Origin of the sequence: Anabaena subtropica FACHB-260 (genome assembly GCF_014697105.1) — a bacterium.
In the GTDB taxonomy this organism is placed as follows: Bacteria; Cyanobacteriota; Cyanobacteriia; order Cyanobacteriales; family Nostocaceae; genus Trichormus; species Trichormus subtropicus.
The window spans coordinates 57672-115342 of sequence record NZ_JACJRF010000016.1 but is presented as its reverse complement, the minus strand read 5'-3'; the positions used below and the strand labels follow the sequence as shown (position 1 = coordinate 115342).

The following is a 57671-nucleotide window of genomic DNA, read 5'->3' as shown; positions in this document are numbered from 1 at the left end:
TGGAGTAGTTCTGCTGGTGGTGGTAGTTGTTGTGGCGACTGGGGGGGAGGTAAAGGAGTAGGTGCAGGTGGTTGGATATCTTGAGGCTGTGGTAGTTCTGGCGGCAAGACGGGGTTAGTATTTGGTAGTTGCGTCTGATCAACAGCTTGAGCGTAGACATTTTGAAAATCCACGCTGTTGAGTAATAAAAATATACTCAACGGCAACCAAGAAACTGCAAGTTTTGGGTGGCGATACATCATGCTAGTAGGTTGTTATTTGCCAACAATAAAAGGTCTGCACTGCTATGGCTTTAGAAGTGAATATTACTTCATCTTCTGCGGTCAAAAATGCTAACCATCAAAATTTCATCTATCGGCAGTAAGATTAACAATACGACACGACTACAAATTTATGCCTTGGCAAAACATAGAGGACAGTAACGAGGGTGTAGGAGAGAAACAGCAATGACCAATGACTATTAACTCACTTTTATAATTTATCTATTCCCATAATTAAGCGTTATTAAGTGGCTGAAGAAATAGTTTAGCTTCTGCTACTCGTCTGCGCTTTAACCCCGCTTCAACTGAACTACCAGGATTTCTGTACATAATTAATGTCGGTTCAATGTTGTCCCATTCTTGATTCTTCAAGACCCTGGTGATTGTTTCGAAACCTTTAAAACCGTAGAAATTCGCACCCAAGTTATAAGCAAAACTCAATAATGCTCCCTGTTGATAAGGATTTAAATCTTGCCATCGGGGTATTTTTTCTAGAAGTGGTAGATAATTACGCTCTAACTGAAGAATTAACAGATCGTCCGCCTCTGCTTGGGTAATTTTTTCACCCAACACCCATTCACTACCATCTTCTTTGCGCGTGGAACCCCAGCCAATGGTGTAAGGTTTACCTTTAGATAGAGGATCAGGATAAGCTGTCAGCTTACATCCTTCAAATTCCTTGATCAAATCCACCCCTGGCATTGGTAATTTGCCAGAAGTGCCGCCATAAAGTTTTGCTAGCTCAATTATTTTATTTAGAGCATTGCGAGTATCTATCTCTACTACCCCATCAGGTGTAATACCTTGTTTTTGCTGGAATTGTTTGACAGCAGCTTCTGTCTTGTCACCAAAATCACCATCTATCCGACCTGGCTCGAACTTCAGTTTAATTAAAATTTCTTGCAGTTCGTTTACTTCTGAGCCTTTTGACCCTTTTTTGAGAGTCTGTGTAATACCCATGTCGCGCTGATTTGTTTGATCAATAGTTTATACAACTACTAATCAAACGCTGTCTGTTTTTACACGCAAAGTATCTGTAACAAAAAGTTATATAGTAGTCCTGCGGGGAATAGGTAATTAAAAACTACAGTAGTCACAAGCTGGTAACTTGGGTTAATAGCAATGAGGACTGTTGAAGCATTAATTTTTGCTTTAGTTGTAATATCAGCTAGAAAAACGCCAAAACTGATAACTGATGAGCATAAGAGATGTTTTCGACTAGCCCGTTGTTAACATTGCTTGTGAAAACACCAAGCTAATATATATGTGAAAAATGTCCAGCATAGAACCGAGGTTTGGTATGAAAGTAGCAGTTTTCAGTACAAAAGCCTACGATCGCCAGTTTTTAGAAGCTGCAAATTCTCCCAAGCAACACGATTTGGTGTTTTTTGAACCCCGCCTCAATCAAGATACAGCTATTTTAGCCGCCGGATTTCCGGCGGTTTGCGTATTTGTCCATGATCAAGTTGATGCACCGACTTTAGAAATGCTCGCTTCACGGGGAACTCGCTTGATTGTTCTCCGTTGTGCCGGTTTCAATAATGTAGACTTAAATACTGCCAGTAAGTTGGGTATTACTGTAGTGCGTGTTCCCGCCTATTCACCTTATGGTGTAGCTGAACACGCAGTAGGTTTGATTTTGAGCCTCAATCGCAAAATTCACCGTGCTTATAACCGTGTCCGCGAAGGTAATTTTGCCTTAGATGGTCTTTTGGGCTTTAATCTCAACGGACGCACAGTAGGGATTATCGGTACTGGCAAAATCGGTCTGATTTTAGGACAGATCATGAAAGGATTTGGTTGTCATCTACTCGCCTATGATGTGTATCACAACCCAGAAATGGAAGCATTAGGTGGCAAGTATGTAGAATTACCTGAGTTATTTGCCAATTCTGATATTATCTCCCTCCATTGCCCCCTCACACCGGAAACGCATCACTTAATTAACGCTGAAGCTATAGAACAGATGAAGCCAAGGATGATGTTAATCAACACTAGCCGAGGAGCGCTAATTAATACCCAAGATGTGATTGAAGGGCTGAAAACTGGTAGAGTTGGCTCTCTCGGTGTGGATGTCTATGAGCAGGAATCAGAATTGTTTTTTGAGGATTTATCTGGGGAAATCATTCAAGATGATGTTTTCCAAAGACTGACGACATTTCCTAATGTACTTATTACGGGACACCAAGCATTTTTCACAGAGGACGCTTTGCGGAACATTGCAGAAACAACCCTCAATAACATTAGCGATATCGAACAAGGCCGTTCTTGTCCAAATGAAATCCGTCCTCAACCGGAAGTAGAACCTAAAATCTTGGTTAAGTAAAGGGCTACTTATGACTACTCACATCATTAGCGATGATACCAACTAAATTTAAGCTGTTTAAAATTTCTACAGCTTGAGTTAGTTCAGTTTGTGTCACCCAACCAATACGCCCTACCATCATAATTCCGTTGCAGTAGGAGGCCACAATTCTGGCATCAACTGTACCTAAAATGGGTGGAGCATCTATTAATACTAAGTCGTAGGTTTCCTCAAATAACTCAATTAGTTCCTTAAATCGTTGAGAACTGAGCAATTTTACCGTGTCTTCTGGTGTTTCTCCACTAGTCAAAACATCGATGGAAGGGTGAATTGGCTGGATGTAATCTTGAATCTCACTATTTGTCTCATCAAGCAGTAGCAGGGATAGTCCCCAGTCATTTGATAGTTGGAGAATTTTGTGTAGTTTAGGCGATCGCAGGTTAGCATCAATTAGTAGCACTCGTCTGTTCATGTGAGCCGCACTAGCCGCTAATCCCAGTGCTAAGGTTGTCCGTCCTTCTCCTGATAGTGCTGAAGTTATCATCACAGACTTACAGGGAAAAGGATATTTTAATATTTGCGTGTTTTGGTAAACCATATCCAAGGTTTCATGACAAGGTAGCCAAGAGTTACCTTCTTCCTCTGGAGGTAAGTTGCGTCCTCCCAGCCAAGATAAACTGGGAAGGCGTTTTTCCATCATGCGAGGGGCTAATTTTGGCACTGCTCCTAGTAATCTTAAGTTGCTTGCTTTCTGTAACTCTGGTGCAGAATGAATAATCCGATGACGCATTCCCCAAATCAGCGCCAAGATAATACCCAAAATCGGCCCTGTCACCATACCTGCAACTACCAGCCAGAACCTATCATTATTGATATTTCCTAGAGTCGGTTCCTCTAATATCTGCCAATCAAAACCCCCCTGAGCAATTTTCAGTCCCATAGACTGTTGTACTTGCAGCATTTGTTCAAGTGTTTTGCGTTGAGTTTCCACCTCTGGTAATAGGCGCTGATATTCTGCAATCAAACTAGGATATTTGCTGAGTTCAGAGCGAATTCGCTGTTCTGTTTCTCTTAGGCTCTTTTCATTAGCAATTAATCCTAAAGTCGTGGTCTGTACCTGAACAAATTCTTCCACTAAACTGGGATCAACCCCAACCAATTGATCTTGTGTTTGTGTTGTTTGTATTTTAATTTGAGCAGTTAACCGTTTTAACTCTTGCTGTACTAAGGTTAATTGACGCTGGCGTTGCTGCTTGAGGTTTTGAACGATAGGGGAGTCGTCTGTATAGCGTAGCTGCTCCTTGGCTAAAGTTTGTTCAGTCTTTTGCAACTCACTTGTAAGTGTTTTGTAGTGATTTGATTGAGCCAAACGCATCGATATAATTACTTCCTGGCTAGCATCTGCTATTTTTCCTGCTAAATTTTGGTAGCGGGCTTGTATATCTTGCAGTTGGGCGCGAGTTGTTTGTAGTTGTGTTTGAGTTTCAGCCAGAGATTTTACTAAAACTTGACTTTGTAATTCTGGATCTAGTAGATTGTGCTTTTTGCGAAACTGTTCTAATTTTTTCTCCGATTGCCTAAGCTGTTGTTTAATCACTGGTAAACGAGTATTAATAAATGCTAGTCCTTGATTTAAACGCTCTTGTCGTCGCTCTATGTTGTAATCTTGATAGATTTTTTGTAAAGCTAAAAGTACTTTTTGGGTTTTAATTGGGTCTTGATCTTGAAAGGAGATTTCAAATACGGGGTTAATGATTTTGTTAGCTTTTTGATTACTCTGTATCTGAGTTACTTGCAAGGGCTCTTTTTTATCGGTTTCTGTTTTCCCTTTAATATCTTCTATAGTAATATTTGGATAATCAAACCTTAGTAGGTTTACAGCCTTATTTACTAATTTAGAACTCTGCATCAAGTTCTTTTGTAAAGAATATTGATTAATACTTAATTTACTATCTGCATCATCTGTTATACCTAATTCTTCAGATACATTAGCACTTACTAATATCTGCATATAACTTCTATAAGTAGGCTTGTGCGCCATAGATATCAAGCTAGTCACTGACATTACTACACAAGAAACACCCAATACTATAAAACGTCGGCGCAGCAAAATTTTAGAAAGATGTCTAAATCTTACTGTATTAGGTAAAGAGTTAGTAACAAATTTTCCTTGTTTTAAACTTATGTTAGACACTATACAATTCCTCTAATATCAGTCAGAGCTTAAGAAGCTAAAGATTCTATTTTTAAGATTATTCAAACATAATCTTTCTATGAAAAATCATCCTCGCTATATATATTTGATCATTTTAAATTACGACTATCAAGGGTAAATATTTATAGTTACTGCAATATTAATTGATGATAAGCATATTGAGCTTAAGAGGAGAATATAATTAGTGTCAACTCCTGCAAGATTTTTTTTACCATATCCTCATTGATATATCCAAGTTTATTTTTTAATAGAGTTTATAGTAATAAATAATGCTATTAATCTATAAATAATAGATGTTATTTTTATTTATCAGGTTTTTTAAAATACACAAACAATCTAATTATTTAATTATTATCGAGTGGTTTTTATTACATATAAATCATGAGTATATAAGACGATATAGCTAAATATTGCAGGGTTTTTTGATATAAAATGACTGTAGCGATCGCCAAAATAATCACAACTGATAATTTTATTATTTGTTTAAATAAACATGATGCTAAAGCCAAAAATTATGAGAAAAAATATACATGAACAAATAATTGAAATTTCCCTAAAGTATCAGTTAGTTCACGGCTCCAAGTAATTTCTTGCATGAAAGTAACAAATATTAGCTGATTTACGATTAATTATGAATATGAAAATTAAAGCTTGCTTGAAATTATTTGATTATTTCCTGGTGACAGGATAAATTCATGGGAAACAAAAAATGCCATGATGATATTTCAAAAGACGCGATAAATCGCGTCTCTCAAAAATCAACTTAATATACTTAGGGATCTTGTGGTAAGTATCCACTTATGAGCGATTTCTACAGCCGATTCTTGCTAGGTATGACAATCATCGCAAAATAAGGTACTTCAGCCGGATTAACTTCATCTAAGGGTACAATCCTTTGCTGTGCCATTGTTGCTCGCTCGATGTATAATGCCCGTGATGCTAGTCCTAGTTGATGCAGGATATCCCGCACCTTGGAGAAATGACGACCTAGTTTCATAATTGCAGCTGCATCGGTTGTTAGCAATTTTGTGGTGAGTTCTTCGGCCGGGAGGGGTGCGGGTAGGACTGTGAGAATATCGTTGTAGTAGGTGAAGGGTACACCCAAGGATACAGGACAAGCCATTAATGAAGATACTCCGGGGACGACTTCCGTTTGGTACTGTTCAGATAAGCGTGTGAATACATACATAAATGAACCGTAAAAAAACGGGTCGCCTTCGCACAGAACTACCACATCCCTGCCGGCTGCTAAATGTTCGGCAATAGGTGCAACTTCTTGGTCGTAGATTTCCTGGGCTTTTTCTGGTTCTAAGGCGCGGGGTAAGTGAAAAGAAACTTCGATTTGTGCGCCTGTCAAATATGGAGAAGCGATCGCCCGCGCTATACTTTCTTTATCTGTGGCTGATTGATAGGCAACAACAGGAGCAGCACGCAATAGCCGCAGTGCTTTCAGTGTCAATAATTCAGGATCTCCTGGCCCTACACCAACTCCGTAGAGACGACCTTTCGCTGTCATAATTATTCTTCCTCCGTTGCCAGGGCGTTAACTGCGGCGGCGGCGATCGCACTTCCACCCCGCCGACCATGTAAAGTCATAAATGGGATATTCCGGCTATCTGCTGCTAATGCTGCTTTTGACTCGGCTGCACCCACAAACCCTACAGGAAAACCCAATATTAAGGCGGGTTTGGGGTATCCTGAATCTAACAGTTCCAGTAAGCGAAATAGGGCTGTGGGTGCATTGCCAATGGCGACAACTGCCCCTTCTAGATGTGGTTTCCACAATTCTAAGGCTGCTGCTGACCGTGTATTACCCAATTTTTGAGCTAATTCTGGGACTTCTGGCTCATTCAGGGTGCAGATAACTTGGTTATTTGCAGATAATCGCCGCCTGGTTACTCCATCAGCCACCATCCGACAATCACACAAAATCGGTGCGCCTGCTGCTAGTGCTGCCCTTCCTGACTGCGCCGCCGTTGGTGAATATGCCAAGTCTGTGACTATATCTGTCATTCCACAAGCATGAATGAGGCGTACAGCAACTTTTGCTATATCTGGTGGTAATATATCTAGATTTGCTTCCGACCGGATAATAGCAAAGGAATTGCGGTAAATTTCATTAGCATCGTGGATGTAGTCAGACATTGGATTTGAGGGAGATAATAACTGTTTTAATTGGGGAAATCCATATCGATGAGCGAATGCCCCAAAAGTTTCTTCGGCATGAAGTCGTTTTTGTTTATACACTTTGAGTATCTGCTCTATGAGTGTATATAATTGTGTGAAAGTAACATTTTGGTAGAGTTTACAACCAAATTTCTGATTACTGTCACCATCACCAATATAAACGTGATATGTTTCCTCTGTTCCATTTTTAATACCCATTAGGGTAATATCACTATGGTGATGTTGAGCGCAGGACTTATCACAACCGCTAAAGTGGATATTCACCGGACGTTCTAGCTTGACACGAGTTTGTAGATAATCAGCTAATGCTAGTGCATGACCTTTAGTATCTGTAGCCGCAGCAGCACAACCTTGATTACCAGAACAAGCTACCAATCCACTCTTAATATTACTGGCAGAAAAGTCTAATCCTAACCCAAGAATTTGACTCTGAACATCTGTAAGTTGTGGTTGGGGAATGTCAGTTAACAGCAAATTTTGCCAAGGTGTTAATCTGAGGGTTCCGTTGGCATATTTACTAGATAAATTAGCTAAACCTCTTAACTGTTTGGTTTCTAAACGACCAAGGGGTAAGACAAGACCTATGTAATATAAGCCTTGTTGGCGCTGGGGATGAATGCCGATGTGGTGATAGTTTGACCTCTCCCCCAACCCCTCTCCTACAAGGAGAGGGGAGTAATAATTTTCCTTCTCCCCCTTCCCTTGTAGGGAAGGGGGTAGGGGGGTTAGGTTCTTTCTCTCAAGTGCAGAAGGTAAGCGTTTCTCAACTTCTTGAAGATAACTGTTTAAACCTATATTATTGACCACTTCTCGCAGGCGGGGCTTACGTCTGCTGTTAGAGTCAACATGAGCTAGATAAACATCTGCCAAAGCGGCTAATACGGGTAAACATTCCTGTGGTGATAATAAAATTCCGGTGTCAACAGGTGGTTTTCCCTTTGGATCTATACTTAGACAAAGGCGGAAGTAAACCCCTCCCTCTACTAAAATTGCCGCAAAGGTGATATCGTTAAGGCGATCGCTTACCGACACCAATCCACCACCATCAAAGCACACGCTAAATTTTGCTGATAGTCCCGACAGTGCAGGATGTCCGGTAATGTAGTTATCCCAGCTTCTAACCAAGAGACGCGGATCAATTAATTCTTTGGGGTCAATACCAGCCGTGGGACTGGTCATAATATTACGGATTTGGTCTACACCTGTATTACTAGACCCCAAACCCAAGTCTTGAAGTTGTTTGAAGACTGTATTATCTATGACTGTGCGAATTTCGCGGATTTGGATGTTAGCACGATTAGTCACATCGATATAGCCACCGCCGTATTGGTCAGCTATATCTGCGATCGCCTGACATTGTTTACTATTAATCATCCCACCTGGTATTCTGATTCGAGATAAGATACCATCTTGGGCAGGTGTAGGATAGAATAAGCCAGGACAAGGTGTATAACTGGACAACAAAACTGAGAACTCCTTCCCTGTGCGACGCAAGGATTAGACAGCTAACTCTTGGAATTGGCATTCTGACTCGGAAAGTCAAAGAAAAAGTCTTTTACCTTTTCATTACAGTTGCGGCACAGCCCCGGAATCTCACCGGAGTTTCCCAACACCAAGCTTTAGTAATTTAGCATGAGAATATAGTCAACAAGTTGAATACTTTATATTTTTCATTAGATTGATTCTTCGCGCCTATCTTGCGAGTTCTACCTTAGCGATATGCGCGAAACACGAATCAACAGCGCCGAGTATAAAAATAGCAAAAGATCAGACCAATGCGATCGCTGATTTTATAGTTACCGAACCAGTCTAAGAAATAGCGATCGCCTGGGTGATCACACTTGCTGTAAATAGTAGTCGAAACGCTGGCGCAATTGTTCAACTGTGAGATTCTGAGTCCAGTATTCTATTAACGCATGACCAAAAGCCCAGGCGTTGCGGTCTGGTGTGGCGGGGTTTTCTAAAAGTAGCGGCCACAGAGATAAGAGGTCAAAGTTGAGTGTATTTGAGTCTTCTGTCTTCAAGAGTGAGAATAAATCATAAGCCATTTGCAGTTTACCAATGACTATCGGTAACTGTTCCACTGGGATTTGTTCGGCTAACAGATAAGCCAAGGTGGGGGAACCGGTGGAAATGGTAGAAATGAACTGAAGCACAGGACTTTTCAGTAATGTTGTTAGTCCTTGGGTTGTGGCCATTTGCAATGTATAGTGGTCAATAATTTTAGCCGCCGCCACGGTGCGGGCTTCTAAATTACGCAAGAAGCGGGCAAGTCTTAGTTGTTTAGCAGGAGCGATCGCTTGTATTAGTCCCAAGGATAAAGCGTCTATTCCCCAACCTACTCTACCCGTTTGCGTATCACTGGTGACAACGGGCAGAACTAAATTACAAAATTCTCCCAACAAGTTAGCACGATACTCTGTAGCTTCTCGAATGGCAATTTCCTTTGGTCTATCTCCCGATTCCCAATCATAAGGTGGTTGCCATTCTCGAATGGGACGTAGACGATCTACTTGTGAAACTACGGCGATCGCTGGTATATCTGCAACTGTAGTTTTGATGGCTTGCAAAAAGTCCACATCCATTTGCAAGGCTGGGTCAAGTACTGGTGTGACTAGCAGTAATAAATCAGCTTCAGTGGCATAATTTAATACTAATTCTCGTAAATCTCCCCGCTTGACTTGTTCGTATCCTGGTGTGTCCAAGAGATTCAGGGTTTCTCCACCTTGGGTTTGCCAGTGATAGTTTTGAATTTCTGCGGTGCTGGGTAACACGTCAACTTCTGCCAGATTACTCTGAAAAAGTGTGTTAATTAAACTGCTTTTTCCTGCCCCTGTTCTTCCTGCCAGTAAAATATTTACTGGTTTCTGCTCTACTCTTTCTACTGGTTCTACTTGAGCTAGGATGTTTTGCAGTGTCTGTGTTTTGGTTTTCGGTAAGGTTGGTGTGGAAACGGTGGCTGTTGTCAAATTTAGCGTAGTCCCACTGTAGAGAGCGATCGCCTGCCGACACAAGTTTTTCAAGGCAGCTTCCCGCAACAATTGCCCCAAATTCACCAATAATTGCTGATTTGCTTGATTAGTCGTCCCCTTCGTCGCCCGGTTAGCCGCAGCAGCTACAGGATTTAAGAACCACTGCGCCACATTCCACACTTTCCAGACCTTCCGCGCCGATGGTTCTAGCTTCCTGTATACTTCATACGCTTGATATGCTTGCCCAATTGTCACCTGATTGAGTGCTGGGGATAACTTCTGCATCCACTGATCTAAGTCATCGACTGTTCCCCGAATCAATTCATAAGCTTGGGGAACATAGATATTCAGTAGGGGATATTGTACATCTGGATAGTAGATCAGGGCGATCGCTCTAACTAAATCTTGACAACGTTGCCAAAAGGTTGTCCAATCTTCCCAAATGGGGCGATCGCTTTGGGCTGCGGTGAGAATTTCTTGTAATGCGGCTTCTACTTGTTGTGTGGTGTCACTGCTGATAGTTGGTGTAGCTGTATCCTCTACCGCAGACTTCAGTTCTTCTTTAACTTCGGCTAATGCAGCTTCTACTTGCTTAATAGCTGGTTGTGTCCATTTCACCAACAACCAACGCCAAGCCACAAATATCAGGGTAAACACACCCCAAATCCAGTTGATTCCCCATTCATGGATCTGTATCCCTGCGGATACTAGCAAGAAAACAATAATGGAAGCGATCGGCGTTGCCAATATCACCCACTGCCAAATTTTTAAGCGCACCATTACCCTATACCTAAAATTACTCCTGTGAAAAGTCTATCTTTTCTCATCTGGTAGGTAAGGTAGTTCCTTTTGTGGTAGAACCCTGGTAGCGATCGCACAATTCTGGAAGAGGAAATTTTACTGTTGTATCGTTACTTGTTCATACGTTAAGCGATGTCTATGACGGGCTACAGCTACGCTGTTTGTAATCTGAGGCTAAAAAGCTTATTTTTATCCTCAGATTACAAGCTTGATGAGGCGATATCAGCAACGATAAAAGTTCTGAGATCAGAATTTTCTTGCAGAGGTTGGTTGGTCTAGATAGCCATACACCAGGCGAGAAACCTGATTAATAAAAGTCCTAGCTCTAGCGTCACCAAATGGTCTTGCTACCATAATACCCGCCAAATAACGCTTACCAGAGGGTGTTTGGATAATTCCGGCATCTCCTAAAACTCTACCGAGAGTTCCCGTTTTATGAGCAATGACTGCACCTTTACCAAGGCCTACTGGTAACAGACTTCTATTTTTGCAGCGACTCATAATGTCCATAACTTGAGAGTTGCTTCTAGCAGTCAGCAACTTATCGTTAGAAATCAAAGCGGCTAACCGGACTAAATCTTTAGGACTGGTTGTGTTAGTTCCCTTAAAATCTCCTAGCAAGTTGCGAATTACGGTATTTTGCAATCCCCAACTGCGGAATTTTTGATTTAATCTATTTTTACCACCCAATCGATCAATCATCATATTGGTGGCGGTATTATCGCTGATGGTCATCATTTTGGTGGCTGTTTCCATCAGATTAAATCGAGTACCTGCTTTTTTATATTGCATAGTTCCCGAACCACCAGTTACCAAATCTCGGCGCATGACCAAAGTTTCATTTGGTTTAACTCTACCTGCGTCGATTTCTTCAAATAAAGCAATGAGAATGGGAAACTTAATTGTACTTGCGGCTGCAAAGCTTTTTTCTCCATTGATGTCTAAATACTCTCCCGTTTCCATGTCCAAGAAAAACATTCCGGGGGAAAGAGAACTGTATTTAGTCATTAGTCCTTTAATTTGAGCATTTAGTTGTGATATTTCTCGACTTAAAGGGACGACTCCGGCAAATTCTAAATTTTGGCTGACAGGAATAAAGATTTTCTCTTCACTTGATACTAATGCTGTGTTGTCAACATTCTTCTTAATCGCTGAGAAGTTGAGAATCCAATGTGAGGCGGAATCGCCTTTAATTACTAAATTTTCGGGAGAAGTTGTATAACCCGGTGCCAACTCGACCACAATTCTTGCAGTATTATTCTCAACCTTACCAACGCGAATTTCCTTAACTGCGGCTCCAAAATTTTGACGTTGTGTGTTGGTTTTTAAACTTGTTCCTGGCAAATCAATGACAATTCTATCTGGATTACTAATCAAAAAAGCTCTGGGGTTAACTTTTGAATCGGTCGTGATATTTAGTTGATTCCGATTAGGATCAAACCTCCATGATTCTAAGCGGGCTGCACTTGCTGGAGTAGATAAAAGAATGGTACTGATGAGGCTGATTAATAAAAAGGGTAATTTCATGCGTGTGAGTTGTGAGGAGCTACAGAGATAATTTGCAATTTTTTCCGTCATTTTCGGATTTATCCGGAAAATCTTGTGAGCAGGTGATATTTTTGGTTATTTTCTGACATCGAGACGTTCACAGATGTAAATAGTTCCACTGCGAACTTAAGGAATTAAAGCTGATACTTTAACCTTGTTAATAACGATTGGTCAATAGTAGATATTAAGGCTTTTAGAGTTGTACTAATACCATTTTGGATTTTAGATTTTAGATTTTGGATTGAAAATTGCTGTTGGTCTCTATGTTCTGTCAATCCATTTGCCATAATCATGTTTTACATTGGTATAAGTTTGTTCAAAGATGAAATAGGAGTTATAAATTTGTTGGCAGATGCTTGTAAGTGCATCGGCAGTAGGCAAAAAAATGAGTCGTATCAAGATTACAATAAAACGGGACTTCATAAATCACAAAGTCGCTGATTTTTACAAAAACTTGTTTTTGACAGATGAAAGACTTATCAAAATTTATTTGGTTTGATGGTCTAATATTGACTAATGCTCATCAAGTCGAAGCGATCGCCGCAATATTTTCTGTAGTATAAATCACAACTCAATCAACTCTCATCAAGCAAATCATTTCTAAAACACGCGCTATTATTAACCTTAACCAAAAAATAATCAAAACTTAAAATACCTAAGTCAAATTAAAAGACTGTATAAACTCTGAGCAAAATATTTTTAATGAAAGAGAATTGTTGTGTATATTTACACTTGGTGTAAGATAATTTGTTTTCCCAAAAACTAAGATTTAACTTATAGTTATGTCCCTACCTGATTTTACTCCTAAGCCAGAAAACTTTGCTGTTGATAGGTTAGCTGTGATGAGTTATCCAATGACAGTTGATTTTTTACAACAGCCTTTACACCCTTCTACTATTAGCATTACAAAAAGATTAATTGATATTTTAGGGGCTATTGTAGGGCTGCTAGTTACAGCTATCATCACAATTCCCATAGCAATAGTAACTATTACTACTAATCCAGGGCCAATATTCTACTCTCAAATTCGTTGTGGTCTGAACGGTAGGCATTTCCGCATTTGGAAATTCCGTTCTATGGTGGTTAATGCAGAGAGAATCAAGCATTTGGTAAAAAATCAAGCTCAGGGTCACATATTTAAATCGGTGAATGACCCACGTATTACGCCTATGGGTAAATTTTTGCGTCGTACTAGTTTAGATGAATTTCCCCAATTTTGGAATGTTCTCGTAGGCGATATGAGTTTAGTGGGAACCCGTCCACCCACACCAGATGAAGTCATTCATTATGAACTACACCATTGGGAAAGATTAAGAGTTAAACCAGGTATGACTGGAGAATGGCAAACTAAGGGTCGTTCCAGCATTAAAGATTTTGAAACTATTGTGCAGCTGGATCTAGATTATCAGCGTAAGTGGTCTATAGCTTACGACCTGAATCTTATATTCAAAACTGTCTGGGTAGTGTTGAAAAAAAGCGGTGCGTGTTAGTTAACCTTTAACACCACTGCCGATATCTGTTTCGACAATGTAACGCTGTAGGATAAGAAATAGTATAAGTACAGGTGCGATCGCTATCACGGAACCAGCCGCAACTAAACGCCAATCAAGGGAAAACGTACCCGCCAATTTCGCTACACCCAAAGGCAAAGTATACAAATTCTCATCTTGAATTACAATCAAAGGCCACAGAAAGTCACTCCAAGACCCGATAAATACGAAAATAGCTAGAGTTACTAATGCAGGTTTGACAGCTGGTAACATAATATGCCACCACAAGCCTAACTCAGAACTTCCATCCATTCTGGCAGCTTCTTCTATTTCTTTGGGAACTCCCATAAAAGCTTGTCTTAAAAGAAAAATGCCAAATGCAGAAGCCAAGCTAGGAAAAATCATGCCGAGATAAGTATTGCGTAATCCCATCTGCACCGTCAAAATGTACAGAGGTATCATCACTATCTGGAAGGGAATCATAATTGTAGAAACGATGGCAATAAAAATCCAGTTCCTCCCTGGAAATGATAGCCTTGCTAAGGGGTAAGCAGCCAAAGCGCAAAATAGGAGATTTAAGCCTACAGTCAGTACTGCTACTAAGGTGCTGTTGTATAAGTATTGTGCAAAAGGTAAAGAATTCCACACCTTAAAGAAGTTGTCTACAGTCGGCTGAACGGGTAACAACTGGGGTGGTGACTGAAAGATATTTTCTGTAGGTGATTTTAATGCAGTGCTGATGAGCCACAGTAGAGGGAAAAGTGTTACTAGGGCGATCGCTCCTAATAACCCATACATTACCAGCTTTTGCCAGCGCGATTTTTGAGTTATCCAATTCATCAGCTTAAATTTCCTGCCATCGAATTGACAAAGGCAAACTTCACCCAAGTTTAACCAGTTTCAGGGTAAATCACATTAGTTGTTTCTGTCAAAACCGCTTGTAAGGGTTGATCCCAATTTTCTACAGGTAATTGTGGCAAATAAGCAAAATCAAAGACAATTCCTATAGTTGGCTTTGTTAACCATTCTGGAGAACTCAGCAAGCGATCGTAATATCCACCACCATACCCCAAACGGTATCCTCGATAGTCACAAGCAACACTAGGGACGAGAATTAAATCAACTTCCTCCGGGTCTATAGTTGGGGCTTGGGGAAGAGGTTCTTTGATGCCGTAAGTATTAATATTGAGAGATTCTTCATGTGTCCAACCATGCCAGTGTAGGGATTGACCAATGCAGCGAGGAAATCCCCAACGGTGATGAGTATTGGCAAATAAGGGACTAAGGTCAGGTTCTTGACGAAAGCTGAAATAAGCAAGTATGGTTCTTGCTTGAAGAAAAAGAGTGGAAGATTGTAATACAGTACAGATGCGATCGCTTTTTTCTCGCCATTCTCCAACAGACATTGACTGCCGAGTTTTGATTAAAGTACGGCGTAATCTAACTTTACTTTTTTGATGGTCAACTTTGTCCATCGCTATTGCTTAAGTACATCAATTAAGAGAGGACAGGTGATTGGGGATAGGCTGTAAAGAAATCTTTTTCCCTATTCCCCATTCCCCATTCTCTAAGCAGCGTTTTGCCGATACCAATCAATGGTATTTTTCAATCCCTGCTTAAAGTTTACCTGAGCAGTGAAATTAAAAGCTTGTTTCGCCCGTTCGGTATCCAAACAGCGACGGGGTTGACCATTAGGTTTATCGGTTTCCCAAATAATTTCACCGTCAAATTCCATCAAGTCGCAGATGAGAGTGACTAAATCACGGATGGAAATTTCATAACCAGTTCCCAGGTTCACTGGTTCAGAGTCATTGTAGAATTGAGTTCCCATGACAATACCCCGCGCTGCATCTTCCGAGTAAAGAAACTCGCGGGTAGGACTACCATCACCCCAAACTGGAAGTTGTTGATCACCCCTAACTTGGGCTTCATAGACTTTGCGAATTAATGCTGGGATGACATGAGAACTTCCTGGGTCAAAGTTATCTTCCGGCCCATATAAATTTACTGGCAGCAAGTAAATGCCATTAAAGCTATACTGCTGACGATAAGATTGCAATTGAACTAAAAGAGCTTTTTTAGCAACTCCATAAGGGGCGTTGGTTTCTTCTGGATAACCATTCCACAGGTCATCTTCTTTAAATGGAACTGGTGTAAATTTGGGATATGCACAGATTGTACCCACACACACAAATTTTTCTACTCCAGCTTGATGGGCTGCATGAATTAATTGAGTACCCATAATCAAGTTATCGTAGAATAACTCTGCGGGTTTTTCCCTGTTGAGTCCAATACCGCCCACGTGAGCTGCTAAGTGGATAATAATATCTTGTTGGTCAACTGCTCGCTGGCAGTTTTCCCAGACACGCAAATCTAAGTCACGCGATCGCGGTGCGCTAATTTTTGCTGTGTCAGCCCCAGCCTGACGCAGTTGTTCTATTACCTGACGACCTAAAAACCCAGCCCCACCAGTAACGAGAATTCGTTTATTTTTTAGTTCTAAGGAGGTCATATTTTCATCCTTGGCAAGAGTTAATCAGAAGTGGAGTACACCCAGTTCTTGACGAATAGTAGCAAGATCCTGCGGTAGGGGTGAACTATTACCATTGGGTGAAGTATGACCAAGGGCTTGTAAATCTGCTTCTACCATTAATGCCACTAGTTCCTCGAAGGTGACAGAAGGCTTCCAGCCCAAATTTTGCTGTGCTTTGGTAGAGTCACCAATTAATAAATCTACTTCCGCCGGACGCAGATAGCGTTCATCAAACTCTACATGATCTTGCCAGTTAAGATTTACATAGCTAAACGCCAACTCTAGAAATTCACGTACTGAGTGGGTTTCACCTGTAGCAATTACATAATCATCTGGTTGATCTTTTTGCAACATTAGCCACATTGCCCGGACATAATCTTTGGCATAACCCCAATCTCGCTTGGCATCAAGATTACCCATGTAAATATTTTTCTGTTTGCCAGCAACAATACGAGCCACGGCTCTAGTAATTTTGCGGGTAACAAAAGTTTCACCGCGACGGGGAGATTCGTGGTTAAAAAGTATACCGTTGCAAGCAAACATACCGTAAGATTCCCGATAATTTACTGTTTGCCAGTGGGCATAAACTTTTGCACAAGCGTAGGGGCTACGTGGGTAAAACGGTGTAGTTTCACTTTGGGGTACGGCTTGTACTAAACCATACATTTCTGAAGAGCCTGCCTGATAAAATCGCACTTGAATACCTGTGCGTTGCTGGTAATCACGAATCGCTTCTAATAACCGCAGCGTTCCCATACCTACAGCATCTACTGTATATTCTGGTGAATCAAAGCTCACTCTGACATGAGATTGTGCGCCCAAGTTGTAAATTTCTGTTGGTTGAACTTCTTCCAGAATCCGGCGTAGAGTTGTACCATCAGTTAAATCACCGTAGTGAAGAAATAACCGTACCCCATCTTTGTGGGGATCTTCATAAATGTGATCGATGCGGTCAGTATTGAATGTAGAAGTCCGGCGAATAATACCATGAACTTCATAACCTTGTTCTAGGAGAAATTCGCTTAGGTATGAACCATCTTGACCAGTAATACCCGTTATCAATGCTCGCTTGTTTTGGCTCATGCTTTATGTATTCCCTTTTCTGTGTATTGAAATTTTTTCACATCAATTGATACAACCTAGCAGGTAATCACTAAATTGCCTAATAGTAAACTTACGCGTTTTAAAGAGTACCCGGATTGTATCGTAAATAAATATACTTAATAAATAAAAAAATTTTCAATAAATTAAGTCTTAATGCTCACAAGCCAAGTTCTTGAAGGCATTTTACCTATGACTCAGACATTTGAAAGGAATTTTCTTTGCCAAAACTTTACACAAATGCCAACTTTCTTAAGTATATATTAATAAAATACTGAGCATAAATGAATGCTGACTATCTAAGACTACAGCCCTCTCTACGAAACGCTACGTTAACATTACAAACTTTCAATAATTAACACCATTCTACTTAAGCATTCAAGCGAACATGATATTATTTTGCCTCAGAGGCATTGTTAGCCCCTGAAGCAAAAAAAATTTTCTTTTGTTTAGTATGCTCCGTTATTTTTCGGCATAATCACCACATCAATTGTTTTCAATATGATCCATACATCCAACCAAAGAGTTCTAGATTTGACATAATGTAAATCGATTTGTACTCGGCGTGGATAGGGAATGTCATTACGTCCAGAAACTTGCCATAATCCAGTAATTCCTGGTCGAATTGTTAAAACTGGTTCGATGTGATTACCATATTTTGGTAATTCTTCTGCTACTAAAGGGCGTGGACCGACAACACTCATATCCCCTTTTAAAACGTTCCAAAATTGGGGAAATTCATCCAAACTAGTGATTCGCAAAAATTGCCCAATTTTAGTAATTCTGGGGTCTTTTTTCAACTTAAAACTACTTTCAAATTCTTGTCGCAACTGTGGCGATGTTTCCATCATTTGCATGAGAATTTCGTCTGCGTTGCTGACCATTGTACGGAATTTAATACAATGAAAGGGCTTATAGTTTTGACCGATTCTCTCTTGGACATAAAAAATTGGTCCTTCTGAGCTTAAAGCAATCAGCAAGGCCAGAATTAAATAGACTGGTGAGAATAAGATCAACACCAACAACGAAAACACGATATCGAAAAGTCTTTTAGCAAACTCTCCGTTTAAACCTTGCAAAGACAAACCTTTGGGTTTGATTTTAGGTGTCTTTGGCTTGTGACCACGCTTGACAGTAGAACGCATAGATGAGCTAGCATCTTGCCGTAAGCGTCGCTTGCCGGAGAGGAGTGAACTCTGGGCAGTCATCATACTCCTTAATAATCCACACCACACATAGTCCCAATCTTAAAGCCAAAATGAGTTGCTTCTGGGATTAAATTGCCAAAAGCACATAAAAGAATTACAAAAAATTCTGCCTAGCTTGCTAAATTAGGCTTTTGTTTTTGGCACTGGTCTAAGAAACCTAGATAGTGCTTGGCAAAGTTTTGTGGGGAAAACTCAGCAGCGTGCGATCGCATATACTCAGGATTAAGATCATCTTGATACATTTCAAATTTTTCCACTGCCTCCACCAAAGCTGCTTCTGTTTGCATTTTAAAAAAAATACCCGTTCCTGTATCTTTATATGATCGTACATCTCTGACAGTTTCTGTTGCACCCCCCATACCATAAGCAATTACCGGAGTACCACAGGCTTGTGCTTCTACTAAAGCTATACCAAAGTCTTCAAAAGCAGCATAGACAAATGCTTTAGCTCTGGCCATATACTTTTTCACTACATCATCAGGTTGCCACCCTAGAATTTGAATATTAGAGTTAGCTAGCTGGCGAATCTCTTTCATTTCTGAACCTGTACCAATAATCACCAATGGCCGTTGTAATTGGTTAAACGCTTTTACAATTAGGGATACTTGTTTATAACTCACTAAACGGCAAACCGTGAGATAAAAATCCTCTTTGTGGGGTAAAAACGGGAATGCTTCCACATTGACAGGAGGATAAATCACCGTTGCTTCGCGCCGATAGCAACGCCAGATGCGCCGGGCTGTGTAATGAGAATTAGCAATAAAGTAATCAACCCGATTTGCACTTAACACATCCCATTGGCGTAAACGATGCAGCAAATATCGCGTTACCCATCCAGCTACGCCACTTTCTAGTTGGCTGTAACGCAAATAATCAAAGGTTAAGTCCCAGGCATAACGCATGGGACTATGGCAGTAGCAAATATGTAGTTGGTCAGCAGTTGTCAAAACTCCTTTGGCGACAGCATGGGATGAAGACAGAATTACGTCATATTGGCGCAAATCCAGTTGTTCAATTGCCAAAGGTAACAATGGTAGGTACTTTTGGATACCATTGCGGGCAAAGGGAAAGTTTTGGAGGAAAGTCTTGCCAATCTGACGTTGGTATAAGTAACTTTCAGGATTTTTAGACTCAAAATCGATAAGGGCGTATAAATCAGCATCGATATGATTCAGAATTTCTCGCACAACAAGTTCTGAACCGCCAGTGGCTTTTGGTGTCAGCCACTCATGAACAAGAGCATATTTCAAAGGCACAGCTAACTTTATGGTGTAGAAAATAACTCAGGCAAAGTTTTCTTTGCCAGCAATAAATGAGAAGCGCCCCAAGTAAAACTATAGATGTAATTCTCTCAGGAGAGGTTCCAGAGGGATACAGCAACCTGATAACCTCAAATTGGGGACTAGAGTTAGGGGCTAGGGACTAAAAATTAGACATTAGTTTGACACTAGCTGCTCATCTCTAGCTTCTAGCTTCTAAAAACGTAGGAATGGGGAATTTATGCGAATTTTAATTATGGGTGGCACTAGGTTCATTGGTGTCTATTTGACTAAAATGCTTGTAGAACAGGGACATGAAGTAGTACTTTTTAATCGTGGTAATCGCCCCCTACCAGGATTGCAGGGAGTAGGACAAATTATAGGCGATCGCACGGATGCCACGCAGCTCAAAGAAAAATTATCACCAGAAAATTTTGATGTCGTTTTTGACAATAATGGCCGGGAGTTAACAGATACTCAACCACTGGCTGAAATTTTTCAAGACAAGGTACAACATTTTGTTTACATGAGTTCTGCGGGGGTTTATCTCAAATCTGACCAACTACCCCATATTGAAGGGGATAAAGTAGACCCGAAAAGTCGCCACAAGGGTAAGCACGAAACCGAAGCCTATTTGCAGCAACAGGGATTACCCTTCACTTCGATTCGCCCCACATATATTTACGGGCCGCTTAACTATAACGATTTGGAAGCTTGGTTCTTTGATCGGATTGTACGCGATCGCCCGCTTCCCATTCCCGGTAATGGCTTACATATCACTCAGCTAGGTCATGTCAAAGACTTAGCAATGGCGATGTCTCAAGTCATTGGCAACAAACAGGCTATTGGGCAAGTGTATAATATTTCCGGCGATCGCTTTGTCACTTTTGATGGTTTAGCCCGTGCTTGCGCTCAAGCCCTTGGCAAATCAGCCGATGACATCAAAATAGTCCATTACGACCCGAAAAAATTTGATTTTGGCAAACGCAAAGCCTTTCCCATGCGAGTGCAGCATTTTTTCGCTTCAATCAACAAAGCACAAACAGAGTTAAATTGGCAACCCCAATATGATTTAATTTCTGGGCTGGCTGATGCTTATGAACATGATTATGTAACAACTGGACGAGATAAATCAGAAATAGATTTTTCTGTAGATGACGAGATTCTCCAAGCACATAATTGAGTGATGAGTAATGAGTAATGAGTGATGAGTAATGAGTAATGAGTGATGAGTAATGAGTAATGAGTGATGAGTAATGAGTAATGAGTGATGAGTAATGAGTAATGAGTGATGAGTGATGAGTGATGAGTGATGAGTGATGAGTGATGAGTAATGAGTGATGAGTGATGAGTAATGAGTGATGAGTGATGAGTAAGAATTGCTTCCCCTACTCTCTCTCATCTCCCCATTACCCATTAACAATTTTGCGTTCGTACCAATTCATTAATGGCGTGGCAGATATGCCATGTATTACCACAGAAACAACAATAGTAGTGTAGGTTATCCAAGCAATTTTTTCAGCAACTTCACCTGTTAAACCATTACCAAAAGCATAGGCAAGATAATACAAAGAACCAACACCGCGAATACCAAACCATCCAAATAATAAGCGAGTAAGTCGATGCAAGCGGCGGCGAGGTGAGTTTAATGGACGTTTACCAATTGTACTAATCCAGGCTCCCACTGGTCTAATAATTAAGAATAAGAAAATCACCACTATTAACGATTCATAGGCATAATTCACTATCGGCTGCCATAGCAATATTGAACCCAACAATAAAATTGTGCCTACTTCTAAAAGTTTTTCTAACCGTTCAATAAATTCTAATTGTGCCAGTGGTCTTTCAGGATTTCTATAACTATCTTGGACAACTAATCCTGCAATAAATACTGCCAAAAATCCATAACCATTCACAACTTCTGTCAGAGAATAGGTTAGCAAAATTGTACTGAGAGCAATAAAATCTTCCATCAATACATCAGCAGAACGGTGTTTTTGGATTTTTTCATCAATCCAAACTATTGTTTTTGCAACAACAAAACCCATTATCAAAGCAGCAGCGATCGCCCAAATTAAATCAACTACCACCCATTGTTTAAACCAGTTGTTCCAGTTGTTATCTTTAATGGCAAAAAGCCCAAAATATACAAAAGGAAAAGCTAAAGCATCATTTAAACCTCCTTCAGAAGTTAACCCAAAGCGTAACTCGTCTTTGTCATTTATATCAGTTAGTTGAACTTCCGAAGCTAAGACTGGATCAGTAGGGGCAAGAATGGCTCCTAATAAGATGGCTTCCCCCCAACCCATTCCTAAAAATAACCTACCTATAAATGCTATGGCAATAATAGAAATTGGCATTAATAAGCCAATGAGACGTGCTGTAATATCCCAAACCTTACGTCTACCTGGATGGATGATTTTTAATCCACAACTAAAAACTGAAACAATTACTACAAATTCTGTTAATTTCTCTAATAATTCTGCATTAAATATATTATCTCGCCGTAATTCTATCAAACCAAAGCCGTAAGGGCCAAGAATTATACCCACCAATAGATAGATGAGTGCAAAAGATAGAGGTAGACGCGCAATCCAACCAGATCCTAAGGTGACGACGAGCAAAAGTAGCCCAATAACCAATAAGTCAATAATATAAATATCTATTACCATAGAAAATAAGTATAAAAAGTGAAATTAACTTAGTTATTTTAATGGCGATCACTCGTTTATCTAAATTATCTACAGGTATATTTTATTAAGATATTTTCTGTTTATTTCTACTTCTGCTAGCTTAGTGAAGATATTGCTAATAGGAGCATTTGTCATGAAACTTCCAAATAGTCCAGAAATGCCAAAGTTCATGCAGCTATTGCAGTGGATTTATAACCCATTGCAACTAATGGAAGCATCTGCCAAAGCTCACGGAGATTGTTTTACACTATGGCTAACAAATAAACAGCCAATGGTGTTTTTAAGTAATCCTCAAGCAATTCAGCAACTTTTTACTACACCGTTAGAACAATTAGATGCTAGAGCCTCAGCCCAACTTTTACAACCCTTATTAGGGGAAAACTCCTTACTCTTACTGTCTGGGGAAACTCACCAACGCCAGCGTAAGTTGTTAACGCCACCCTTTCATGGCGATCGCATGAGGGTTTACGGCGATATCATTACTAACATCACCAAAGAAGTCATTAGTAATTGGAAGATTGGAGAACCTTTCTCTGTACGTGACTCTATGCAGGAAATTGCCTTGCGGATAATCTTACAAGCTGTCTTTGGTTTGCATGACGGAGAACGTTATACACAATTGCAAAAACGCTTGTGTGGCATATTAGATTTAACTGGTTCTTCCTTGCGTTCTACTCTCTCTTTTTTCCCCTCGTTGCAAATAGACTTAGGTCGATGGAGTCCTTGGGGAAATTTCTTGCGTCAACGAGAAGAAATTGACCAATTGCTTTACGCCGAAATTCAAGACCGCAGAGATCATCCAGACCTATCTCGTACAGATATCCTCTCATTAATGATGGCGGCGCGGGATGAAAATGGTGAATCCATGACCGAGGTCGAGTTACGTGATGAATTGATGACCTTGTTAGTCGCCGGTCATGAAACCACCGCCTCAGCTTTGACATGGGCTTTATACTGGATTCACAAATTACCACAAGTCCGTGAAAAACTTCTGACTGAGTTAGATAATTTTGGTGACAATGGTGACCTAAATGAAGTTACTCGCTTACCTTATTTAACTGCTGTCTGTCAAGAGACACTACGCATCTATCCCATAGGCATGGTTACCATCCCGCGTATTGTCAAGACACCTCTGGAAATTGGTGGTCATCAATTTGCACCAGGAACTTCGCTAATCGGTTGTATTTATTTAATGCACCGCCGACCAGATTTATATCCCCAACCTGAAAAGTTCAACCCAGAAAGGTTTTTAGAAAAGCAATATTCACTATATGAGTATTTACCATTTGGTGGCAGTAACCGTCGCTGTGTAGGTATGGCTTTTGCCTTATATGAGATGAAGTTGGTTTTGGCAACAGTCTTATCAAATCTGGACTTAGGATTAGTTGATAACTATCAAGTCAAACCCATTCGCCGTGGTGTTACCTTAGCACCTTCTGGCGGTAAATGGTTAATCGCCACAGCACGCCATCAAAAAACCAAAAACTCAGTTGAAGTCTAGTTAATAACGTCTATTTTTAAGCTAATATCAAACATCTATCTTGAAAATATATGCTTGATATTAGCTTGATTGACTAAGGGAACACCAAAAAATAAATTATCCGCAATTGATGGTTGGGTAGAGTGCGTCAGTATGAATAATTTCTGAGTATAGTTAGGTTCTATCGCACTGACGCACCCTACAGTTTGGATATTTTTTATCTGGAAGTCCCTAAGCTACAAATCTATTAAGCTAAGAAAAATATGTGAAAAAAGATAATATATTTTAATATTAATTTTTATTACAAAATAATTACTTCGTTATATTTTGAAACAAAGTTATCATCATCAAAATTGCTGAAGCAAAACAGTTTTTGCTTAGACAAAAATCAGAACTTACACGGATATAAATTCCATAAAAAGTATCTAAAATGGTGAGTTACTAAAGGATAGATTTACATCTTGGAATATAGAAATATAGCGTATCTTATGTGGAACGCGAAACAAGATGAGTGACGTAGACTGTATGCAGAAAAATCACACTGAAATTTATTCTCAATAAATAATAACTTTCTGCTACTTCTAAGTGTCATAACTTGCTGACGTTTTAGTTACGCTATATGCCAAGACCCTATGATTGACAAAATTCATTCGTCAATCATAAGCGGCTTACTAGTTGGAGTTTTGAAAAGGCTGATTTTTAAATCACAAGTATCAAGCACAACCCACCCGGAACTGATGGTATCAAATAACGTACTTAATGAATTTAAAACTTGTACCCAACTCCAATACAATGGCCAATTAAATATTCATAGTTCTAAAGGGCATCAATGGACTTTTTATTATCGCCTGGGTAGGATAGTTTGGGCAACAGGAGGAACTCATCCTTTTCGGCGCTGGCGTAGACTGATGGCTCAACATTGTCCACAAGTTGATGTTGATAAAATGCAGCTACGCAAGCAAGATATCTCAATGAATTACTGGGACTATCGTCTCTTAGAAATTTTGTATAAAAAACAGAAAATTCAACGAGAACAAATTCAGGCTATTGTCGAGAATACAATAACTGAACTGTTATTTGACCTAGCCCAGCAAAGTAATTTTGTCTCTGTTAGTTGCGATCGCAACCAAAAAGTTATTCTAGAGACACCCATGAGTTTTACGAGTGCAGATGTGTCGATGAAACAGATGCTAGACTCGTGGAAAAATTGGTCAGAAGCTGGCTTGGCAAATCTTGTTCCTGACTTAGCACCAGTAATTCGTAGACCAGAGCAACTCCAGCAACAGGTAAGTCCATCAGTTTACAAAAACTTTGTCAATTTGATTAATGGCAAATCTACACTGCGAGATTTAGCTGCCAAAATTAAGCAGAATGTTTTGCCAGTCTCCCGTTCGTTGCTTCCTTACGTCCTTAAAGGAATCATCGAATTGGTAGAATTACCAGATTTACCTCTAGCTGTTATAGAAAGCCCAAATACATCTACCCCTGTACAAGCAAAAAAATCGAAAGTTCCTGTGATAGCCTGCGTAGATGATAGCCCCCAAGTTTGTAAAATGCTGGAGGATATTATCACCGCTAATGGGATGAAATTTATCAAGATTCAAGACGCGGTACAGGCTCTACCAATTCTTATTCAAGAGAAACCAGACTTGATATTTTTAGATTTAATCATGCCAGTCGCTAGTGGTTATGAAATCTGTACACAGTTGCGACGAATTTCTACTTTTGCTAACACACCAGTAGTTATCGTAACAGGCAATGATGGTCTTTTGGATCGAGTCCGTGCTAAGGTAGTTGGCTCTACAGACTTTCTCACAAAACCCGTAACAGCAGATAGGGTGATGAGTATAGTCCGTAAATATTTACCTATGCAAGCCTCATCTACAGTCAAAACTAGTTCACGTTTAGAAGTGTGTCATTGACAAGTTTCCCTATTGATGACCCAATCAAAAATTTGATTAGTTAGAGTCATTTATTTCCCAGAATTAATTATTGTTAAATCTGGTGCATAATTATTTTCCATAAATCAGCAATTTTCAGCCAATAAAATCTCAAGGATACGTATTTTTTCTGAGCCAAATTGAACAGCAAGATATCAAAATTATAACAAAAAGCAAGCCTGTAATTATCAGGCTTAAATACATACTTGATCTCTGGTGGATTAGCTAAAAACAACAGATTTTGATTTTACAGGGAATTACCATGAATACTGTTTTAGTTATTGAAGATGGCTTAACCGACCGCGAAATTTTAAGCCGTTACCTCCAACAAGCTGGCTATTCTGTCATCAGTGCTACAAGCAGTGAAGAAGCTCAAGCAAAACTAGACAAAACTAAGCCAGATTTAATATTTCTCGATGTGATTTTACCAGGTAAAAGTGGATTTGAAATTTGTCGAGAACTGAAAAATAATCCTAACACGAGCAATATTCCTGTAGTTTTCTGCTCTACAAAAAATAGTGATGTAGATAAAACTTGGGGAAATATGCTAGGTGCAGAGGCTTATATTTCTAAGCCAATAAATCAGGAAGAGTTAACTTTAACTCTTAAAAAACTCTCTAGGTAAAATTTATAAAGATTAAATCAATACTAAATAAATTAAAGGGTGAAAATTTGGAAAGTCAGCAGAAATTTTTAAGCTTTAATTTGGGAATCAGAGATACAGCAGTAATTGCTTTACAGCATATTACAGAAGTTATGCAGGTGTCTTTGGTGGAAATATGTGGCGTTCCGCAAATGCCAAGTTGTGTTTTAGGTGTATATAACTGGCGTGGTGAAATGCTGTGGTTAGTAGATTTAGAAGAGATGTTGGGTTATCCACCACTACCACAAACAGCAAATTTTCTAGCAAAAACAATGGCGATTGTGCTGGAAGATGATGGTAAGTATTTAGGAATTATAGTCAGGCAAATGATGGACATTGAGTTTCTAGATAATAATCAAATGAAAGCGCCATCTGCTGAATTATTTTCATCATCGATTTCTCCTTTTCTTCAAGGATATTTTCTTAATGAGGATGAAAGAATGATGTTCAATTTGGATGCGAGTGCTATTATTCACTATCCCACCTGGACTACCCATAATTAATCATAGATCCATAATTTTGGATTGTAAGTCACTTGATCCAAAGTTAGAAGTTCTGTCAGATGATGAAATTTGCTAATAAGGATGTATCTAAATATAACTTTATAGGTTATTAGCAGGTTTTGAAAAATTAAAATAAAACATGAGGTTCATTAAATGACAATTGCATATCATAATAGTAATGAGAATGAGCATTTACCTACTACAATTGCTCAGTTAGAAAGCCCAAAAGAAAGTAATAATTTAGTAGATAACTTCCAGAGTGAAGTCTCTAGAAATAACACGATCGCTCAAGAAGTTAAAATTTGGCGACAGCAGTTGCAAGATATCACAACTCAGATGCGTCAAGTATCAGATTGGGATACAGTCTTAAAAGTTACGGCGGCTAAAGTTAGAGAAAAAATATCTAGCGATCGCGTATTAATTTATCAGTTTAATTCTCCTGAATCTGGCACTATTGTCGCAGAATCAAGAAGCTTTGGTTGGACACCCACACTTGGTGAAATTCTTCCAGGAATTACCTTTGGCTTACAGACTAATCAAGATTATGTAGAGCCGATAGTCATTGACGATATTGTGCAGATTCAACTAACTCCTTACCAAAAACAACTATTAGAAAAATTTCAAATTAAAGCTAGTTTGACTTTGCCAATAGTAGTAGGAGGTAAAGTTTGGGGTTTGTTAGGAGTTAATAGCTGTGTTAGCCCTAGACAGTGGCAAGAAACGGAAATCACTTTACTAACCCAAGTTAGCACGGAATTAACCTATAGATTACAGAGTTTTGAATTCCAACATCAATTACAACTACAAAATCAAGCTAAACAATCGGTATCTAAAGTTATTGATAAAATTTTACGAGTAACAAATATCGATAAAATTTTTCAAACTACTACTCAAGAGATTCGCCAATTATTAAAGTGCGATCGCGTAGGTCTTTATCGCTTTAATTCTGACTGGAGTGGTCAATTTATAGCGGAATCAGTGGGTAGTGGTTGGGTAAAAATAGTTACGCCTGATTACAAAATGGTTTGGGAAGATACCCACTTACAAGAAACCAAGGGAGGACGTTACGCACAAGGAGAAAGTTTTGTCGTCAACGATATCTATAAAGCAGGTCATTTTCCTTGTCATGTGGAGATTCTAGAACAGTTTGAAGTTAAATCTTACATGATAGTTCCTGTATTTTCCGGAGAAAAGTTGTGGGGTTTATTAGCAGCTTATCAAAACTCTGGTACACGTAATTGGCAAGAGTGGGAAGTTAGCTTTTTGGGACAGGTTGGCTTGCAATTTGGTGTAGCTATTGCTCATGCAGAATATTTAGAACAAATGCGCTTGCAATCTGAGCAATTGATGCAAATTGCTGAACAAGAAAAAACTTTTACTAGAATAGTTAACCGCATCCGCCAAGCCACAGATGTAGACAGCATATTTAGAACTACGACTCAAGAAGTACGTCAATCATTACGATGCGATCGCGTCGCTGTTTATCGTTTTAGTCCTGATTGGGGTGGCGAGTTTGTCGCCGAATCAGTTGGTAATGGTTGGACAAAATTGGTAGGGCCAGATATAAAAACAGTTCTAGACGACACCTATTTGCAAGATACAAAAGGTGGTCGTTATGCCCGAGGAGAAAATTTTGTTGTCAATGATATCCATACAATAGGTTTAGCACCATGTCATATAGAAATATTAGAACAATTTGAAGCTAGAGCTTATATTATTGTGCCTATCTTTTTTGGCGAACAATTATGGGGCTTATTAGCAGCATATCAAAACTCCAGTTCTCGTGAATGGCAACCTTGGGAAGTCAACTTTCTAACTCAGATTGCCTCACAATTTAGCCTAGCTAAATCCCAATTAGACTATCTAGAACAGGTGCGAACCAAATCTGAGAAAATTACTCAGATAGCAGAACAAGAAAAAGCCTTTACTAAGATAGTTAACCGTATCCGCCAAGTTTTAGATTTAGATGAGATTTTCAAAATTACCACCCAAGAAGTTAGGCAATTATTAAGGAGCGATCGCATAGCTATTTATCGCTTTAATCCTGATTGGAGTGGTGAATTTATCGCTGAATCAGTGGGTAGTAGTTGGGTCAAACTTGTAGGGCCGGATATCAAAACTGTTTGGGAAGATACCCACCTCCAAGAAACTCAAGGTGGTCGATATGCCAAAGGTGAAAACTTTATTGTTAATGATATCTACAAAGTAGGTCATTCTCCTTGCCATGTAGAAATTTTAGAACAATTTGAAATCAAAGCTTATGTAATTGTGCCTATCTTCTTTGGTGAACAATTATGGGGATTGCTAGCAGCTTATCAAAATTCTAGTCCCCGCGAATGGGAAGAATCCCAAGTCACTTTGTTAGCCAGGATTGGCGACCAATTGGGATTAGCATTACAACAGACTGAATATCTACAACAACTACAAACACAATCAGCACAGCTAGCCGAAGCCGCAGAACGGGAAAAAGCAGCCAAGGAGTTACTCCAACAGCGTTCTATTCAATTGCTGATGGCTGTGCGACCTGCTTTAAACGGTGATTTGACAGCCCGCGCACCTATTACCGAAGACGAACTAGGCACAATCGCTGATGCTTACAACAACACCTTGCAAGCCTTGCGGCAAATTGTACTACAAGTCCAAACAGCCTCCCAGCAAGTTGCTCAAACCTCCATTGATAGTAATGCTTCACTTGCAGGACTAAATAATTTAGCCAAACAACAATCTCAAGAAATTACTACGGCTTTAGGTGAAATTCAACGGATGTTAGACTCTACCCAAGCTGTGGTAACTAGTGCTGAGTTAGTGCAAGTGGCGGTAAAACAAGCAAACCAAACCGTCGAATCTGGTGATGCAGCGATGAACTTAACTGTGCAAGCCATCCAAGCCATTCGAGAAACCGTTGCTCAAACCAGCAAAAAGATTAAACGCTTGAGTGAATCTTCGCAAAAAATCTCCAAAGTGGTGAACTTGATTAGTAGCTTCGCTACTCAAACAAACGTCCTAGCCTTGAACGCAGCTATTGAAGCCACTCGTGCAGGTGAATATGGTAAAGGTTTCGCAGTTGTAGCCGATGAAGTCCGTTCTTTGTCTCGCCAGTCAGCCGCCGCCACCATCGAAATTGAAAAATTAGTCCAAGAGATTCAGGAAGAAACTGGAGAGGTTGCAATGGCAATGGAAACAGGTATTCAGCAAGTAGTAGAAGGGACAAATTTTGTCAGTGAAACAAGACAAAACTTAAATGCGATCGTTTCTGCAACTGCCGAAATTAGCCACCTAATTCAAAGAATTACCGATGCCACACAAAAACAAATGGGGCAATCTGTATTAGTGACAAATTCCATGAAAGATGTGGCAGAAATCGCCAACAAAACCTTTGCGGAATCACAAGATATTGCCACTGTATTCCAAGATTTATCAGGTATGGCACAAGATTTATTAACAACTGCCAGTAAGTTCAAAGTGAATTAATCAATAGGGAGTAGGGAGTAGAAAAGAAAGAATAAAAAATAATTTCCCTATTCTCCACTCCCCACTTATAACTCCCCACTCCCCAATCTCTAACTTATGATTACTGATACCGAAATTCGTGAACAAGGCTATGTTTATTTTTTAGCAGAAGCCCCAGATTTAATCCAAACTATTGAGCAGGAATTATTTAGTTTAGACGAAAACCATAGCACCGCAAAAGTGCATAACTTAATGCGGGCTACTCATACAATTAAAGGCGGTGCTGCCACTGTTGGGCTAAAAACAATTCGAATGATAGCCCACTCCCTAGAAGATGTATTTAAGGCTTTGTATAGTCCTGATGTAGTTATAGATAATGAGTTACAAACATTATTATTAGAAGGTTATGAATGTCTTCATTTGGCATTAAATGCCGAATTAACAGGAAATATTATTAATGAAGAAGAAGTTTTACAAAGAGCTACGACAATATTTGCTAAATTACAAGCTAAATTAGGTGATGCTTTTGGTGATGATAATCATATTCCTACATCTGAAGAGTTAGGATTTGATATTGTTCAATCTATCTTTGAAGTAGGAGTACAGCAACGTTTAGAAAGTATTGCTGAAGCTATTAATAGTATAGAAGATAATACAGAATTAATAGATTTTTTAAGCTCCCAAGCTGAAGTATTTATCGGTTTGGCAGAATCTTTAAATTTACCTGGTTTTGGAGAAATAGCTCAAATAAGTTTAGCGGCCTTACAAGCCAATCCTAACCAGGTACGCCAAATTAGTGAGATTATCCTTGCTGATTTACAGCAAGCACAAAAAAATATATTAGCAGGCGATCGCACTCATGGCGGTGAGCCTTCTGCTGCTTTAAAGCAACTAACATTAGTAGCTATAGATCAGCCATATGAAGTCATTAACTCGCAATTTTTAGCTAATCAAGCAGAATTTTATCAATTTTTAACTACATCGGGAAATAATAAAACCGAGTGTATTAAACCCACAACTGCCCAATTGTATTTAAAGGTAATTCATTATATTTTTGGCTGGTTTAACCACGAAATACAAATACCAGAATCAGCACTGAATTGGGATTTACTTATTATAAATTATGAATTTGAAAATTCAGTTGAATATATTGAAACTTGGCTAAATAACTTTTTAGAATTTGTCCGCGCTCAAGAAGATAGTAAAAGCCTTTGCCTTTATCGCCAAGGTATTATCTTAATTATTCTCTTAGCAGTTGTAAAGTTTCAATATGCAGTTACAAAAGCTGCTGGCAATCTCCTCATTATCCAATCCCTACAAACTAAAATCAGTTTGTTAGCTCAAGAATATAAGCAACATCCTCCTGTCACAGCCCAAGAAAAAAATTGGACAGATAGCCCCAAATTACAAAAACTGCTCGTTTTTAAAGATATATCAACTTCTACCGTTAACGTAAATGATGGCTTGTTAGAAGCTATCTGGGGAGGAGAAGCTAATGAAGATAATACTCAGATTGAGTCGCCAGTGGAAGTCGATAATGTTTCCGAATCGTCAACATCTTTAGCTATTAGTGAGCAAGTAACTACAGATATTACAGAAACAGCCCTTGATGTTGTTAATGAACAAATAATCGATAAAGTTACAAATTATCAAGGCAAGAAAAATCAGAAATCCTCATCTGTACGTGTAGATGTCGAAGGATTACAACGTATTAATTACTTAGCAAGCGAGTTGCTAATCCATCAAAAACGACGCACTTTAAATGATGAGCAAGTTCAAGATATTATCGAGCAGCTATTACAACGACTTAATAAACATCAAGAAACATTAAATCAGCTCCGTGATTTACCATTACAAAAGCAAAGTTTGGCAACACAACATACACAAAGCTTTGCTTCAGTGAATTTTGATCCATTAGAGATGGATGCTTACACGGAATTTCATCTGAAATTACACGAAGCTATAGAAGAGACATCGCAATTACAAGAAGCAACAGAATCTATTGATTTTCTACTCAAGCAAGCTACTCAAATTAGTAATAAAAAACAAAGTTTAGCTTTCAGTTTGATAGATAACTTAGTGGAAGCTAGAATGTTACCCTTAGAAAATATTTTGAGTCGCTTCCCCAACATGGTAAAAAATCTCAACAGTGTTTACCACAAAAGGGTAGAGTTAAAATTTAGTGGTACAAATGTTCTAATAGATAAAGCGATCGCCGAAAAGCTTTACGATCCCCTATTACACTTAGTACGTAATGCTTTTGACCACGGTATTGAGCCTCCGCAAACTCGGCGGGAACTTGGTAAGCCAGAACAAGGTGTGATTGAAATCTGCGCTTATCATCAAGGGAGCCAAACTATCATCGAAGTCAGAGATGATGGACAAGGCTTACAGTTAGATAGTATTCGGAAAAAAGCGCTGGAACTGAACTTTATTCCTGCTAACAATGAATCTAAAGTTCATTTATCTCAAATCAATGATTCTGAACTCTTAGAATTCATGTTTGCACCAGGATTCACCACTGCTGAAAAAGTTAGTGAGCTTTCTGGACGTGGCATGGGTTTAGACATTGTCCGTTCTCAACTGCAAGCACTCAACGGCTCAATTTCAGTGCAGACTTTGCCTCGCCAAGGCACGAAATTTATACTTAAAATCCCCTTTTCTATGACTACTGATCAACTAATGTTAGTGCAAGCTGGAGGTGTTATTTATGCTTTGTTATTGGATAACATCGAAAAAATAGTAATTCCCACGACTCAACAAATCAAAGAATTTGAAGGTAAACGAGTCTTACATTGGGATACTGGTAATGAGGATACTATGGTTAGTCTGCATCAACTTTCTGAGTTGATGTATTACAATGGCAGCTTATTTAATAATATTAACATTAACAATTTACTCCCTGATCATCATACAGAAGTGATGAATCATCCTGTATTAATGCTGAGACGAAATCAAGGTATTTTTGCTTTACAAGTTGACCAAATTATTGGTGAGCAAGAACTAGTAATTAGACCTTTAGGAAATGCGATCGCTCCTCCCAAATATGTGTATGGTTGTAGTAGTTTAGCCAATGGCAACCTCATGTTAGTCATTGATGGTGCTTTACTGTTAGAGTCGGTTGAGATGCAAGCAACGCTGGATATTGCCGCATTACCAACAGCTGATTCCGCAAATCAACAAGTCTTACCAATATCTGCATCTACTATCCCATCACGACCTTTATTATCTGCTGCTAATTCTACCAATACATCAGAGACACATCAGAAATTAGCAAAGGTCGTGTTAGTGGTAGATGATGCTATTAGTCTGCGGCAAACTCTATCATTGACTCTGCAAAAATCTGGTTATCAAGTAATCCAAGCACAAAATGGGGCTGAAGCTCTAGAACAGTTACAACGACATCCAGAGATTCAGCTTGTTGTTTCCGATTTAGAAATGCCCCGGATGAATGGGTTTGAATTTTTAAGTCATATTCAGCAAAACCCCAATTACATCAAAATTCCTATAATAATTCTCACCTCTCGTAGTGCGGAAAAACATCGCCAACTTGCTCAAGAACTAGGTGCAAAAGCTTATTTTTCCAAACCTTACTTAGAGCATGAATTGATTAATACTATTGAGGGTTTAATTAATTCAGCTAAAGAAGATTTAAATCGATTGCTCACTGTATAAACGAGCGTAGAAAACGCAGGTTTTGATATCATAAATTCTGAATAAAATACAACAACCCAGACTAAGTTAAAAAGTCTGGGTTTTAAAACATAAAACAATAAATAGTAGAAGAAAAATGAGTGCTTATAGTGTTGCGGAAGTGAACTGAGCAAAAACTTCTGCTCCAGTCATATTATTTGTTTGATTGGAAAGGCAGTAATACGAAGGTTGTTCATCAATAAATATCTGATGATCAAAAACAAAATCTTTAGGGTTATCAAATAGCCCAACAGGCATTATGTACTGGTTGTTCTGTTTCAATCTATAAAATAAATGACTTCCACATCGGTTGCAAAATCCACGTTCAGCCCACTCAGAGGAACTAAATACGGTGATATTTTCTTTACCTTCAAAGGAAATATTACTCCCACAATCCACTGCAAATAACGGGCCACCTGTCCACTTTCTACACATTTGGCAATGGCATACTCCCATGTTTGTACTCATTTTTTTAACAGAGATATGAATTGCTCCACACAGGCAACTTCCTTTTCCTTCACTAGCCTTGACATCAGCTTGATCCGTTAAACTTGCCATTTTCGTCTCCAGTGTTTTCACTATCGATTTATTGACACTGATATTTACCAGTACAAACATATTACTATAAAAGTCGAAAGTTCATGCACCCAGTGATTCTGGCTCTTTTGATGGCAGGGGGAGAAGAAAACTATTAGCAACTGACAACTGACTAAATTACATCTTCTCTCTTGGTGGTGTGGCAATACCTCGCTGCAATAAATTTGCCTCCAGTTCTTTAATGAATCTTAAATCTTCTGCCAACAACGCTTGATTGCTAATGTCAACACAGTTATTTTCTAGGAAAGTGAATGCTTGGCGAAATTGTGCTGGACTGGCTGCAAATGGTGAATCAAAGTGACAGGAAATAATCTGTTGAAAATTCCACTTTGCTACTGTGTCAACCCAGTTGAGGACTTGTTTTGGGGCTTGGGGCAGAATGAGAATTTGTAAGATTGGGGCAACAAATGGTCGTCCATTGGCGGATAAAGCAGCAAATGACTGTTGCCAATGTTCTCGCCAGCGAAACGGATAAAAACCAAAGTATGCTTTTGGGGAATGATCTGGTGCTTTGAGTACATCGTGCCACATCTCCCCTAACCCAGATAATTCCAAGGCGCTAGGACGAAAGTACATAGCAAATAGGGAAATACGCTGCCATCCTTGGCGACGATTAGCTGGTTTATCTTCCAGTGCTTGGAGTGCATTATCCCTGGCGTGAAATAGCAAAGGGTAAGGTTCTAATTGCAAAATCTCAGGTGGTTCTTCTGGTACAGACATCACAGAATCGGTAACAAGTAGAGTATGCGATCGCCTATGAAAAAATGCCACCTCGACAAAAGAACCTCGTCCCAAATTAATGTCTAACACTGCATAATCAAACTCATCAGCAAAAGGAGTTTGGCGTGAATCTTCTGGTAGTACTTGAGTTCGTTTTTGAGGAAAACCCAACCAACTAAGCGGCAAGTTAAAGGGAAAACTCCACTGATGGGGGGCTACAAATACCTGTGCTTGGGGAAACTTTCTCGCAAAGGGGCCGACGAAAATTTTATGCTCAAGTCCAGAACTAGTAGGGAGAATTATATACTTAACCTCACCGTGCTTGACGACTAACTCATTTACTAGTCGGACACATTCTTTTGTTGGGGCGACTGGTGCATAGATGAGCAAACCACCTGCATTCAGCTTGATCACTGACATCCTAATTGGCACTATGGTGTAGAGAATGCCTTGGACTTGATCGAATGTCCAGATAGTGTCTTTCACTATTTCCCGGCAAAGTGTGCGCCTTCTACCGTAGGGATAAAGCGGTAAAGCAGGCCAGAACGGCCATGACCAATCGTGGAGATGATGATTGTGCGGTTTTTCCTGTGCGTTCATTATTTGGTCAATAGTCAATAGTCCACAGTCAATAGTTATTTCCCTAATTTCCAGTCTCTCTTATTTAGCTTATGGAGAATTGGTTAATATAATTAAGAAAAATCAAGCTATCCTAAGGAATGAAAATATATTTTAAAACATAAGAAATTTACAAGTGCCTAATCACGAATTAATATGAGTCAAACTGCCTTAAATTTAACTGCAATATCTGTTTTTATCATGACCTTATCGGCTTTGTTGGGGCCGTTAATTAACTTATCACCTGCAATCCCAGCGATCGCTACTTTCACAATTTTGGGCATAGCAACTTTTGATAGTTTCAGCTTGCAAGGTAAGGGGGGTATTATTCTCTTGGACTGGATTGCCGGGTTTTCACCACAACACCGCGATCGCATCATTCACCACGAAGCTGGACACTTTTTGGTTGCTTACCTATTAGGTATTCCCGTTACAGGCTACACTCTCAGCGCGTGGGAAGCTTGGAGGCAAGGACAGTCTGGCCAAGGTGGTGTTGCCTTTGATGATGGTGAATTAGTCTCTCAATTAGAACAGGGCAAAATCAGTACTCAGGCTTTGGAACGCTACTGTACTATTTGCATGGCAGGAATCGCTGCCGAAACTTTAGTGTTTGAGCGTGCCGAAGGTGGGACTGACGATAAAAGTAAATTAGCAACTATCTTTAAAGTTTTGGGTTTTTCTGAGTCAGTTTGTCAGCAAAAACAACGATTTCATGTCCTCCAGGCAAAAACTTTACTACAAGACAATTGGTTGAGTTACGAAGCGTTAGTCCAAGCCATAGGCCAAAAGGCAGCGATCGCAGATTGCCAAAAAGCGATCGCAGATGCTCAAGTGGCTGTCTCGCAATAATTCCCAGTCCCCAGTTCAAGAAACAGCTTCCAGAGAAGAGAGTTGGGATAACTGATGTGAACAGATAACTCGGTTGCGTCCTGATGCTTTAGCTGCTAGTAAGCATTGATCGGCACGATGTAACAAGCCGATTCCTTTTTCGTCATCATCTGCTTCCAGACAAGCCACACCCAAGCTAATAGTTACACTAATAATTAGTTTACTATTGATACTAAAGGGTTGCTCACCCACTATCCGATTGAGGCGATCCGCTACTATCAGTGCTTCTTCAGCAGTGGTATGGGGTAGAAGAACAACGAATTCTTCGCCACCGTAACGGAATGCGGTATCTTGAGAGCGCAAATTATGACGCAGACGTGTACATAGTAACTGCAACAGGCGATCGCCTACTAAATGCCCATATTGATCATTGACTTTCTTGAAATAATCCACATCAAGAATCACCAAACTTAAGGGGATGTTTTGATTGCGGGCTTTGGTAATTTGTCTGGGTAAATCCCATTCCAACGCCCGGCGATTGTTTAAGTCTGTCAATGAGTCAGCTAAAGCGATCGCTGATAAGATATGGTTTTTTTCGATCAAATCACGATACTTTTGGGCTTTACGCAAACCCACCGTTAATTGACCTAATATCAGACGATGGGTAGCCATTTCTTCTGTCGGTAACTGCCAAATATAAGCATCTGCACCTTGGTGAAGTGCCGTGGCAGTCATCTCGAACTCCCATTCACAGCCGTTTTGACTTCTCTGTGCTAGTTGTTGGGGACGATCTTCCACCAGAATACAGTGTATACAAGATAGCTGGGTTTGTTCTTTCAACCAACCACACAGTTCTATACCACCCTTGAGACTTGCCTGCACAAATATGACATCGGGCGACGCAATTTGAATTTGCGATACTGCCTGATGAAAATCCGTAAGTACTACCAAATTATCAGTAGTTCTTTTATGGATCTGATCGGGAAGTTTTCTAAGAAAGTCATAACTTCCAAAGACCAGAATGGTCATTGTCATGGCTATATTTTTCGCCTTCTTTCTAGCTAAGAATTACTGATATTTCGCCGATTCATGAATATATTATCTCTGGAAACAAGAGACTTTTATAAATACTGATATATTCTTAACTCTAAATATAAAGATACTTAGGAATTTTAATATCCTCTTAATACATTACCAGGGATAGATGAAAATTATATAAAGTTAGAATAAGCTCATTATTTTTTACTTTTTACATTTTATTTTTCAAACAGTAAAAATACGGAAAATTTTATATAATTCCCACAAAAGCACTGTATTTTTAAGGTATTCAAAGTATAAAACAAGTAATTACATTATGCTTTTTCTTTTCTTTTTTATAGCTAAAAAGTTTATTTATATTTTACTAGCCAATGATTATAAATATTTTATATATTAAAAAAAATAAGTATAGATAACTACTCCATACGAAGATTAATTATGTTAAAAACTTCAATTTCCTATGTAAATATACTTAATTTACTGTCTTCACTGAGATATTTACTTAAATATAGACTACTTGGCAATATAAGTATATATTCTGAAACAAAATAATGAATCGATAAAACTTAACCAAGAATTCTTGTTAAGAGTACTATTTTTTGTTGAACATAGCCTTTTTCACTAATCTGATTGAGTAAGATAACTAAAAACATTAGTGGAAACTTTCAATAAAAGCTACATTCAACAATTGTTAACGGTTTCAATTAATAGATCCAATGATGAGAACAAATATTGCTTAAATATATTTGTATCAACTGTATAGATCCATTGAAAATATCCGAGTTATTGATAACCTTCTATCGTATAACCAGCAGCTACAATTACCTGTTTGATTGATTCTTCAGATGCTTTAGACTCTACAGTGACTGTTTTATCCTGAACATCCACATTCACTAGAGCATCTGCTTCCATCACATGAATAGACTCAGTAATTTTTTCTGCACAGCTATCACAGGCAATATTGGGAACTTTTAATTTGAGAGCCATTACTTACCTCAGTATGTACTTTGAATTAAATTTACCTAAGCAAATGCTCAATTCTCATCTGACCAAAGATAGGTAATGAAAAAAATATATACATAGAAATACAGAACAACTGCCGAGACTAGCCAATCTGCCAAGGTCGCTGGCAGCAAAAGCAAACAAAATGCAAAAATATATAAAGCTACTTATGAAAATACACTTACTAGACCCACGTCCTAACGCGGCTAACTCTTGGCATAGTAGTCTTTCCTTAAGGCATACTTTGTCTGTATTGGGTACTCAAAGATAGAGACGAGTTCGGTTTTATCTTTTCCCAATTCCTCATACACAGTTAAATTAAACTACTTTTTACTTTCCTCCCATGTCTTCAAACCCCCAGCACCTAAGTGGTAACGAAATCCGCACCCGATTCCTCAACTTCTATGCTCAAAGGGGACACCAGATTCTACCAAGTGCCTCCCTCGTGCCAGAAGATCCAACCGTGCTGCTGACGATCGCGGGGATGCTACCATTTAAACCAATATTCCTGGGGCAGCGCACACCAGAATTTAAACGGGCGACGACTTCCCAAAAGTGCATCCGTACCAACGACATCGAGAATGTCGGACGCACTAAAAGACATCAAACATTCTTTGAAATGTTGGGTAACTTCAGCTTTGGTGATTATTTTAAAGAACAAGCGATCGCTTGGGGTTGGGAAATCTCCACAGAAGTTTTTGGCTTACCCAAGGAACAACTAGTAGTTAGCGTTTTTGAGGAAGATGATGAAGCCTACGCCATTTGGCGCGATCAAATTGGTGTAAAGGAAGCCAGAATCAAGCGCATGGGTGCAGATGATAACTTTTGGGTATCTGGCCCCACTGGCCCCTGTGGCCCTTGTTCAGAAATTTATTACGACTTCCACCCAGAATTAGGTGATGACAATATTGATCTAGAAGACGATACCCGGTTTATCGAGTTCTATAACTTGGTGTTCATGCAATATAACCGGGATGCGTCTGGTAATTTAACACCACTACAAAACAAAAATATCGACACTGGGATGGGGTTAGAGAGAATTACCCAAATCCTGCAAAAAGTACCGAATAATTATGAAACAGACTTAATTTTCCCGATTATTGCCACAGCAGCCAAAATCGCTGAGATTGACTACCACAGCAGCGACGAAAATACCAAAGTTTCCCTGAAAGTTATTGGTGATCACGTCCGTTCTGTTGTCCACATGATTGCTGATGAAATCCGCGCCTCCAATGTGGGACGGGGTTATGTGCTGCGGCGATTAATTCGCCGGGTGGTGCGTCATGGACGATTGATTGGGATTACTGGGGAGTTTATCACCCAGGTTGCCGAAAGTGCGATCGCTCTTTCCGAATCAGCATACCCCAATGTCCGCAGACGGGAAGCAGCAATCAAAGCTGAACTAGCGAGGGAAGAAGCGAATTTCCTTAAAACCTTGGATAGAGGTGAAAAACTCCTAGAGGAAATTATCCAACAGGTGAAAAAGCAAGGACACAGTATTATTAGTGGTGACAGTGCTTTCACGCTATACGATACATACGGTTTTCCTCTCGAACTCACCCAAGAAATTGCGGAGGAACATCACCTCACCGTTGATGAAGCCGGATTTAACGCAGAAATGCAAAAACAAGTGGAACGGGCTAAAGCAGCCCACGAAACCATTGATTTAACTGTGCAAGGTTCCCTCGACAAACTGGCAGAACACATCCACGCTACCGAGTTTATCGGTTATACCCAAGCTGCGGCGACGGCGAAAGTGGAAGTATTGTTAATAGATGGTGTTGCACAAGAAGAAGCAGAAGCCGGAACGGATGTACAGATTGTTCTTGACAAAACGCCATTTTATGCAGAATCTGGTGGACAAATAGGCGATCGCGGTTATATTTCCGGTGACGGGGTTGTGTTTCGGGTTGAAGATGTCAAAAAAGAATCTGATTTCTTCGTACATTTCGGACGCATCGAACGCGGAACTCTGCGTGTCGGTGATAGCGTCACTGCCCAAATTGATCGTGCTTGTCGTCGTCGCGCCCAAGCTAACCATACTGCAACGCACCTATTGCAAGCAGCGTTGAGGAAGATTGTTGATGATGGCATATCGCAAGCTGGTTCTCTGGTATCCTTTGACAGATTGCGCTTTGACTTCAACTCTCCCCGTGGTTTGACACCAGAGGAAGTACAACAAGTTGAAGAACAAATTAACACTTGGATTGCTGAAGCCCACTCAGCCAAAATTGAAGTATTACCCTTAGCTGAAGCGAAAGCTAGAGGTGCGGTGGCTATGTTTGGGGAAAAATACGGTGATGAAGTCAGGGTGATAGATTTTCCTGGCGTATCAATGGAACTATGCGGTGGAACTCATGTAAGTAATACTGCGGAAATTGGCGTATTCAAGATTATTACTGAAGCTGGTGTTGCATCAGGTGTGCGGCGGATTGAAGCTGTTTCTGGCCCGGCTATATTGGATTACTTGAATGTACGAGATAAAGTAGTTAAAGATTTAAGCGATCGCTTTAAAGTCAAACCAGAAGAACTACCAGAGAGAATCACCACTCTGCAAAATGAACTGAGAACCGCAGAGAAGCAACTAGAAACCCTCAAAGGACAATTGGCGATCGCTAAATCTGACAGTTTGTTACAAACAGCAGACACCGTAGGCGACCATAAGATAATAGTTGCTGAGTTAGCAGGTGTTGACCCCGAATCCTTGAAAACCGCAGCCGAACGCCTACTACAAAAAATCGGTAACGGCGCGGTGGTATTGGGTTCAGTTCCCGAAGCCGACAAAGTTAGCTTAGTTGTAGCCTTCAGTCCTGAAGTGAATAAGAAGGGGTTACAAGCTGGAAAATTTATTGGGGCGATCGCTAAAATCTGCGGCGGTGGCGGCGGTGGTAGACCAAACTTAGCCCAAGCCGGCGGACGCGATGCAAGCAAGTTACCAGCAGCTTTGGAACAAGCACAGAGCGATTTAAACTCTGCATTGGCTTAATTCTCTTATAGGGCAGGCATCTTGCCTGCCTAAAAGGTATTCATTCATAATCTGGAAAGCATAATGTCAGAAAATTCTAATAATGACCTTAATTTGGTCAACAAAATTGTAGATAATGCAAGCCAGCAAGCTAATCATCACATTTATTTATCTGTACAAAAGCGAAATCTTGCTGAAGCTGCTGCTGAAATTCAGAGTCTTCTTAAACAGCTTGAGCAAACTAATCCCACCGCAACTGAACATGAGCAAATCTCCTATGTCAATATTGCCACCAATTCAGATATTAAACAAAGAGTAATTACTGCTGTGAAAGAAGGTGGCGAAACTGCAATAGAAGAATTTTTAGAACATTCCTATTTTCATGTGATTAAAGCCATTATTAGACACTGGATAACACCAATTGATAATACTGAAAAACAGCTAAGACCATTTGGTTTATGTGCAGGAGAATTTTATGTACCTGATGATTTTGATGCGCCTTTGCCAAAAGAAATCATAAATGGATTTGAGGGTAGATGAAACTTATCCTAGACACTCATATTTTCTTGTGGTTTATCAGTGGTAATGATCAACTAACAACAAATATTCGAGATACAATCCGTGATACAGATAATGATGTATATCTGAGTGTTGTTTCGATATGGGAGTGCATTGTTAAATATCAATTAGGCAAACTACCACTTCCCGAATCCCCTGAAATTTATATTCCCAAACAGCGCGATCGCCATCATATTACCAATCTTGACTTAGACGAAGGCAGTGTTGCTAAACTCGTTAGTTTACCATCGTTACATAAAGATCCTTTTGATAGAATGCTAATATGCCAATCTTTACATCATGGCTTAACTATTGCGACACTTGATTCAGCAATTCTTGTATATCCAGTCAGTATTATATGATTGTTCACCAGATATCGCACTACAATTGAGCTATAGAATTTACTATTCTAATGGTAGTGTAAAAAATTATGTTACTAGAACTCAACCAACTAATTGTACCGGCTGGTCATCAGTTATTGATGAAGGATATTTCTTGGTCAACATACAAAAATATTTTGGCGGAACTAGGAGAAAATCGCAATTCTAAGATATCTTACAGCCAAGGGGTGCTGGAAATAATAGCTCCATTACCAGAACATGAAGTAAGCAAAAAAATAATTGGAAATTTAGTGGAAATCCTACTCGAAGAACTCGATATTGAATTTCGGAGTTTGGGTTCTACAACTTTTGAGAAAGAAGTCATGGATGCTGGTGTAGAACCTGATGATTGTTTTTATATTGAAAATGAAGCTAAAGTCAGAGGAAAAAATAGAATCAATCTAGAAATTGATCCACCACCAGATTTAGCTATTGAAATTGATATTACATCTCGGACTCGTTTCAATAATTATCAAGCTTTAAAAGTTCCCGAATTGTGGCGATGGAATGGAAGTAGGCTAGAAATCAACGTACTTGTAGATGATAAATATGTAGAAACTAATCAAAGTCGTAGTTTTCCCAATTTCCCTATTACCCAAATGATTCCTGAATATTTGATGCGTAGTAAGATTGATGGTAGAAATGCCACCATGAAAGCATTTAGAACCTGGGTAAAACAACATATCGCCAATTAAACTATATGAAAAAAGGGACGATTATTACCATCCCTTCTGCCAAAACAAACTTGATTATTCTGCTAATAAAATTAAAAAACTCGAAAAATAAAAGGATAACGGAAAGGTTCATCAGATTTGCTGAAACAATGCAGAATTGCCCAAATCGTTAATCCCCAATGTAAGGCAAAACCTAGAGCAACAACGGGAAAGAATATAATTCCACCAATACCAAAGGTAAGCCAAGATAGCACCCCTAATGGTACTCCAATGACAGTAGCCCAGAACCAAACATTAAAGTGAAAATTAATCGATTCTTTGGCGTTACTTTTAACTACTGGGTCGTCAGATATTAAGTTAATGACAATGGGAACGCCAATCGAGAATATTGCTGTACTAAAGAAAATCGCCCCATGACACAGAGATGATAGCAATTTGCGTTTATCAGAATCGTATGTTGCTTGCATCCTGGTGGCTCCTCAATTACTTCCTAGTTTTAATTTTAACGGTTACTTTACAAGTTTCATATTAGAGCTTACCGTAATTAGCAAGTATTGCAAATTTCACTTTAGATAGATTCAATTTGACCACTAATCACCAAATGAAAGCTATGAGGTTTACCGAACTTCTACCGTCACCATTGGTAAAGACTAACTCGAAGCGGTCAATTGCACTAGAAAATTTCACCTTTAGAGCTGATTCGTAAAGAAAATCTTAAGGAGATTCAAATCATTACTAGGTCTAAGTTTCAGCGAATAAGTGCTGTATTAACCCGAATTCCTGAAACCCTTACATGGTAAGTATTTTACTTTAGTTTACAAATTAGCTCTTACATTGATTAGTAGGCAGTACCCTGTATTTGAACTAACATCAGATTATGTGAACAGGTAATTAGCCTGTGCCGAAAATTTTTGAAAAAAGGTAGTAACTTATGGGTCGGATAAATCCTTACACGCTGCAAATGCAGATTACCCGGATGTTTGAGCAAGGTCAAACATTCTTTGCTACTACGAAAGTACATGAATGGTTGAAAGAAAGGAATCATGATCCATTAGAATATGATGTTATTTTTCACCAAAAACCTGCTCCTCCTGGTTCTAAAGAAGTAATCGCAGTGGAAATTGAATTGCGCCGTAAAGATGGACAGCCCGTAGACCCTTGGTTACAAGAGCAAGCTAACCTTCATGCTTGAGGTTATCAGATAAGCGATGGTCTCCGACCGACTGGAGATCATTCTACGTTCCCTGCGGGACGCTGCGCCAAAGCCTCCTGTGGGGTGTAGACTATCACAGCAGTTAGGCGATCGCAATCTAATTTCCCTGTAAATTTTCCGTGGGTTATAATTTGGCAGATCAATTAGATATACCTACACTACACCCAAGATTTTGGTTATTGGTCATAAAAACCTATTCCTTTAATATAAAGTAGGATTTGAAAAAACTTCCCTAGTCAATAGATTATTTATAACTTCTGTTAGATGAGTATCTAATTTTTTATTGCTAAGTTTGAATAGTGTTGAGGTGAGATAAATCAATTGGTTAATAATCAGATAGGTTTTATTTCGATAAAATCAATGATTCATACTGCAAATTAACCAATTAAATCCCGCCTTTGTGAAAAAGATTGATACAGAATTAATGGAGTATGAAGATGGCAAATTTAATTTCTAAGGTAATCGATAATCTCAAGTTTCTATTTCAAGAGTTTCAAGTAAAGCGTTTTTTCGCTATTGCCTTAGTTGGGTTTTTATTACTAACAACAAATTTGGATTCTCGCATTGAATCTGGACGCAGTAGTGATGCTGTAAGCAGAAGGCTTGATCAAGTTGTCCATCAGGATGATGCTGATAGACCTAAAACCACGGGAGAATGGAATAGAGAAGCTCGTCAAACAGAAGATGCTCCTGGGGAAAGAGCTAAAAGAATTGCTAAAGAATCTGGAGAAGCGCTAAAACAATTCGGTTCCGTCTATCCAGATACAGCTGATAGAAGCGTTAACGAACAACAAGATAATAATAGATAAGAAAAACCTCCTCTTGCACTTCTCAATCAACCTCAAAAGACACATAAATATTTGTGTCCTTTGAGGTTTTGATATTTACTAACCATAGAATCACCAGGAGAAAAAAAAATATAATAATAAAATTACAATTTTTGGATAACACCTAACTCCTGTAAAATTTCTTGATCAAACTCCTTACATTCACCATCAGCGCTATTTTTAAAAAGTACCGTAAACGCACCAGCACCTAATCTATCTTGTGGAAACAAACGGTAACAAGGAATAGTAGTTAAATGTGACTGATATTCTTGCAAATGATTTATTTTCATTGCTTGAAATTGGGGAAATCGTGACAAAAACCATTCACATACTTGCTCATTTTCTTCAGGAGAATAAGTACAAGTCATATAGGCAAGATAACCTTGCGGGGCAACAATTTGTGCAGAATTGGCGATGATTCGCTTTTGGCGGTTGGCACTCTTATTAATAGCTGTTGGGTGAAAACATCCAGGTGCTTTTGCTCCTTTAGCTAATAGAGATTGTCCAGTACAAGGGGCATCAACCAATACTAAATTACTGGAAAAAGGTATATTTTCTGCAAATATAATAGAATCTCTATTGACTACGATACAAGGATTAATATGACAACGCTTTAAATTAGAAATTAACATTCCCAAGCGTTTACCAATTACTTCATTACAGATAATTAATTCTGGTTGCAGAGCTTGCCAAGCAAAAATACTTTTACCACCAGGGGCGGCACACATATCAAAAATTAAACGTACTGATTGGGGAAGTGTTAATAAAATAGACGCTGCAAATACAGATGAAAAATCCAAACAATAGAAATATCCTTGATGATGTAGAGGATGCTGTCCTGGTTTTTCTCCCAGATGTAGACGGTCTACAAATTGTGGTTGCCAACTTAATGGAGATTCTACGGAAAAAGGTGAATGTTCTGGCTGATTTTGACACCAAAGAATACAGGGATTAAAAGGTTGAGGAGCAACTAACGCCTCGATAAATTTTTCTTGTTTATCAGGAGTTTCAAACAAACGTCGTGCAAGTTTAAGCAGTAAATTTGATGGTTTTTCCATTAGTAAAACTGTTACAGAAGAACAATGCTTATAAGTGGCTAGGCTTCATAATACTAGGGAGTGGGGAGTGGGAGAAAGTAGAGGACTAGAGGAGTAGATAGAGAATAAAAACTCATAATTTTATATTCTTCACTCAACACTCAGCACGCCCCAATATCCATGCGTAAATCCGAAAAAATTGCCAAACTACCCTAGCGCAGTGGATAGAGTCATGCTTTTTGACAATTTTCAACGAAGATTGCGGCGAGATGCGGAATTATGGCGTGATGAAGGAATAATTAGTGCTTCGCAGTATCAACAAATTGCCGATCGCTATCAATTTAAGAATCTAGAAACTGCTGCACGCGATCGCTTTATGATGATAGCGATCGCTGTAGGCGGTATCTTGTTGGTTATAGGTGTCTTTACCTTTGCGGCTGCTAATTGGTTCTCTTGGCCACGAGAAGTTAAATTCATCTTGATGATGAGTTTATTTTTCTTCATCAGTATCACAGGTTTTTACACCTGGAGAGAACCGACACTCAATAGCAAAGAAGGGAAAAAGTCCCAACGTAATAAGCGCTTCTTGGGAGAAGCATTATTAATTTTTGCGGCATTTATCCTGGGTGCGAACCTCATCCTTATGGCGCAAATTTTTAATATCACCGGTTCTATTCCTGAACTATTTCTAGCCTGGGGATTTGGTGTTTCTTTCATGGCTTATGGCTTGTCATTAAATTCCTTAGGAATTATGGCCATTGTCCTTGTACAGATTGGCTATTGGACTGGACTAGGAGATTTGTGGTACTCTTCCGGCGAGTGGGGTTGGGCGCGGCTAGCAGTACGCCATATGCCACTAATATCATGGTTATTGTTTGTACCCTTGGCTTACCTCTGCCGTTCGCGGTGGATTTTCTTCTTAGCAGCCTTTTTCTTTGCTAGTTCCCTGCAATTTAACCTCAACCCTCTGCCATTGCTGAATTTTTCTGATGTGGCTCCTTGGGTGGCATCTTTTGCATTAGCTCTGCCTCCGGCAATATTCTGGAGTTATGACGATCTGCTATTTCCCACCATAAATTACAGGCTATTTCAACCCCTAGCACGTAACTTAGCTTTAATCGCTTTTGGGTTAGTCTTTTATGCTCTTTCCTTTCGTTGGCAATGGCAAGGATTTTCTGCCAATTCCTTTGGGTCAGCAAACAACAGCAACAATTTCTTGTCTTTACCCATCATCGATTTGGGTATTCTCAGTGGTTTAGCAGTATTGCAATGGTTGTTTCTTTTACGTCAAAGAAGTAACCCTCCTCGTCGGGAAGTTGTTTTTAATACTGGTTTGATTGCCACTTTTCTGGGTTTTATTATCGTAGTGCCGTTCTGGCATCAAGCTGTCAATCGCATTGGCGACCTGGGTAGTTTTATTTTCAATGTGCTTTTAGCTGTGCTGTCTTGGGGACTAATTCAAGAAGGGATGAAGTTAAGTGACAGACGCTCTTTTTGGGGCGGTATGCTATTGTTAACTTTACTGGTTATTAGTCGGATGTTAGAGTACAACACCGATTTACTGTTTAGGTCAATGGTCTTCTTGATGTGCGGTTCAATATTAATTAGTGCCGGAATGTGGTTTGAAAATCGTCTCACTGGTTCTTCTAGTAAGAAATCAAGTTGATGGAGTGGGAAGAAAATAAGGGAGCAAAATTTTAATTTTGAATTGATGACTCCCAACTCTGCGTAAGTCCAATGTCCGTTTCCCCAAAATCTATTATTTCTAGGACTACGCTTATGGCAAGTGAAACTTCTGAATCTAGCAAAAATAAAACTTGGTCTCCCGAAACTGAATTTTCCAAGAAATTGACTTTTCGGGATTATTTAACTGCTACTGAGCAAAAATACAATCAGCCTCTACCTTTTTGGCGCTTATTGTTGCCCCTAATTTTACAAACAGGGCTAATTTTGTCAGTGCCTACTCAAGCAATGTATACCAACCTCACTGGTAGAGAGGTAACATTACAAACTTTACCGACTAATCCTGGTAATGTATTGCAGGGTTATACGCTCAATCTAGATTACAACATATCTCGTGTTGCAAATTTGCGGAGGCTTCCTGGCTGGCAGGAGTTAGTTAGGAGAAATCGGGGGAGAAATCGGCAACTACTCGAAGGAACTAATTTGTATGTGATTTTGCAAGAGCAGCAATCCCTTGGTAACGGTGTTCCCAGAGCTTGGCGACCTTTGCGTGTCAGCAGCAATTTACCTATGTCTCTGCGAGATAATCAAGTAGCTTTGAGAGGGGTTTACCAGAACGGTTTGATTAACTATGGTGTGGAATCATACAATATCCCAGAAGAACAACGCCAGCAGTTAAATAACGACATTTTCCGCGATGCTCGTCAAACTAGAAATGGACAGTTACGACCTCTATCGGTGAGAGTTAAGGTAGACCCACAGGGTAATGCTGTACCCGTGAGTCTATGGGTGCGCGATCGCAATTATCGTTTTTAATCTTGGTGACGCACATTCCATGCTACACCGAAAGCCGCCCCTGCCCCAGCTAATAAGCCTGTACTCATTCCTTCTACAGTTTCTTGTATGGGGTCTTGAGTCAGGCACTCACTTGTAACTTTATCAGCTTGCAAGCAAAGATTGCTCTGGGCCCAACTAGCGGTTCCCCCTAAAACTACACCTGCTACACTACAAGAAGCCACAAGCAATAAGAGGCGTTTGGTTTTCCTATCCATAGATGGATGTGTCAAAAATTAAATATGTTAAACGTTCCTCAACTACTTTACACATCCATGCTGTTTCTGTCAGCTGGTTTTAAAAATTTGCATCAGTCTTGAGATAATTGACTGAGTGGAGTCGATAGACCATCAATACTCACAAGATTTTTCTGCTGTTGATAGTCTTTGACTCCTTGCTCTCCTTTTTTATTTGCCCAATCCACTAAAATCTGTCTTTGACCTTGATATTCATAGAGTGGTACACCAAAACCGCAAGAAGTTTGCACGCGCTCAATATCGGCAACGATGATTTGGCGAATTCCAGGGATTGCTGGAAACAATGAGTACAAAGAATCCCAATCAGGGGAACTGGGTAAAATAGTCTTTCCTTTTCCGTAAAGGCGCAAAATGCAAGGTGATTTCTCAAAAGCGCAGAACATCAAAGTGATTCGCCCATTTTCTTGGAGGTGGGCTGAAGTTTCGTTACCGCTACCCGTTAAGTCTAAGTAAGCCACTTGATGGTGAGAGAGAATGCGAAAACAGTCTAATCCTTTAGGTGACATATTAACGTGACCATTAGGACTTAGGGGTGCAGAAGCTACAAAAAACAGGTGTTGATCTGCAATAAACTCTTGTAATTCTTTGGTGATATGGTCAAAAACTTTAGCCATAAATAGGGGAGTGGAGAATGGGGAGTAGGGAGTGCTGAGTTCAAATTTTTCTCTGCTACGACCGGAGGAAGCAAGGGTTTAAGACCCCCACCAAATTTTCAATTTGGTGGCTCTTGTACATTTGGGGATACATACCCCAAATGTACAAAACCTTCTCTACGAGAAGTTGCGCCATCTGTCCTCTGCCCTCTCTGTGCCTTGTGCCTTCTTTAAGCAACGCCTGTTTGTGGTCTAGTGTAGTTACTAATATTTACAGGTACTTGAATACTTGAATCTAAGCGAGAATCATTTATGGGTGTGGCCGCAGTCAATTTTAAGGGAATTTCTCCAGCCCAGACAGGTATTTGATAATCAGCTTCATCATCAAGGGGACTACCAGTACGAATTTTTGCTGAGGCTTCTGTTAGCGGTAGAGATAGTACTATAGTTCCGGCTAATTCTTGACGACTGGGCGATCGCACTTTTTCCCATCTCCCTAGAATAACGTGATCTGTAAAGGCTTTGAGCGCAGTTAATTTTTGTTCTGCATTTTCTACCAGTGTGGCTTTACCAAATACTACCACTGAGCGATAGTTCATTGAGTGATGAAATGCCGATCGCGCTAGTACTAAACCATCAATTAAGGTTACTGTAACGCAGACATCAATACCTTGTTGGAGGGTTCTCAACATTCGGCTAGCAGGTGAGCCATGAATGTATAGGGTATCCTCAACTCGTCCGTAGGCTGTAGGAATCACGAAAGGCTGTCCGTCCGCCACAAAACCCACATGACAGACTAATCCTTCGTCCAGAATTTGATAAATGGTGTGATGTTCATAGTCGGCTCGTTGGGGTACACGTTTAACGGTCGTTCTTTGACTGGGGGCTTTTTGTTGGGTCATGACTGAAAATTTCTACTCTATATGGTTAGATTAATCAGGTAAGTGGAATGACACAAGTGCCACTTTTTGGTTAAATTACCAGTCCACTTTATTTCCTCCATAATTCGTAATTCAGCATGGATTTTGCTATTAGTATTGATCCACACGCACCCTTATCTTTGTATCGCCAAGTTTATGAGGAATTGCGCCAAGCTATTCTTTCGGGAAGATTAGCATCGGGTCAAAAACTGCCTTCAACGCGATCGCTGGCTCAATTACTCGGTGTTTCCCGTGCCACTGTTACTCAAAGTTATGAGTTATTACTGAGTGAAGGTTATCTAGAAACCATTATGGGTTCGGGAACGTTTGTCTGTCGCCAACTCCCTGATGAATTACTTAGTGCTGCACCGATTGACTCAAAATTACAACCTGCTAACTCATCTATACATCTATCAGCCTATGGTGAAAGTTTGAGTGATCAAGCATTTTTACGTATTCCAGAACCAGACGTAAAAATCAGCTTCAGTTATGGGCGACCAGCTTTTGATAAGTTCCCTATAGACTTGTGGCGTAAGTTAATATCTCGCCATTGTCACTCTCATGCAGATGTGCTTGACTATACGGAAGACTCTATGGGATATCAACCATTACGAGAGGCGATCGCTTCTTATCTTTCTCGGTCTAGAGCAGTCAATTGTAGTGCAGAGCAAATCATTATTGTTGGTGGTTCCCAGCAAGGACTAGATTTAATTACACGTATATTAATTGATAGGGGTGATGGGATTGCTGTAGAAGAACCAGGTTATTTAGGCGCTAGACGAGCTTTTTTGGCCCAGGGAGCTAGTTTATTTCCTGTATCTGTGGATCAGTCTGGTTTAATCATCAGTGAATTAATAAAAAGTATAATTCCTCAGGTCAAACTTGTTTATGTCACCCCATCTCATCAATTTCCCACAGGTGCGGTGTTATCTCTTCCCCGCAGATTAGAGTTACTCGCTTGGGCGCAGAAATCAGGAGCGATGATTATTGAAGATGACTATGATAGTGAGTATCGTTATGGTGAGCGTCCCATACCAGCTCTGCAAGGATTAGACCAAGGTAACTCAGTTATCTATGTCGGCACATTTTCTAAAGTACTTTTTCCTGCTTTGCGTCTGGGTTATTTAGTTTTGCCACAGAATTTGGTATATGTATTTGCCCGTGGGAAATGGTTAGCAGACCGACAATGTAGTTTATTGGAACAGTACGCCCTCACAGATTTTATTACAGAAGGTCATTTAGAAAGACATATCAGACGGATGCGATCGCTCTACGACCAACGCAGACAAACTTTGGTACACGCGTTGATTTCTCATTTTGGTGACAGAGTAAAAATCTTGGGAGAAAATGCCGGAATGCACCTCATGGTAAAAATAAATACTAATCTTCATGACAATGAAATAGTCCAGCGTGCTGCTCTTGCTGGTGTAGGTATTGGCGCAGCATATCCTCAATATTTAAAAGATAGCCCTGGTAGTGAATTTATCTTTGGATACGCTGAACTAAATGAGCAGCAAATTCAACTAGGGGTAAAAAGATTAAGTCAAGTAATTTCATAGTCTACTTGATCGTGCCAATTTTGGATTTGAGATTGGCTTTGTTTGGTTCCTGACTGGCCATAGATGATTGTATAACTTTTCTGTTTACTGAGTAATCCAAAATTCTGGAAAAATGCCATCATAGTTAACGTAAAAACATTCTGGAGATAAAACAACGGTTTACACACGCCCCTTAGCACGGTTAATTGAACAACTGCAACGCCTACCAGGAGTTGGTCCTAAAACCGCCCAGCGACTAGCTTTACACATTTTAAAGCGACCAGAAGCAGAAGTAGAGGCTCTGGCACAAGCCTTAGTTGAAGCAAAAAAACAGGTGGGCTTGTGTTCTGTCTGCTTCCACCTATCTGCTGAACCAGTTTGTGAAATCTGCCGCAATGTTAATAGAGATAACAACACTATCTGTGTTGTAGCTGATTCTCGTGATGTCATTGCACTAGAAAAAACCCGCGAGTATAAAGGTAAGTATCACGTTTTAGGCGGAGTAATTTCTCCTATAGATGGAATCGGCCCAGAACAGTTGACTGTCCAAGCTTTAGTCCGGAGGGTGAGTCAGCAAAAACCGCGAGAAGTAATTTTAGCAATTAGTCCGAGTGTTGAAGGAGAAACAACAACACTTTATATAGGTCAACTACTCAAACCTTTTACTAAAGTGACACGAATTGCCTTTGGTTTGCCTGTAGGTGGAGATTTAGAATATGCAGACGAAATTACACTAGCAAGAGCTTTAGAAGGACGTAGGGAACTAGAATAGTTCCTGACAGAAGAGGCTCTTGTGCAGGAAGCGGGGGCCAGGGAGAAAGATTCTGGAATTCCCCAAATATCCAGGGTTTCAAGCCCCTAAATATTTATTTCGGGATACGCTAGCTGTAATCTGCTCTTGTAACAGCAAAAATGCTAACTCGCGTAATAGTAATAAAACCCCCAGTAATTCGTGCTGGGGGTTTTGCTTGGAAGTCTTTATAAAAAAAGAGACTAGAGACTAGTACCACCGTGAAGTCAAAAGTCAAAATTAATGCAGGGTAAATGTTTCATTGATTTGGAATGGGTGGTTTATTGACGCTGCGCTGTATTAGTATTTTTTCCTGAATACTCAGCACTCATTACAAAGGCCGGTAAAGACGATAGTTAATATTGGGGAAAATATTATCCATCAACTCGACTTTTTCTAACCAACCACTATCAAATTTGCCGATTTTCGCATCTTCGTATAGCTTATTAAAGCGCATGAGGTGCGATCGCGTCCGTCTGACAGCATAAGGAACCATTGTTCCTGTCCGCATAATAAATGCCCAGTCAGAAGATTGCGCTAACAGCAGTTCTCTTGCTGCTTGGTTAAGCGCTCGCCATCCTAATTCATCCTCCGGTTCTAGGGTGGATATTTCAATCATGCGTTCAGCCGCCTTATGCAAATGCGGGTAAATCCAAGCATTCGTTTCATTCAACCAATATTCATGAAAACCCTTGTAACCCCAACTAGACTGGGAAGGACGACAGACTTGTTGCGTCGGCTCTGCTCGTAAATAGTCTGCCAAATGAGTCATAGCATAAGTGCCTTGGTCATACCAGGACTTGCGGAACAGGTAATCAATGAACCAAGGCCCTTCATACCACCAATGACCAAACAATTCTGCATCATAAGGTGAAACAATAATCGGCGGACGCTGCATAATTCCATACAGATGCTCTGCTTGGCGTTCGCGGTTATACATAAAATTAGCTGCGTGTTCTGCGGCTTTTTCCCTTGCCCAGTAAGGGTCATACAGCGCTTTATCTGATAATCCTAAACCACGCCCGGTAATTTTGTGATACTTAATCCCCGTATTTTTCCGTTGACCATTGGGCATAATGTAGGGCTTGATGTACTCATATTCAGCCTCCCAACCCAAGTCTTTGTAAAATTCCCGATATTCTGCTGCACCAGGATAACCAACCTCAGAAGACCATACCTGTTGAGAAGATTCATGATCTCGACCAAAAGCAGCAACACCAGTTTCTGTAAAAATTGGCGCATAAGTACCGAATCTCGGACGAGGACGAGCATACAGAATACCATGCCCATCTGTGAGGAAGTAACGTAAACCAGCATCTGCCAGCATTCGTTCCAAACCTTCGTAGTAGGCGCATTCTGGCAACCAAATGCCTTTGGGTGGACGACCAAAAGTTTCTTCGTAGTGTTCACAAGCTACTTGAATTTGCGCCCACACAGCTTGTGGATACATTTTCATCAGTGGCAAATAGCCGTGGGTAGCACCACAAGTAATAATTTCTAAATTGTTGGTGTCTTGGAATTGCTTAAAAGCCGTCACCAAATCACCGTCGTAGCGCTCCCACATCTGACGCGCTTCGTTAAATTCAGTGGCATAGTGTTCCGCTAAGTAACGAATGTGTCCATTATGGGCATTACGCTCGGCTTCCAGTTCTGTTAGTTCTTCGAGTTTGGCTAAGTGTGCGTCATAGCGTTCTTGCAATAGAGGATCGCGGAGCATCGACACAAGAGGCGGTGTCATACTCATTGTGATTTTAAAGTCGATGCCGTCTCGCTTTAAGCCTTCAAATACTTTCAATAGGGGAATGTATGTTTCGGTGATGGCTTCATAAAGCCATTCTTCCTCTAGCACGTAGTCACTTTCTGGGTGACGAACGAAGGGTAGATGTGCGTGAAGTACGAGCGCGACGTAGCCGATAGCCATAGTGTTCTGGGGTGATACTTGTTAAAGTGAAGGTCGAGGAATTAGGGGGAAATTAACAATATTTTAAGACCTTCTGGGGATCGTTTGACGCACCCACTCTTTCAAGGAGTGCTTGCGTCAAAACCATTTCTTTAACTATCACCCCATGAGTACCCCATTGAATTTGGTACGTCTATAAATTTACGTTTGACTGCGTGTGATTTAAACCATAGTTTCGCATCTAACTAAGTTGGATGCTATGGGAATCCGATTTGATGATTGCTCTTTTGTGACAGTCGCTACGAATTAAATAGCCTGAATCCACTCTTTCACATCATATTCAGTCCAGATACCATGTTGCCAATAGGGGTCATTTTCAATTAATTGACGTATAGTGGCTTCATTTTCTGCTTCGTAAATCCCAAAGACTTTGGTCACATCTTTGGTAGGGCCAATAGTAATTAGTACACCAGATTCCTTTTGTTTTGCTAATCCATCCAAGTGAGCTTGACGGTAAGGCGTGCGTTTTTCCAGCACGTCATCACAGTAGGTTCCCCAAACAATATATTTCGGCATAGTGATTCAATTCAAAATTCAAAATTCAAAATTAATCATAAGCGATGAGTGATGTATCAACTCATCACTTACTTTTAGTTAACTTCTCAAGTTCACGCCGAATTTTTCTACCAAAGCTTCGCGGACTTTGTTGTGTACTGGTTCGACTTCCGTATCAGTAAGAGTGCGATCGCTTGCCCGGTACACTAGTCTAAATGCCAAACTCCGTTGTCCTTGAGGGACGTTTTCGCCACGATATTCATCAAACAATTCCACCGACTCTAGTAAACCTTTACCAGCCTGATTAATAGCTTTTTCGATTTCCGAGACGGAGAGTTTTACAGGTGCAAAAAAAGCAATATCGCGATCGCTTGCTGGATATGTAGAGTAAGGTTTGAATGCAGGTACAAGAATTTCATCTTTATCTAAGGCATCTAACAGCACATCTAAATCCAACTGGAACACGTAGACGGACTCTGGTAAACCTTTATCACGTCGTAGTTGGGGGTGGAGTTGTCCAAAGATACCCAATCTGTTACCACCAATCCATAATGAGGCGGTACGTCCTGGGTGTAAGCGGTTGTCACGACAATCGGGTTGATATTCAACCACGATACCGAGTTGCTGAAATACAGCCTCTAAAATACCTTTGGCTTCAAACCAGGTCAGGGGTTGTTCACGACTACCTTTTGACCACTTACCGAGGGTTGTATCTCCTCCTATAATGCCAGCGATCGCATCTTTTTCTTGCAATCCGTCTTCCTCTTGCCAGAAAATCCGCCCAATTTCAAAACCATTCAAGGAACCATTCCCTTGTTCTAGGTTGTATTGAAAAGCGTCAATTAACCCAGCCAGCAAATCAGTCCGCAAAGCTGAATATTCCACAAACAAGGGGTTACTCAAGACTATCTGTCTATCTTCCCCTGGTTTAACTAAAGAATATTGAATTAATTCTGTCAGCCCTTCTGCCCGCATCGCCGCACGTAATTTTCGCGCCAACTCCTGCTCCACAGGTAAATAACCAGCCTCTGACTTATCTGGCAAGGTATCACAGAAATTGTCATAACCGTAGAGACGGGCAACTTCTTCAATTAAATCAATTTCCCGTTCCAAGTCTCGGTAACGATAGGGTGGTACGGAAACATTCCAAGAATCTTCTCCACTGGGGGTTAACTGACATCCCAATGCAGTCAAAATACGTTCTACGTCTTTTCCTTCCAGTTCTCCCGTTTCCCCCACATTAATGGGTCCCAGGACTTCATTCAAGCGGTCTAAACGCAGTAGAATCGAGTGACTCCAATTTGCAGGGTCGGGACGGGTATCAGCCATTTCCTGATGCACAATCACGCCACCAGTCAATTCACTCATCAAAGATAAAGCCCGGCGATTTGCTACTTCTAACTCTGCACGATTCACACCGCGTTCGTATCTACCAGAGGCTTCACTACGTAACCCCACACTACGAGCAGAACGGCGAATCGCCACAGAATCAAATAAAGCGGCTTCTAAGACTAGGCTTTGTGTACCCTCATAGACTTCTGTTTCTTCACCCCCCATAACTCCCGCTAAAGCCACGGGTTGATCATTCGCTGTGATTAACAAATTTTGGGTTGTCAGGTTGCGAGTTTGCCCATCGAGGGTTTTCAATGTTTCCCCTTGATTGGCAAAACGAACACCGATAGTCAAGCTTTCGCTACTAGCGACAGATTTTAAGCGCCCTTGGTCAAACGCGTGTAATGGTTGTCCCCATTCAAACAACACATAATTAGTAATATCCACCACATTACTAATCGGTCGTACCCCAGCCGAACGCAAACGCTGTTGCAACCAATCAGGAGAAGGAGCAACTTTCACCTGTTCAAT

At 40.0% G+C, this 57671-nt stretch carries 46 protein-coding genes, 2 pseudogenes and 1 riboswitch (2 of these 49 cut by a window edge); of the genes and pseudogenes, 20 read left to right on the top strand and 28 right to left on the bottom strand.

Translation table 11 applies throughout. The features are described 5' to 3' along the window. Together H6G18_RS11850 and H6G18_RS11845 are read right to left on the bottom strand one after the other, a co-directional pair. Positions 1–242: pseudogene (locus H6G18_RS11850) on the bottom strand (ShlB/FhaC/HecB family hemolysin secretion/activation protein); its annotated part reaches 1168 nt to the left of the window's first position; the annotation flags it as partial. Positions 243–494: 252 nt separating this feature from the next. After that, entirely contained in the window at positions 495–1220 is a 726-nt protein-coding gene (locus H6G18_RS11845) for a glycoside hydrolase family protein (protein ID WP_190407301.1), read from the bottom strand. 340 nt (positions 1221–1560) lie between these two features. Between H6G18_RS11845 and H6G18_RS11840 the strand changes: the two genes are divergently transcribed. Further along, on the top strand, positions 1561–2586 hold the full coding sequence (locus tag H6G18_RS11840) for a 2-hydroxyacid dehydrogenase (protein WP_190407300.1): 1026 nt from the start codon (positions 1561–1563) through the stop codon (positions 2584–2586). Between the two features lie 4 nt (positions 2587–2590). On the opposite strand, the gene H6G18_RS11835 is transcribed toward H6G18_RS11840, so the two are convergent. The 6 genes and pseudogenes from H6G18_RS11835 to H6G18_RS11815 form a co-directional block, all read right to left on the bottom strand. Continuing rightward, a complete protein-coding gene (locus tag H6G18_RS11835) occupies positions 2591–4759 on the bottom strand; it encodes a GumC family protein (protein WP_190407299.1) in 2169 nt (722 codons plus the stop codon). An 832-nt stretch (positions 4760–5591) separates the two neighbouring features. Next, a complete protein-coding gene (locus tag H6G18_RS11830) occupies positions 5592–6296 on the bottom strand; it encodes a precorrin-2 C(20)-methyltransferase (RefSeq protein WP_190407298.1) in 705 nt (234 codons plus the stop codon). A gap of 2 nt (positions 6297–6298) precedes the next feature. After that, positions 6299–6925 (bottom strand): precorrin-8X methylmutase, encoded by a 627-nt coding sequence (locus H6G18_RS24735; protein ID WP_242040281.1) that lies wholly within the window; start codon positions 6923–6925, stop codon positions 6299–6301. A 75-nt stretch (positions 6926–7000) separates the two neighbouring features. Continuing rightward, positions 7001–8428, bottom strand: a pseudogene (cobG, locus tag H6G18_RS11825) (precorrin-3B synthase); the annotation flags it as partial. A gap of 50 nt (positions 8429–8478) precedes the next feature. Next, positions 8479–8584, bottom strand: a riboswitch (adenosylcobalamin-variant (AdoCbl-variant) riboswitch). A 218-nt stretch (positions 8585–8802) separates the two neighbouring features. Next, positions 8803–10719, bottom strand: a complete 1917-nt coding sequence (locus tag H6G18_RS11820) for a GTPase family protein (protein ID WP_190407296.1) — start codon at positions 10717–10719, stop codon at positions 8803–8805. A gap of 267 nt (positions 10720–10986) precedes the next feature. Beyond that, entirely contained in the window at positions 10987–12267 is a 1281-nt protein-coding gene (locus H6G18_RS11815) for a serine hydrolase (protein ID WP_190407306.1), read from the bottom strand. 803 nt (positions 12268–13070) lie between these two features. On the opposite strand from H6G18_RS11815, the gene H6G18_RS11810 reads away from it, so the two are divergent. Then, positions 13071–13778, top strand: coding sequence for a sugar transferase (locus tag H6G18_RS11810; protein WP_190407295.1), 708 nt, complete (start codon positions 13071–13073; stop codon positions 13776–13778). On the opposite strand, the gene H6G18_RS11805 is transcribed toward H6G18_RS11810, so the two are convergent. The 6 genes from H6G18_RS11805 to H6G18_RS11780 form a co-directional block, all read right to left on the bottom strand. Beyond that, positions 13779–14618 (bottom strand): carbohydrate ABC transporter permease, encoded by an 840-nt coding sequence (locus tag H6G18_RS11805; RefSeq protein ID WP_190407294.1) that lies wholly within the window; start codon positions 14616–14618, stop codon positions 13779–13781. A gap of 50 nt (positions 14619–14668) precedes the next feature. Further along, entirely contained in the window at positions 14669–15253 is a 585-nt protein-coding gene (locus H6G18_RS11800; RefSeq protein WP_190407293.1) for a 5-formyltetrahydrofolate cyclo-ligase, read from the bottom strand. Positions 15254–15345: 92 nt separating this feature from the next. Next, a complete protein-coding gene (locus H6G18_RS11795) occupies positions 15346–16290 on the bottom strand; it encodes a GDP-L-fucose synthase family protein (RefSeq protein ID WP_190407292.1) in 945 nt (314 codons plus the stop codon). A gap of 24 nt (positions 16291–16314) precedes the next feature. Continuing rightward, positions 16315–17394, bottom strand: coding sequence for a GDP-mannose 4,6-dehydratase (gene gmd / locus H6G18_RS11790; RefSeq protein WP_190407291.1), 1080 nt, complete (start codon positions 17392–17394; stop codon positions 16315–16317). 467 nt (positions 17395–17861) lie between these two features. Continuing rightward, the gene (locus H6G18_RS11785; RefSeq protein ID WP_190407305.1) at positions 17862–18620 is read right to left on the bottom strand and encodes a sugar transferase; all 759 of its coding nucleotides are present in this window, start codon (positions 18618–18620) and stop codon (positions 17862–17864) included. 110 nt (positions 18621–18730) lie between these two features. Continuing rightward, the gene (locus H6G18_RS11780) at positions 18731–19876 is read right to left on the bottom strand and encodes a glycosyltransferase (protein ID WP_190407290.1); all 1146 of its coding nucleotides are present in this window, start codon (positions 19874–19876) and stop codon (positions 18731–18733) included. A gap of 244 nt (positions 19877–20120) precedes the next feature. On the opposite strand from H6G18_RS11780, the gene H6G18_RS11775 reads away from it, so the two are divergent. Then, positions 20121–21062: an NAD-dependent epimerase/dehydratase family protein gene (locus H6G18_RS11775; protein WP_190407289.1), complete on the top strand. Its 942-nt coding sequence runs from the start codon at positions 20121–20123 to the stop codon at positions 21060–21062. A gap of 226 nt (positions 21063–21288) precedes the next feature. Here H6G18_RS11775 and H6G18_RS11770 read toward each other — a convergent pair whose 3' ends face one another. Beyond that, positions 21289–22551: a cation:proton antiporter gene (locus H6G18_RS11770; protein ID WP_190407288.1), complete on the bottom strand. Its 1263-nt coding sequence runs from the start codon at positions 22549–22551 to the stop codon at positions 21289–21291. A gap of 154 nt (positions 22552–22705) precedes the next feature. Here H6G18_RS11770 and H6G18_RS11765 point away from each other — a divergent pair, with 154 nt between their 5' ends. From H6G18_RS11765 to H6G18_RS11740, 6 genes are all read left to right on the top strand, one after another. Continuing rightward, complete coding sequence (locus H6G18_RS11765) at positions 22706–24073, top strand: cytochrome P450 (protein WP_190407287.1); 1368 nt, start codon at positions 22706–22708, stop codon at positions 24071–24073. Between the two features lie 716 nt (positions 24074–24789). Further along, a complete protein-coding gene (locus H6G18_RS11760) occupies positions 24790–25974 on the top strand; it encodes a response regulator (protein ID WP_190407286.1) in 1185 nt (394 codons plus the stop codon). 280 nt (positions 25975–26254) lie between these two features. Further along, entirely contained in the window at positions 26255–26617 is a 363-nt protein-coding gene (locus tag H6G18_RS11755) for a response regulator transcription factor (protein WP_190407285.1), read from the top strand. A 47-nt stretch (positions 26618–26664) separates the two neighbouring features. Continuing rightward, the gene (locus H6G18_RS11750) at positions 26665–27138 is read left to right on the top strand and encodes a chemotaxis protein CheW (RefSeq protein WP_190407284.1); all 474 of its coding nucleotides are present in this window, start codon (positions 26665–26667) and stop codon (positions 27136–27138) included. Positions 27139–27291: 153 nt separating this feature from the next. After that, positions 27292–30609 carry a GAF domain-containing protein gene (locus tag H6G18_RS11745; protein ID WP_190407283.1) on the top strand — a complete coding sequence of 1106 codons (3318 nt, stop codon included), beginning with the start codon at positions 27292–27294 and terminating at the stop codon, positions 30607–30609. Positions 30610–30705: 96 nt separating this feature from the next. Next, entirely contained in the window at positions 30706–34263 is a 3558-nt protein-coding gene (locus H6G18_RS11740) for a hybrid sensor histidine kinase/response regulator (RefSeq protein ID WP_190407282.1), read from the top strand. A gap of 123 nt (positions 34264–34386) precedes the next feature. On the opposite strand, the gene H6G18_RS11735 is transcribed toward H6G18_RS11740, so the two are convergent. Together H6G18_RS11735 and H6G18_RS11730 are read right to left on the bottom strand one after the other, a co-directional pair. Continuing rightward, positions 34387–34839 carry a GFA family protein gene (locus tag H6G18_RS11735; RefSeq protein WP_190407281.1) on the bottom strand — a complete coding sequence of 151 codons (453 nt, stop codon included), beginning with the start codon at positions 34837–34839 and terminating at the stop codon, positions 34387–34389. A 156-nt stretch (positions 34840–34995) separates the two neighbouring features. Next, on the bottom strand, positions 34996–36198 hold the full coding sequence (locus tag H6G18_RS11730) for a DUF4336 domain-containing protein (RefSeq protein WP_190407280.1): 1203 nt from the start codon (positions 36196–36198) through the stop codon (positions 34996–34998). A 174-nt stretch (positions 36199–36372) separates the two neighbouring features. On the opposite strand from H6G18_RS11730, the gene H6G18_RS11725 reads away from it, so the two are divergent. Further along, the gene (locus H6G18_RS11725) at positions 36373–37065 is read left to right on the top strand and encodes an ATP-dependent Zn protease (protein ID WP_190407279.1); all 693 of its coding nucleotides are present in this window, start codon (positions 36373–36375) and stop codon (positions 37063–37065) included. Between the two features lie 15 nt (positions 37066–37080). Here H6G18_RS11725 and H6G18_RS11720 read toward each other — a convergent pair whose 3' ends face one another. Both H6G18_RS11720 and H6G18_RS11715 read right to left on the bottom strand, forming a co-directional pair. Next, positions 37081–38079, bottom strand: coding sequence for a GGDEF domain-containing protein (locus H6G18_RS11720; RefSeq protein WP_190407278.1), 999 nt, complete (start codon positions 38077–38079; stop codon positions 37081–37083). A 786-nt stretch (positions 38080–38865) separates the two neighbouring features. Beyond that, the gene (locus H6G18_RS11715; protein ID WP_190407277.1) at positions 38866–39069 is read right to left on the bottom strand and encodes a heavy-metal-associated domain-containing protein; all 204 of its coding nucleotides are present in this window, start codon (positions 39067–39069) and stop codon (positions 38866–38868) included. A gap of 358 nt (positions 39070–39427) precedes the next feature. Between H6G18_RS11715 and alaS the strand changes: the two genes are divergently transcribed. The 4 genes from alaS (at position 39428) to H6G18_RS11695 (ending at position 43682) form a co-directional block, all read left to right on the top strand. Then, positions 39428–42070, top strand: a complete 2643-nt coding sequence (alaS, locus tag H6G18_RS11710; RefSeq protein WP_190407276.1) for an alanine--tRNA ligase — start codon at positions 39428–39430, stop codon at positions 42068–42070. Positions 42071–42133: 63 nt separating this feature from the next. After that, positions 42134–42589 (top strand): hypothetical protein, encoded by a 456-nt coding sequence (locus tag H6G18_RS24730; RefSeq protein ID WP_242040279.1) that lies wholly within the window; start codon positions 42134–42136, stop codon positions 42587–42589. Beyond that, complete coding sequence (locus tag H6G18_RS11700; RefSeq protein WP_190407275.1) at positions 42586–42969, top strand: type II toxin-antitoxin system VapC family toxin; 384 nt, start codon at positions 42586–42588, stop codon at positions 42967–42969. The genes H6G18_RS24730 and H6G18_RS11700 overlap by 4 nt, the downstream gene beginning before the upstream one ends. 68 nt (positions 42970–43037) lie before the next feature. Beyond that, complete coding sequence (locus H6G18_RS11695; RefSeq protein ID WP_190407274.1) at positions 43038–43682, top strand: Uma2 family endonuclease; 645 nt, start codon at positions 43038–43040, stop codon at positions 43680–43682. Between the two features lie 71 nt (positions 43683–43753). Here H6G18_RS11695 and H6G18_RS11690 read toward each other — a convergent pair whose 3' ends face one another. After that, a complete protein-coding gene (locus H6G18_RS11690; protein ID WP_190407273.1) occupies positions 43754–44128 on the bottom strand; it encodes a DUF4870 domain-containing protein in 375 nt (124 codons plus the stop codon). A 464-nt stretch (positions 44129–44592) separates the two neighbouring features. On the opposite strand from H6G18_RS11690, the gene H6G18_RS11685 reads away from it, so the two are divergent. After that, positions 44593–44853: a hypothetical protein gene (locus tag H6G18_RS11685; protein WP_190407272.1), complete on the top strand. Its 261-nt coding sequence runs from the start codon at positions 44593–44595 to the stop codon at positions 44851–44853. A 38-nt stretch (positions 44854–44891) separates the two neighbouring features. Here the strand turns inward: H6G18_RS11685 and H6G18_RS25030 are convergent, their stop codons facing one another. Continuing rightward, entirely contained in the window at positions 44892–45017 is a 126-nt protein-coding gene (locus H6G18_RS25030) for a hypothetical protein (RefSeq protein ID WP_277875585.1), read from the bottom strand. Between the two features lie 294 nt (positions 45018–45311). Between H6G18_RS25030 and H6G18_RS11680 the strand changes: the two genes are divergently transcribed. Continuing rightward, entirely contained in the window at positions 45312–45683 is a 372-nt protein-coding gene (locus H6G18_RS11680) for a hypothetical protein (protein ID WP_190407271.1), read from the top strand. A 122-nt stretch (positions 45684–45805) separates the two neighbouring features. Here H6G18_RS11680 and H6G18_RS11675 read toward each other — a convergent pair whose 3' ends face one another. Beyond that, complete coding sequence (locus tag H6G18_RS11675; RefSeq protein WP_190407270.1) at positions 45806–46759, bottom strand: RsmB/NOP family class I SAM-dependent RNA methyltransferase; 954 nt, start codon at positions 46757–46759, stop codon at positions 45806–45808. Between the two features lie 211 nt (positions 46760–46970). Between H6G18_RS11675 and H6G18_RS11670 the strand changes: the two genes are divergently transcribed. Both H6G18_RS11670 and H6G18_RS11665 read left to right on the top strand, forming a co-directional pair. Next, a complete protein-coding gene (locus H6G18_RS11670) occupies positions 46971–48404 on the top strand; it encodes a DUF2157 domain-containing protein (protein ID WP_190407269.1) in 1434 nt (477 codons plus the stop codon). Between the two features lie 113 nt (positions 48405–48517). Further along, positions 48518–49237: a GDYXXLXY domain-containing protein gene (locus H6G18_RS11665; protein WP_190407268.1), complete on the top strand. Its 720-nt coding sequence runs from the start codon at positions 48518–48520 to the stop codon at positions 49235–49237. Here H6G18_RS11665 and H6G18_RS11660 read toward each other — a convergent pair. From H6G18_RS11660 to H6G18_RS11650, 3 genes are all read right to left on the bottom strand, one after another. Next, the gene (locus H6G18_RS11660; RefSeq protein ID WP_190407267.1) at positions 49234–49473 is read right to left on the bottom strand and encodes a hypothetical protein; all 240 of its coding nucleotides are present in this window, start codon (positions 49471–49473) and stop codon (positions 49234–49236) included. The genes H6G18_RS11665 and H6G18_RS11660 overlap by 4 nt on opposite strands. Before the next feature lie 92 nt (positions 49474–49565). Then, positions 49566–50126 carry a pyridoxamine 5'-phosphate oxidase family protein gene (locus H6G18_RS11655; RefSeq protein ID WP_190407266.1) on the bottom strand — a complete coding sequence of 187 codons (561 nt, stop codon included), beginning with the start codon at positions 50124–50126 and terminating at the stop codon, positions 49566–49568. A 209-nt stretch (positions 50127–50335) separates the two neighbouring features. Further along, positions 50336–51007, bottom strand: coding sequence for a pyridoxamine 5'-phosphate oxidase family protein (locus H6G18_RS11650; protein ID WP_190407265.1), 672 nt, complete (start codon positions 51005–51007; stop codon positions 50336–50338). Between the two features lie 116 nt (positions 51008–51123). On the opposite strand from H6G18_RS11650, the gene pdxR reads away from it, so the two are divergent. Beyond that, entirely contained in the window at positions 51124–52584 is a 1461-nt protein-coding gene (gene pdxR / locus H6G18_RS11645) for a MocR-like pyridoxine biosynthesis transcription factor PdxR (RefSeq protein ID WP_190407264.1), read from the top strand. Positions 52585–52777: 193 nt separating this feature from the next. Next, on the top strand, positions 52778–53335 hold the full coding sequence (gene recR / locus H6G18_RS11640; RefSeq protein WP_199311654.1) for a recombination mediator RecR: 558 nt from the start codon (positions 52778–52780) through the stop codon (positions 53333–53335). Between the two features lie 349 nt (positions 53336–53684). On the opposite strand, the gene H6G18_RS11635 is transcribed toward recR, so the two are convergent. The 3 genes from H6G18_RS11635 to pheT all read right to left on the bottom strand — a co-directional run. Next, the gene (locus tag H6G18_RS11635; protein ID WP_190407263.1) at positions 53685–55274 is read right to left on the bottom strand and encodes a glycoside hydrolase family 57 protein; all 1590 of its coding nucleotides are present in this window, start codon (positions 55272–55274) and stop codon (positions 53685–53687) included. A 285-nt stretch (positions 55275–55559) separates the two neighbouring features. Continuing rightward, positions 55560–55829 (bottom strand): YciI family protein, encoded by a 270-nt coding sequence (locus H6G18_RS11630; protein ID WP_190407262.1) that lies wholly within the window; start codon positions 55827–55829, stop codon positions 55560–55562. A gap of 78 nt (positions 55830–55907) precedes the next feature. Beyond that, a protein-coding gene (gene pheT, locus H6G18_RS11625) for a phenylalanine--tRNA ligase subunit beta (protein WP_190407261.1) crosses the window boundary here: on the bottom strand, positions 55908–57671 show its 3' portion. Its footprint extends 669 nt past the window's final position; only the last 1764 of its 2433 coding nucleotides appear in the window; its start codon lies off the right edge, out of view; the stop codon is at positions 55908–55910.

Excerpts from the sequence above, each read along its gene's own strand:
- H6G18_RS11775 (WP_190407289.1), top strand. The coding sequence starts at position 20,121 with ATGCGAATTTTAATTATGGGTGGCACTAGGTTCATTGGTGTCTATTTG.
- H6G18_RS11735 (WP_190407281.1), bottom strand. The coding sequence starts at position 34,839 with ATGGCAAGTTTAACGGATCAAGCTGATGTCAAGGCTAGTGAAGGAAAA.
- H6G18_RS11745 (WP_190407283.1), top strand. The coding sequence starts at position 27,292 with ATGACAATTGCATATCATAATAGTAATGAGAATGAGCATTTACCTACT.
- H6G18_RS11690 (WP_190407273.1), bottom strand. The coding sequence starts at position 44,128 with ATGCAAGCAACATACGATTCTGATAAACGCAAATTGCTATCATCTCTG.
- H6G18_RS11840 (WP_190407300.1), top strand. The coding sequence starts at position 1,561 with ATGAAAGTAGCAGTTTTCAGTACAAAAGCCTACGATCGCCAGTTTTTA.
- H6G18_RS11770 (WP_190407288.1), bottom strand. The coding sequence starts at position 22,551 with ATGGTAATAGATATTTATATTATTGACTTATTGGTTATTGGGCTACTT.
- H6G18_RS11715 (WP_190407277.1), bottom strand. The coding sequence starts at position 39,069 with ATGGCTCTCAAATTAAAAGTTCCCAATATTGCCTGTGATAGCTGTGCA.
- H6G18_RS11795 (WP_190407292.1), bottom strand. The coding sequence starts at position 16,290 with ATGACCTCCTTAGAACTAAAAAATAAACGAATTCTCGTTACTGGTGGG.
- H6G18_RS11810 (WP_190407295.1), top strand. The coding sequence starts at position 13,071 with ATGTCCCTACCTGATTTTACTCCTAAGCCAGAAAACTTTGCTGTTGAT.
- H6G18_RS11800 (WP_190407293.1), bottom strand. The coding sequence starts at position 15,253 with ATGGACAAAGTTGACCATCAAAAAAGTAAAGTTAGATTACGCCGTACT.
- H6G18_RS11695 (WP_190407274.1), top strand. The coding sequence starts at position 43,038 with ATGTTACTAGAACTCAACCAACTAATTGTACCGGCTGGTCATCAGTTA.
- H6G18_RS11635 (WP_190407263.1), bottom strand. The coding sequence starts at position 55,274 with ATGGCTATCGGCTACGTCGCGCTCGTACTTCACGCACATCTACCCTTC.
- H6G18_RS11685 (WP_190407272.1), top strand. The coding sequence starts at position 44,593 with ATGGGTCGGATAAATCCTTACACGCTGCAAATGCAGATTACCCGGATG.
- H6G18_RS11820 (WP_190407296.1), bottom strand. The coding sequence starts at position 10,719 with ATGGTGCGCTTAAAAATTTGGCAGTGGGTGATATTGGCAACGCCGATC.
- H6G18_RS11805 (WP_190407294.1), bottom strand. The coding sequence starts at position 14,618 with ATGAATTGGATAACTCAAAAATCGCGCTGGCAAAAGCTGGTAATGTAT.
- H6G18_RS11725 (WP_190407279.1), top strand. The coding sequence starts at position 36,373 with ATGAGTCAAACTGCCTTAAATTTAACTGCAATATCTGTTTTTATCATG.
- pdxR (WP_190407264.1), top strand. The coding sequence starts at position 51,124 with ATGGATTTTGCTATTAGTATTGATCCACACGCACCCTTATCTTTGTAT.
- H6G18_RS11680 (WP_190407271.1), top strand. The coding sequence starts at position 45,312 with ATGGCAAATTTAATTTCTAAGGTAATCGATAATCTCAAGTTTCTATTT.
- H6G18_RS11675 (WP_190407270.1), bottom strand. The coding sequence starts at position 46,759 with ATGGAAAAACCATCAAATTTACTGCTTAAACTTGCACGACGTTTGTTT.
- H6G18_RS11785 (WP_190407305.1), bottom strand. The coding sequence starts at position 18,620 with ATGACTGCCCAGAGTTCACTCCTCTCCGGCAAGCGACGCTTACGGCAA.
- H6G18_RS11630 (WP_190407262.1), bottom strand. The coding sequence starts at position 55,829 with ATGCCGAAATATATTGTTTGGGGAACCTACTGTGATGACGTGCTGGAA.
- H6G18_RS11830 (WP_190407298.1), bottom strand. The coding sequence starts at position 6,296 with ATGACAGCGAAAGGTCGTCTCTACGGAGTTGGTGTAGGGCCAGGAGAT.
- H6G18_RS11765 (WP_190407287.1), top strand. The coding sequence starts at position 22,706 with ATGAAACTTCCAAATAGTCCAGAAATGCCAAAGTTCATGCAGCTATTG.
- H6G18_RS11720 (WP_190407278.1), bottom strand. The coding sequence starts at position 38,079 with ATGACAATGACCATTCTGGTCTTTGGAAGTTATGACTTTCTTAGAAAA.
- H6G18_RS11700 (WP_190407275.1), top strand. The coding sequence starts at position 42,586 with ATGAAACTTATCCTAGACACTCATATTTTCTTGTGGTTTATCAGTGGT.
- H6G18_RS11815 (WP_190407306.1), bottom strand. The coding sequence starts at position 12,267 with ATGAAATTACCCTTTTTATTAATCAGCCTCATCAGTACCATTCTTTTA.
- H6G18_RS24730 (WP_242040279.1), top strand. The coding sequence starts at position 42,134 with ATGTCAGAAAATTCTAATAATGACCTTAATTTGGTCAACAAAATTGTA.
- H6G18_RS11755 (WP_190407285.1), top strand. The coding sequence starts at position 26,255 with ATGAATACTGTTTTAGTTATTGAAGATGGCTTAACCGACCGCGAAATT.
- H6G18_RS11660 (WP_190407267.1), bottom strand. The coding sequence starts at position 49,473 with ATGGATAGGAAAACCAAACGCCTCTTATTGCTTGTGGCTTCTTGTAGT.
- H6G18_RS11665 (WP_190407268.1), top strand. The coding sequence starts at position 48,518 with ATGGCAAGTGAAACTTCTGAATCTAGCAAAAATAAAACTTGGTCTCCC.
- H6G18_RS11730 (WP_190407280.1), bottom strand. The coding sequence starts at position 36,198 with ATGAACGCACAGGAAAAACCGCACAATCATCATCTCCACGATTGGTCA.
- alaS (WP_190407276.1), top strand. The coding sequence starts at position 39,428 with ATGTCTTCAAACCCCCAGCACCTAAGTGGTAACGAAATCCGCACCCGA.
- H6G18_RS11650 (WP_190407265.1), bottom strand. The coding sequence starts at position 51,007 with ATGACCCAACAAAAAGCCCCCAGTCAAAGAACGACCGTTAAACGTGTA.
- gmd (WP_190407291.1), bottom strand. The coding sequence starts at position 17,394 with ATGAGCCAAAACAAGCGAGCATTGATAACGGGTATTACTGGTCAAGAT.
- H6G18_RS11670 (WP_190407269.1), top strand. The coding sequence starts at position 46,971 with ATGCTTTTTGACAATTTTCAACGAAGATTGCGGCGAGATGCGGAATTA.
- H6G18_RS11740 (WP_190407282.1), top strand. The coding sequence starts at position 30,706 with ATGATTACTGATACCGAAATTCGTGAACAAGGCTATGTTTATTTTTTA.
- H6G18_RS11760 (WP_190407286.1), top strand. The coding sequence starts at position 24,790 with ATGGTATCAAATAACGTACTTAATGAATTTAAAACTTGTACCCAACTC.
- H6G18_RS24735 (WP_242040281.1), bottom strand. The coding sequence starts at position 6,925 with ATGTCTGACTACATCCACGATGCTAATGAAATTTACCGCAATTCCTTT.
- H6G18_RS11655 (WP_190407266.1), bottom strand. The coding sequence starts at position 50,126 with ATGGCTAAAGTTTTTGACCATATCACCAAAGAATTACAAGAGTTTATT.
- H6G18_RS11845 (WP_190407301.1), bottom strand. The coding sequence starts at position 1,220 with ATGGGTATTACACAGACTCTCAAAAAAGGGTCAAAAGGCTCAGAAGTA.